Origin of the sequence: Luteimonas terrae (assembly GCF_031457535.1) — a bacterium.
Taxonomy (GTDB): domain Bacteria; phylum Pseudomonadota; class Gammaproteobacteria; order Xanthomonadales; family Xanthomonadaceae; genus Luteimonas; species Luteimonas terrae_A.
In genome coordinates this window covers 56,601-113,539 of sequence record NZ_JAVDWO010000007.1, presented here as the reverse complement: position 1 = coordinate 113,539, position 56,939 = coordinate 56,601, and the positions used below count along the sequence as shown (strand labels likewise).

At 67.1% G+C, this 56,939-nt stretch carries 53 protein-coding genes (1 of these 53 only partly in view); 31 read left to right on the top strand and 22 right to left on the bottom strand.

Going from position 1 to position 56,939, the window contains the following annotated elements:
- Positions 1-51: 51 nt before the first annotated feature.
- Positions 52-660 carry a mechanosensitive ion channel domain-containing protein gene (locus J2W68_RS09815; RefSeq protein ID WP_430539703.1) on the top strand — a complete coding sequence of 203 codons (609 nt, stop codon included), beginning with the start codon at positions 52-54 and terminating at the stop codon, positions 658-660.
- A 15-nt stretch (positions 661-675) separates the two neighbouring features.
- Here the strand turns inward: J2W68_RS09815 and J2W68_RS09810 are convergent, their stop codons facing one another.
- The 3 genes from J2W68_RS09810 to J2W68_RS09800 all read right to left on the bottom strand — a co-directional run bounded on the left by J2W68_RS09810 (position 676) and on the right by J2W68_RS09800 (position 2,482).
- A complete protein-coding gene (locus J2W68_RS09810; protein ID WP_310235199.1) occupies positions 676-1,023 on the bottom strand; it encodes a RidA family protein in 348 nt (115 codons plus the stop codon).
- Positions 1,024-1,096: 73 nt separating this feature from the next.
- Positions 1,097-2,137: an AI-2E family transporter gene (locus tag J2W68_RS09805; RefSeq protein WP_310235197.1), complete on the bottom strand. Its 1,041-nt coding sequence runs from the start codon at positions 2,135-2,137 to the stop codon at positions 1,097-1,099.
- A gap of 81 nt (positions 2,138-2,218) precedes the next feature.
- The gene (locus J2W68_RS09800) at positions 2,219-2,482 is read right to left on the bottom strand and encodes a DksA/TraR family C4-type zinc finger protein (protein WP_310235195.1); all 264 of its coding nucleotides are present in this window, start codon (positions 2,480-2,482) and stop codon (positions 2,219-2,221) included.
- A 117-nt stretch (positions 2,483-2,599) separates the two neighbouring features.
- Between J2W68_RS09800 and J2W68_RS09795 the strand changes: the two genes are divergently transcribed.
- Positions 2,600-2,938, top strand: coding sequence for a hypothetical protein (locus J2W68_RS09795; RefSeq protein ID WP_310235193.1), 339 nt, complete (start codon positions 2,600-2,602; stop codon positions 2,936-2,938).
- A 1-nt stretch (position 2,939) separates the two neighbouring features.
- Positions 2,940-4,190, top strand: a complete 1,251-nt coding sequence (locus J2W68_RS09790; RefSeq protein WP_310235190.1) for a TIGR03862 family flavoprotein — start codon at positions 2,940-2,942, stop codon at positions 4,188-4,190.
- 915 nt (positions 4,191-5,105) lie between these two features.
- Here the strand turns inward: J2W68_RS09790 and J2W68_RS09785 are convergent.
- The 4 genes from J2W68_RS09785 to J2W68_RS09770 form a co-directional block, all read right to left on the bottom strand.
- Complete coding sequence (locus J2W68_RS09785) at positions 5,106-6,005, bottom strand: pseudouridine synthase (protein WP_310235187.1); 900 nt, start codon at positions 6,003-6,005, stop codon at positions 5,106-5,108.
- A 15-nt stretch (positions 6,006-6,020) separates the two neighbouring features.
- The gene (locus J2W68_RS09780; RefSeq protein WP_310235184.1) at positions 6,021-6,878 is read right to left on the bottom strand and encodes a PA4780 family RIO1-like protein kinase; all 858 of its coding nucleotides are present in this window, start codon (positions 6,876-6,878) and stop codon (positions 6,021-6,023) included.
- An 85-nt stretch (positions 6,879-6,963) separates the two neighbouring features.
- The gene (locus J2W68_RS09775; protein WP_310235181.1) at positions 6,964-9,120 is read right to left on the bottom strand and encodes a S46 family peptidase; all 2,157 of its coding nucleotides are present in this window, start codon (positions 9,118-9,120) and stop codon (positions 6,964-6,966) included.
- A 342-nt stretch (positions 9,121-9,462) separates the two neighbouring features.
- Complete coding sequence (locus J2W68_RS09770) at positions 9,463-10,014, bottom strand: YaeQ family protein (protein ID WP_310235179.1); 552 nt, start codon at positions 10,012-10,014, stop codon at positions 9,463-9,465.
- A 108-nt stretch (positions 10,015-10,122) separates the two neighbouring features.
- Here J2W68_RS09770 and J2W68_RS09765 point away from each other — a divergent pair, with 108 nt between their 5' ends.
- The 3 genes from J2W68_RS09765 to J2W68_RS09755 are packed head-to-tail and all read left to right on the top strand — an operon-like array spanning position 10,123 to position 13,243.
- Positions 10,123-10,971 (top strand): N-formylglutamate amidohydrolase, encoded by an 849-nt coding sequence (locus J2W68_RS09765; RefSeq protein WP_310235176.1) that lies wholly within the window; start codon positions 10,123-10,125, stop codon positions 10,969-10,971.
- Positions 10,968-12,182: a flavohemoglobin expression-modulating QEGLA motif protein gene (locus J2W68_RS09760; RefSeq protein WP_310235174.1), complete on the top strand. Its 1,215-nt coding sequence runs from the start codon at positions 10,968-10,970 to the stop codon at positions 12,180-12,182. The genes J2W68_RS09765 and J2W68_RS09760 overlap by 4 nt, the downstream gene beginning before the upstream one ends.
- On the top strand, positions 12,179-13,243 hold the full coding sequence (locus tag J2W68_RS09755) for a hypothetical protein (RefSeq protein ID WP_310235172.1): 1,065 nt from the start codon (positions 12,179-12,181) through the stop codon (positions 13,241-13,243). Before J2W68_RS09760 ends, J2W68_RS09755 begins: the two co-directional genes overlap by 4 nt.
- A gap of 670 nt (positions 13,244-13,913) precedes the next feature.
- Here the strand turns inward: J2W68_RS09755 and J2W68_RS09750 are convergent.
- Complete coding sequence (locus tag J2W68_RS09750; RefSeq protein WP_310235170.1) at positions 13,914-16,244, bottom strand: FdhF/YdeP family oxidoreductase; 2,331 nt, start codon at positions 16,242-16,244, stop codon at positions 13,914-13,916.
- A gap of 32 nt (positions 16,245-16,276) precedes the next feature.
- On the opposite strand from J2W68_RS09750, the gene J2W68_RS09745 reads away from it, so the two are divergent.
- The 3 genes from J2W68_RS09745 (at position 16,277) to J2W68_RS09735 (ending at position 18,064) form a co-directional block, all read left to right on the top strand.
- Positions 16,277-16,534, top strand: coding sequence for a CPXCG motif-containing cysteine-rich protein (locus J2W68_RS09745; protein ID WP_310235168.1), 258 nt, complete (start codon positions 16,277-16,279; stop codon positions 16,532-16,534).
- Between the two features lie 392 nt (positions 16,535-16,926).
- On the top strand, positions 16,927-17,667 hold the full coding sequence (locus tag J2W68_RS09740; protein ID WP_310235166.1) for a Crp/Fnr family transcriptional regulator: 741 nt from the start codon (positions 16,927-16,929) through the stop codon (positions 17,665-17,667).
- A 109-nt stretch (positions 17,668-17,776) separates the two neighbouring features.
- Entirely contained in the window at positions 17,777-18,064 is a 288-nt protein-coding gene (locus tag J2W68_RS09735; RefSeq protein WP_310235162.1) for a DUF3247 family protein, read from the top strand.
- A gap of 30 nt (positions 18,065-18,094) precedes the next feature.
- On the opposite strand, the gene J2W68_RS09730 is transcribed toward J2W68_RS09735, so the two are convergent.
- On the bottom strand, positions 18,095-18,865 hold the full coding sequence (locus J2W68_RS09730; RefSeq protein ID WP_310235160.1) for a hypothetical protein: 771 nt from the start codon (positions 18,863-18,865) through the stop codon (positions 18,095-18,097).
- 212 nt (positions 18,866-19,077) lie between these two features.
- On the opposite strand from J2W68_RS09730, the gene J2W68_RS09725 reads away from it, so the two are divergent.
- From J2W68_RS09725 to J2W68_RS09705, 5 genes are all read left to right on the top strand, one after another.
- Entirely contained in the window at positions 19,078-20,346 is a 1,269-nt protein-coding gene (locus J2W68_RS09725; RefSeq protein WP_310235571.1) for an MFS transporter, read from the top strand.
- Positions 20,343-22,685, top strand: coding sequence for a glucosylglycerol-phosphate synthase (ggpS, locus tag J2W68_RS09720; RefSeq protein WP_310235158.1), 2,343 nt, complete (start codon positions 20,343-20,345; stop codon positions 22,683-22,685). The genes J2W68_RS09725 and ggpS overlap by 4 nt, the downstream gene beginning before the upstream one ends.
- 393 nt (positions 22,686-23,078) lie before the next feature.
- Positions 23,079-23,501 carry an MliC family protein gene (locus tag J2W68_RS09715; RefSeq protein ID WP_310235157.1) on the top strand — a complete coding sequence of 141 codons (423 nt, stop codon included), beginning with the start codon at positions 23,079-23,081 and terminating at the stop codon, positions 23,499-23,501.
- A 103-nt stretch (positions 23,502-23,604) separates the two neighbouring features.
- Entirely contained in the window at positions 23,605-24,000 is a 396-nt protein-coding gene (locus tag J2W68_RS09710) for an MliC family protein (RefSeq protein WP_310235155.1), read from the top strand.
- Positions 24,001-24,172: 172 nt separating this feature from the next.
- Positions 24,173-25,477 carry a short-chain fatty acid transporter gene (locus J2W68_RS09705; RefSeq protein ID WP_310235153.1) on the top strand — a complete coding sequence of 435 codons (1,305 nt, stop codon included), beginning with the start codon at positions 24,173-24,175 and terminating at the stop codon, positions 25,475-25,477.
- 48 nt (positions 25,478-25,525) lie between these two features.
- Here J2W68_RS09705 and J2W68_RS09700 read toward each other — a convergent pair whose 3' ends face one another.
- The 4 genes from J2W68_RS09700 to J2W68_RS09685 all read right to left on the bottom strand — a co-directional run bounded on the left by J2W68_RS09700 (position 25,526) and on the right by J2W68_RS09685 (position 28,181).
- The gene (locus tag J2W68_RS09700; protein ID WP_310235151.1) at positions 25,526-26,896 is read right to left on the bottom strand and encodes an amidohydrolase family protein; all 1,371 of its coding nucleotides are present in this window, start codon (positions 26,894-26,896) and stop codon (positions 25,526-25,528) included.
- Positions 26,893-27,138, bottom strand: coding sequence for a DUF2789 domain-containing protein (locus tag J2W68_RS09695; RefSeq protein ID WP_310235148.1), 246 nt, complete (start codon positions 27,136-27,138; stop codon positions 26,893-26,895). The genes J2W68_RS09700 and J2W68_RS09695 overlap by 4 nt, the downstream gene beginning before the upstream one ends.
- 141 nt (positions 27,139-27,279) lie before the next feature.
- Entirely contained in the window at positions 27,280-27,456 is a 177-nt protein-coding gene (locus tag J2W68_RS09690) for a DUF1328 domain-containing protein (RefSeq protein ID WP_310235146.1), read from the bottom strand.
- Positions 27,457-27,557: 101 nt separating this feature from the next.
- Positions 27,558-28,181, bottom strand: a complete 624-nt coding sequence (locus J2W68_RS09685) for a DUF998 domain-containing protein (RefSeq protein WP_310235143.1) — start codon at positions 28,179-28,181, stop codon at positions 27,558-27,560.
- Between the two features lie 104 nt (positions 28,182-28,285).
- On the opposite strand from J2W68_RS09685, the gene J2W68_RS09680 reads away from it, so the two are divergent.
- The 6 genes from J2W68_RS09680 to J2W68_RS09655 all read left to right on the top strand — a co-directional run bounded on the left by J2W68_RS09680 (position 28,286) and on the right by J2W68_RS09655 (position 32,085).
- Positions 28,286-29,332, top strand: coding sequence for an ROK family protein (locus J2W68_RS09680; protein WP_310235141.1), 1,047 nt, complete (start codon positions 28,286-28,288; stop codon positions 29,330-29,332).
- A 159-nt stretch (positions 29,333-29,491) separates the two neighbouring features.
- Positions 29,492-30,160 (top strand): class I SAM-dependent methyltransferase, encoded by a 669-nt coding sequence (locus J2W68_RS09675; protein WP_310235139.1) that lies wholly within the window; start codon positions 29,492-29,494, stop codon positions 30,158-30,160.
- Positions 30,157-30,459 carry a YkgJ family cysteine cluster protein gene (locus tag J2W68_RS09670; protein WP_310235137.1) on the top strand — a complete coding sequence of 101 codons (303 nt, stop codon included), beginning with the start codon at positions 30,157-30,159 and terminating at the stop codon, positions 30,457-30,459. Before J2W68_RS09675 ends, J2W68_RS09670 begins: the two co-directional genes overlap by 4 nt.
- Positions 30,460-30,472: 13 nt before the next feature.
- Positions 30,473-30,718, top strand: coding sequence for a hypothetical protein (locus J2W68_RS09665; RefSeq protein WP_310235135.1), 246 nt, complete (start codon positions 30,473-30,475; stop codon positions 30,716-30,718).
- Positions 30,719-30,799: 81 nt separating this feature from the next.
- Entirely contained in the window at positions 30,800-31,600 is an 801-nt protein-coding gene (locus J2W68_RS09660; RefSeq protein ID WP_310235133.1) for an SDR family oxidoreductase, read from the top strand.
- A 119-nt stretch (positions 31,601-31,719) separates the two neighbouring features.
- The gene (locus J2W68_RS09655) at positions 31,720-32,085 is read left to right on the top strand and encodes a glycine zipper 2TM domain-containing protein (protein ID WP_310235130.1); all 366 of its coding nucleotides are present in this window, start codon (positions 31,720-31,722) and stop codon (positions 32,083-32,085) included.
- A 73-nt stretch (positions 32,086-32,158) separates the two neighbouring features.
- Here the strand turns inward: J2W68_RS09655 and J2W68_RS09650 are convergent, their stop codons facing one another.
- On the bottom strand, positions 32,159-32,695 hold the full coding sequence (locus tag J2W68_RS09650; protein WP_310235127.1) for a DUF2058 domain-containing protein: 537 nt from the start codon (positions 32,693-32,695) through the stop codon (positions 32,159-32,161).
- A 74-nt stretch (positions 32,696-32,769) separates the two neighbouring features.
- Here J2W68_RS09650 and J2W68_RS09645 point away from each other — a divergent pair, with 74 nt between their 5' ends.
- From J2W68_RS09645 to J2W68_RS09625, 5 genes are all read left to right on the top strand, one after another.
- Entirely contained in the window at positions 32,770-33,276 is a 507-nt protein-coding gene (locus tag J2W68_RS09645; protein ID WP_310235124.1) for a M48 family metallopeptidase, read from the top strand.
- A gap of 132 nt (positions 33,277-33,408) precedes the next feature.
- Positions 33,409-34,008: a nitroreductase family protein gene (locus J2W68_RS09640; protein WP_310235121.1), complete on the top strand. Its 600-nt coding sequence runs from the start codon at positions 33,409-33,411 to the stop codon at positions 34,006-34,008.
- 72 nt (positions 34,009-34,080) lie between these two features.
- Positions 34,081-35,904: a DUF885 domain-containing protein gene (locus tag J2W68_RS09635; protein ID WP_310235117.1), complete on the top strand. Its 1,824-nt coding sequence runs from the start codon at positions 34,081-34,083 to the stop codon at positions 35,902-35,904.
- An 83-nt stretch (positions 35,905-35,987) separates the two neighbouring features.
- The gene (locus J2W68_RS09630; protein ID WP_310235114.1) at positions 35,988-37,589 is read left to right on the top strand and encodes an AbgT family transporter; all 1,602 of its coding nucleotides are present in this window, start codon (positions 35,988-35,990) and stop codon (positions 37,587-37,589) included.
- An 87-nt stretch (positions 37,590-37,676) separates the two neighbouring features.
- Positions 37,677-38,087, top strand: a complete 411-nt coding sequence (locus J2W68_RS09625) for an OsmC family protein (RefSeq protein WP_310235112.1) — start codon at positions 37,677-37,679, stop codon at positions 38,085-38,087.
- Between the two features lie 90 nt (positions 38,088-38,177).
- Here the strand turns inward: J2W68_RS09625 and J2W68_RS09620 are convergent, their stop codons facing one another.
- Together J2W68_RS09620 and J2W68_RS09615 are read right to left on the bottom strand one after the other, a co-directional pair.
- On the bottom strand, positions 38,178-40,307 hold the full coding sequence (locus J2W68_RS09620) for a M13 family metallopeptidase (protein ID WP_310235110.1): 2,130 nt from the start codon (positions 40,305-40,307) through the stop codon (positions 38,178-38,180).
- A 182-nt stretch (positions 40,308-40,489) separates the two neighbouring features.
- Complete coding sequence (locus J2W68_RS09615; RefSeq protein WP_310235107.1) at positions 40,490-41,557, bottom strand: D-hexose-6-phosphate mutarotase; 1,068 nt, start codon at positions 41,555-41,557, stop codon at positions 40,490-40,492.
- Positions 41,558-41,703: 146 nt separating this feature from the next.
- Here J2W68_RS09615 and J2W68_RS09610 point away from each other — a divergent pair, with 146 nt between their 5' ends.
- Positions 41,704-42,708 carry an MBL fold metallo-hydrolase gene (locus J2W68_RS09610; protein ID WP_310235105.1) on the top strand — a complete coding sequence of 335 codons (1,005 nt, stop codon included), beginning with the start codon at positions 41,704-41,706 and terminating at the stop codon, positions 42,706-42,708.
- 10 nt (positions 42,709-42,718) lie between these two features.
- On the opposite strand, the gene J2W68_RS09605 is transcribed toward J2W68_RS09610, so the two are convergent.
- Positions 42,719-43,633 (bottom strand): LysR family transcriptional regulator, encoded by a 915-nt coding sequence (locus J2W68_RS09605; RefSeq protein WP_310235103.1) that lies wholly within the window; start codon positions 43,631-43,633, stop codon positions 42,719-42,721.
- 99 nt (positions 43,634-43,732) lie between these two features.
- On the opposite strand from J2W68_RS09605, the gene J2W68_RS09600 reads away from it, so the two are divergent.
- A complete protein-coding gene (locus J2W68_RS09600) occupies positions 43,733-44,434 on the top strand; it encodes a pirin family protein (RefSeq protein WP_310235100.1) in 702 nt (233 codons plus the stop codon).
- Positions 44,435-44,676: 242 nt separating this feature from the next.
- Entirely contained in the window at positions 44,677-46,038 is a 1,362-nt protein-coding gene (locus tag J2W68_RS09595; protein ID WP_310235098.1) for a glycoside hydrolase family 16 protein, read from the top strand.
- A gap of 34 nt (positions 46,039-46,072) precedes the next feature.
- Here J2W68_RS09595 and J2W68_RS09590 read toward each other — a convergent pair whose 3' ends face one another.
- On the bottom strand, positions 46,073-47,032 hold the full coding sequence (locus tag J2W68_RS09590) for a glutaminase (RefSeq protein WP_310235096.1): 960 nt from the start codon (positions 47,030-47,032) through the stop codon (positions 46,073-46,075).
- Positions 47,033-47,191: 159 nt separating this feature from the next.
- Between J2W68_RS09590 and J2W68_RS09585 the strand changes: the two genes are divergently transcribed.
- Positions 47,192-48,154: a glutathione S-transferase family protein gene (locus tag J2W68_RS09585; protein WP_310235094.1), complete on the top strand. Its 963-nt coding sequence runs from the start codon at positions 47,192-47,194 to the stop codon at positions 48,152-48,154.
- Position 48,155: 1 nt separating this feature from the next.
- On the opposite strand, the gene gloA2 is transcribed toward J2W68_RS09585, so the two are convergent.
- Positions 48,156-48,584, bottom strand: a complete 429-nt coding sequence (gene gloA2, locus J2W68_RS09580) for an SMU1112c/YaeR family gloxylase I-like metalloprotein (RefSeq protein ID WP_310235092.1) — start codon at positions 48,582-48,584, stop codon at positions 48,156-48,158.
- A gap of 2 nt (positions 48,585-48,586) precedes the next feature.
- On the bottom strand, positions 48,587-49,489 hold the full coding sequence (locus tag J2W68_RS09575; RefSeq protein WP_310235089.1) for a dienelactone hydrolase family protein: 903 nt from the start codon (positions 49,487-49,489) through the stop codon (positions 48,587-48,589).
- 205 nt (positions 49,490-49,694) lie between these two features.
- Between J2W68_RS09575 and J2W68_RS09570 the strand changes: the two genes are divergently transcribed.
- Positions 49,695-52,490, top strand: a complete 2,796-nt coding sequence (locus tag J2W68_RS09570) for a TonB-dependent receptor (protein ID WP_310235087.1) — start codon at positions 49,695-49,697, stop codon at positions 52,488-52,490.
- A 436-nt stretch (positions 52,491-52,926) separates the two neighbouring features.
- On the opposite strand, the gene J2W68_RS09565 is transcribed toward J2W68_RS09570, so the two are convergent.
- Together J2W68_RS09565 and J2W68_RS09560 are read right to left on the bottom strand one after the other, a co-directional pair.
- A complete protein-coding gene (locus tag J2W68_RS09565) occupies positions 52,927-53,847 on the bottom strand; it encodes a M14 family metallopeptidase (RefSeq protein ID WP_310235085.1) in 921 nt (306 codons plus the stop codon).
- Positions 53,848-53,908: 61 nt separating this feature from the next.
- Positions 53,909-56,740: an EAL domain-containing protein gene (locus J2W68_RS09560; protein ID WP_310235083.1), complete on the bottom strand. Its 2,832-nt coding sequence runs from the start codon at positions 56,738-56,740 to the stop codon at positions 53,909-53,911.
- A 196-nt stretch (positions 56,741-56,936) separates the two neighbouring features.
- Between J2W68_RS09560 and J2W68_RS09555 the strand changes: the two genes are divergently transcribed.
- Positions 56,937-56,939 carry the start of an RNA polymerase sigma factor gene (locus J2W68_RS09555; protein WP_310235080.1) on the top strand. The gene runs 564 nt beyond the window's last position, so the window shows 3 of its 567 coding nt (coding positions 1-3); it begins with the start codon at positions 56,937-56,939; its stop codon lies beyond the right edge, outside the window.

Genomic DNA, 56,939 nt, shown 5'->3' with positions numbered 1-56,939 from the left:
CCGCGGCGTAAACTCTGCGGCGGCGCGATCGGCGTCGAACATGGAACTGCCGTGCGCTTCGAGGACCGCCTGCCCGTGTGGCTGCATGACTGGCTCGACATCGTCACGCCGATCGGCCAGATCCTGCTGATCCTGCTCGCGGCCTGGCTGCTGCGGTTGCTGGTGCGCCGGGTGATCGAGCGCGTCGGACACCGCTACACGTTGCCGGCCGAAGCCGTCGTCGGCGGGCGCCGCGTGACCTCGTTCCTGATCTACGCAGGTGCGCTGCTGCTCATCCTCGAGCGCATGGGTGTGTCGGGCACGGTGCTGTGGACGGCGTTCACCGGCTTCGCCGCGGTGGCCGCGGTCGCGTTCTTCGCCGCGTGGAGCGTGCTGTCGAACATCTTCTGCACGATGCTGATCCTCACCACGCGCCCGTTCCGCCTGTACGACCACGTCGAGTTGCTGGAGAACGGCGAGAAACCCGGCCTGCGCGGCCAGGTGGTCGACATCAATCTCGTCTACACCACGCTGCGCGAGACCGACGATGGCGACGGTGCAGGCACCTGCCTGCAGATTCCCAACAGCCTGTTCTTCCAGCGTGCGCTGCGCCGCTGGCGTGGCGGCGCCCTGCCCGCGGCGCGCGGTGGCGGGACTGCAGGCGATGCGCTCGACGTCTGACGCGCCGGGGACTGCTCAGGTCAATGCGGCGGTCACGATGACCTCGATGCGCCAGCCCGGATCGGCCAGGCGTGCTTCGATCGTCGCGCGCGCCGGCGCCTGTCCCGGCACCACCCAGCGGTCCCATTCGGCGTTCATGCCGTCGAAATCGGCGATGTCGGCCAGGATCACTTGGGCCTGCAATACCCGCGTCTTGTCGCTGCCGGCCTGCGCGAGCAGCGCATCGATGGCCGCCAGCACTTCGCGCGTCTGCGTGCCGATGTCGGCGCCTAGGGTCTCGGGTACCTGCCCGGCGCAATAGACCGTGTTGTTGTAAATCGTGGCCTCGGACATGCGCGGGCCGGCATCGATGCGCTGGATCATGGAAGTGCTTCGGTAGACGGGGTGCCCATGCTGGACGGCGTGCGCGTCGACGACAAGCCGACGCGCGACGCCTTCACTCGCGCTCGCCCGGCACCGCGGTGTCGCCGCCGAGCACCTCGCGTACGTAGAGCCGCTTGACCAGCACGTAGACGACCACCGTCAGCGGCGCCGCGAGCAATAGACCGGTCACGCCCTGCAGGCTGCCGAAGATCACCAGCGAGAACAGCAGCACCGCGGGCGGCAGTTCGACGGCGCGTTGCTGGATCAGCGGCTGCAGCAGATTGCTCTCGAGCTGCTGCACCACGACGTAGAGCGCGATGGTCGCAAAGCCCACCTGCGGACTGACGGTGAACGCCAGCAGGATGCCTGGAATGGCCGCGACGATCGGCCCGATGATGGGCACGAAGTCGAGCAGGAACGCGATCAGCGCGAGCGCGAACGCCGCCGGCACGCCCAGCAGCCACAAGCCGATGCCGGTCATGATGCCGACGACCAGCATCGCGACGAGCTGCCCGCCCAGCCACAGCCGCAGCGCCCGCCCGCTGGCATCCAGCGCATCGGCCGCCGCAGTCTTCGCCGAGGGCGGCACCAGGTGCAGCAGGCCGTTGCGGTACATCTCCGGCTGCGCGGCGATATAGATGGCGCCGACCAGCACCAGGAACATGTCGATCGTGCCGCTGGAGACCGTCATCGCGATCGCACCCGCGCCCGTCGCGATCCGGCCCATGTTGTCGCGGACCCTGTCGAGCTGCTCCTGGACCAGACTGCCGACGCTGGTTTCGCCGAGCCATTGCTGGAACTGCGCGTACGCGGACGGCAGCGTGTCGGTGAGCGTGGCGAGTTCGCGCGTGGCCTGCGCGCCGAACATCCACAGCAGCAGGCCCAGGCCGCCGATCAGCACGACCAGTACGATCGCCAGGGCCAGACCATGCGGCATCGGTACGAAACGGCGCAGCAGGCTTGCCAGCGACAGCAGCAGGGCCGCGACCACGATGGCGCCGAATACCAGCATGAAGACCGGCGTGAGCGCCCAGCACAGCACCAGCACGGCGAGCAGCGCGAGGACGATCAGAACTTGACGGGTGAACAACGCGAGATCCTGCGACGCGGGCATGGTCGATCCGGTGTAAAGAGAAGCCGCGTCGCAACGCGGCGCCTTTTGTCCCATACCGCGCGTGCAAGCCCGGTGGAGCGCTCAGCGCAGCTGACTGTCCTTGCTGCCGCGGCGGTTGTAGCCGCTGTGCGCGTCGTCATCGTCGTGCGCGGCCTGACATGCAACGCACAGACGTACGCCGGGCACGGCCTGGCGACGCGCCTCTGGAATCGGCGCATCGCATTCTTCGCAGTGGGTGAGGCCCGGTCCGCTACGCAGCTGGCTGCGGGCCCGTTCGATCGCGTCTTTCACCGTGGCGTCGATCTGGTCCTGCACCGCGCCATCGCCTGCCCAACCCGTGGCCATGACGGCCTCCTGCATGTCGCGTGTGATCAGGGCATCGACGCTAGCAGGCGCCGCGTTGACCCGGGATGATCGCTGACCCCGGTCATAATGACGTCGATTCCGCTGGAGGACACCCGCATGTCCCTGACCCTGCTGCTGCGCTGTACCGATCTCGAACGCACCCGCGCGTTCTACGCCGCCTTGCCCGGCTTCACCGCCGCGTCGTCCGATGGCGACACCTTGACCGTCACCGGCCACGGCGCGCGCGTGGTGTTCACCGCCGCCGATCTCTGGCGCCGCGCGCCCACGCTTACCGGCACGCTGTACTTCACAGTTCCTGACATCGACGCGGTATTCGCCGAAACGCAGGGCCGCGCGCAGCTCGCGTGGACGCTGCAGGACATGCCTTACGGCGCCCGCGAGTTCGGCATCGTCGACTGCAACGGCTACATCCTGGCGTTCCAACAAGGCGCCTGACATGTCGGATGCACGTCCCCCACGGCTCGCCATCATCGGTGGCGGGCCAGCCGGCCTGTTCGCCGCCGAGCGCGCGCGGGCGGCGGGTCTGGACGTCGATCTGTTCGAAGCCAAGGGTTCGGTTGGGCGCAAGTTCCTGATCGCCGGCAAGGGCGGCCTGAACCTCACGCATTCCGAACCGCGTCCCGCATTCGATGCGCGCTACGGCATGCGCGAAGCGGCGGTAGGTGGCTGGCTCGACCGCTTCGATGCACAGGCGCTGCGCGACTGGGCCGCGGCGCGCGGTGTGCCGACCTTCGTCGGCAGCTCGGGCCGCGTGTTTCCCGAGGATCTCAAGGCTGCGCCGCTGCTGCGCGGCTGGGTGCGGCAACTGCGCGAGGACGGCGTGCGTTTCCATGTGCAGCACCGCTGGGCCGGTTGGGACGACACCGGCGCGCTGTGCTTCGAGACACCGGGCGGCGGCGCGACACATGTCGCCGACGCCACGCTGCTCGCGATGGGCGGCGCCAGTTGGCCGGAGCTCGGCTCGGACGGTCGTTGGCAGCCCGTGCTGTCCGCGCGCGGTGTCGACGTCGCCCCGCTGGTGCCGGCGAACTGCGGCTTCGACATCGGCTGGAGCGCGCATCTCGCCGAGCGCCACGCGGGCGCGCCGCTGAAACCGGTCGTGCTGCACTGGACCGGGCTCGACGGCACGCCGCATGCGCTGCAGGGCGAATGCGTCCTGACGACGACGGGCATCGAAGGCAGCGCGATCTATGCGATCTCGGGCGCGCTGCGCGACACGATCGCTGGCGACGGCAGTGCACTGCTGGAACTGGATCTGGCGCCGGGACGCGACCTCGAACGCCTGCAGACCGATCTGTCACGCCCGCGCGGCCGCCGCAGCATCGGCGAGCATCTGCGCCGCGCGACCGGTCTCGATGCCGCGAAGACCGCGTTGCTGTTCGAACTGCTCGATCGCGCCGCACTCGACGACCCGGCACGCGTAGCTGCGGCGATCAAGCGACTGCCGCTGCGGCTGCAGGCACCGCGCCCGATTGCCGAAGCGATCAGCAGCGCAGGCGGCGTGCGTCTGGAGGCGACCGACGACGCGTTGATGCTCGATGCCCTGCCCGGCGTATTCGTTGCCGGCGAGATGTTGGACTGGGAAGCGCCGACCGGGGGCTACCTGCTGACCGCGTGCTGGGCGAGTGCCGCGGTCGCGGTGGATGGGGTGCTGGCGTGGGTGAGGCGTGACGTGGGCGCTGCCTGAGCAAGGTTAGGCACGCCACAGGCTCAGCGGTTTTGCGTGTGAAGCCCCGTTCGCGCGCGAGCGCGCTCCTACAGGACAGACCCGCTTTCCTGTAGGAGCGGCCTTGGCCGCGATGCTTCTGGCGTGGGCGCGCGAACCGGGCGGCCGATCGAATCCAGGTCTGCGTGCGAAGCCCCGTTCGCGCGCGAGCGCGCTCCTACAGAACAGACCCGCTTTCCTGTAGGAGCGGCCTCGGCCGCGATGCTTCTGGCGCCGGCGCGCGCACCTGGCGGCCGATCGAATCCAGGTCTGCGTGCGAGGCCCCGTTCGCGCGCGAGCGCGCTCCTACAGGACAGAACCGCTTTCCTGTAGGAGCAGCCTTGGCCGCGATGCTTCTGGCGCCGGCGCGCGAACCTGGCGGCCGATCGAATCCAGTTCTGCGTGCGAAGCCCCGTTCGCGCGCGAGCGCGCTCCTACAGAACAAGCCCGCATTCCTGTAGGAGCGGCCTTGGCCGCGATGCTTCTGGCGTGGCCGCGCAAACTGGCGGCCGATCGAATCCAGTTCTGCGTGTGAAGCCCGTTCGCGCGCGAGCGCGCTCCTACACGACAGACCTGCTTTCCTGTAGGAGCGGCCTCGGCCGCGATGCTTCTGGCGTGGGCGCGCGAACCTGGCGGCCGATCGAATCCAGTTCTGCGTGTGCAGCCCCGTTCGCGCGCGAGCGCGCTCCTACAGGACAGATCCGCTCTTCTGTAGGAGCGGCCTCGGCCGCGATGCTGCTGGCGTGGGCGCGCAAACCTGGTGGCCGATCGAATCCAGTTCTGCGTGTGCAGCCCCGTTCGCGCGCGAGCGCGCTCCTACAGAACAAGCCCGCATTCCTGTAGGAGCGGCCTTGGCCGCGATGCTTCTGACGCCGGCGCCTGAACCTGGTGGCCGATCTAATCCAGCGCTTCCACGAGCCGGAATTCCGATTCGAAACGACGCGGACATCCATCAAGCGGATCGTCGAACGCGAGCGCGCGGGCCAGCAGCTGCAGCGGCGGCCGCGTTTCGTCAGCGTCGCCTTGCAACGTCGGATACCAGGGGTCGTGCAGGATCGGCGCGCCGAGCGCGGCCATGTGTACGCGCAACTGGTGCTTGCGTCCGCTGACCGGTGACAACGCGTAGCGCCATCGCGTGCTGCCGCGTTCGAGCACGTCGATGTGGGTTTCGCTGTTCAGCGCGCCGCCGATCTCGCACATGCGGAAGAACGGTTCGCCGCGTTCGATGCGGCTGCGGCGCGTCAGCGGAAAGGCGATATCCGGCAGCGGCGGTGCCAGGGCTTCGTAGGTCTTGGCGATGCGCGACTCGCGGAACAACGCCTGGTAGCGCGCGCGACTCGCGGGACTGGCCGAGAACAGCACCAGCCCGGCCGTGCCGCGATCGATCCGGTGCAGCGGCACGAGATCCGGATTGCCGAGCGTCGCCACCAGCCGCGTCAACAGGGTCTGGGTGACGAAGGCGCCGGTCGGCGCGACCGGCAGGCCATGCGGCTTGTCGGCGACCACGAGGTGGTCATCGACATGCAGGACGCGTTCAAGCGCATCGATCACCGGCTCATCGACGACCTCGCGGTAATAGCCGATCTCGGCGCCGACGCGATGGGGCGTCTCCAGCGTGATCGGTTCGCCCCGCGCGTCGAGCACCCTGCCCCGGGCGATGCGGTTCCGCCATGTGGATGCGTCCACTTGCGGAAACCGCGCGACCAGCGCATCGAACACGGTGCGCCAGGCGCCCGGCGGCAACTGCAAGCGGCTTGCCGGCACGCCGTCGCGCGGTGGAAACCGCGGCCGGCTCATGCGCGGGAACGCAAATCAGTCGGCTTCATCGGCCTCTTCGCGGCCCTGCTGACGGATCACCGCTTCCTGGCGCGCATCCTCGATCGACCACAGGATCGCGCCGGTATCCGCCTTGTGGGTATCGAACACGAACCGTCCGGTCAGCGGCGAATCGGCCTGCAGGTCGCCGGCCTCGTACAGCGCCCACATCTCCTCGCCGTAATACGTGTCGGCGAGCTCCGGTGCGAAGCGCGCGAGCGTGTCGCGGACGTTGTGCACATCCCGCAGCAGCATCTCGCGCGCGGCATTGTTGCCGGCGGCGCTGACGACCTGCGGAAAATCGATCAGCACCGGGCCGTCGGGCGTCGCCAGCACGTTGTACTCGGACAGATCGCCGTGCACCATGCCCAGCACCAGCATGCGCACCACATCGCGCACCAGCATCAGATGCCACTCGCGGGCCTGCTCGGGCTCGAGGTCCACATCGGCCAGACGCGGCGCGCTGAAGCCCTCGGCATCGGTGACCAGGTCCATCAGCAGCACGCCGTGGAAGAAACCGTGAGGCTGCGGCACGCGCACGCCGGCGTCGGCCAGGGCGTAGAGCGCGTCGACCTCGGTGGTTTTCCACGCGGCTTCCTGTTCGCGGCGACCGAACTTGGTCGCCTTGCCCATCGCACGCTGCTCGCGGCTGCCGCGGACCTTGCGGCCCTCCTGGTACTGCACGCGGGCCTGGAAACTGCGCTGCGCCATGTCCTTGTAGACCTTCGCGCAACGCACCTCGTCGCCGACCTGGACGACATAGACCGAGGCCTCCTTGCCGCTCTTGAGCGGTCGCAGCACCGCATCGATGATGCCGTCCTCGATCAGTGGCTGCAGTCCCTGCGGGATCTTCATGGTGCGGTGGGCTTTCGGGATTGGCCGGACATTGTGCGGCCTGCGCCGGTCGCGCGCCCGAACGGCACCCGACCGGAGAACGCCGTCATCGCGTAGGCAGTCCCATTTCCTCGAGCAATGCCGGCGCCGGGTAGACCTTCGCCATCAGCCAGCGCATGTAACGCATGTCGACGTGGATCGCGCGCTTGTAGCGCGGGTCGAACCACCAGCTGGCGCTGACCGACTCCCAGTTGCTGTCGAAGTTCAGACCGACCAGTTCGCCGCGCGCATTGAGCACCGGCGAACCAGAGTTGCCGCCGGTGGTATCGAGATTGGTCAGGAAGTTCACCGGCTGGGTGCCGAGCGAGGCTTCGGCGGTGCCTTCGAAATCCCCCTTGGCGATTGCATCGAGCAGCGGCTGCGGTGCGTCGAACGGCACCTGCCCGGTGTGCTTCTCGACGATGCCGGCGACGGTGGTCACCGGCGAGAACGCCACCGCGTCACGCGGCGCCAGCGCTTCGACGCGGCCGTAGCTCACGCGCAGCGTGCCGTTGGCATCCGGATACACCGCACGCCCCTGCTGCGCGCGCCATGCGAACAGGGCGCGCATGTAGGCCGGCCGCAGTCGCAGCTGTTCGCCTTCGCGGGTCTTGCGCGCGTCCTCGGCTTCGAGCTGGGCGGCAACCAGCTGCGCGGCCAGCGCGAGCAGCGGATCGTCGGCCAGAGGACGGCCGGCGCGGGCATCGGAGAAGCGCGACAGGCGCTCGGTCTCCTCGCCGAGCGCCGTGCGCGCGTAAACCATGTCCAGCGCCATCTTCAGTGATTCGGGTGTGCGGCCGAACGCGGCATCGAAGGCCGGCAGGCGCTGCGCGTCCGGCAACTGCTGGTAGCGGCCGACCAGCACCGAAAGCAGCGCCTTCTCCGCCGACGGCGCGTAACGACGCTGGGCCTGGCGCAGCACGCCTTCGATCAGCGCATGGTCACGCTGCTGGTAGCCACTCTCGCGCGCGGCATCGTCGGGCTTCGCCGATTCGATGCGGAGGCGTTCGAGCAGCAGCGCCGAGCGCAGCAGCTGGGTCTGGCTGGCGACGAGCGTCAATAGCTGGTCGCGCGCGGCGGCGTCATCGGCCTGTCCGATGATCGCCTGCAACGCGGCGATGTCGGTCGCGTCCTCGCCCGTGGTCGCGGCCAACATTGCAGTCTCGTCCTCGCCGCGCAGGCGTACCGCGTCGCTGCGCAGCAGACCTTCGAGTTCGCCGGCGGCGCGCTTACGGTTGTTCTTCAGCGACTGCAGCTGCGAGGCGTAGCGCGTGCGGATGTCCGCATCGTCCTGGCCTGCGGTCTCGACCGCATCGATCAACGCATCGAAGACCGCCACGCGCTGCGGCAGCACGCGTGCGACCTGGGCATCGAATTCGGCCGCGGTGCGGTGACGGAACGTCGTGCCCGGATAACCCGCCAGCATTGCGTAATCGCCCGCATGCAGGCCGCCGCGGGCGATCTGCAGATGCGCCGGCGGCGCGTAGGGCACGTTGTCGGCGCTGTAGTCGGCCGGCTTGCCGTCACGGCCGACGTAGGCGCGCAGCAGGGTGAAATCGCCGGTGTGGCGCGGCCACATGAAGTTGTCGATCTCGTCGCCGTAGTTGCCGATCGCGCGCGGTGGCGCATAGACCAGGCGCACGTCGCGCAGCTCGAGCTGGCGGATGCGGTAGAAATCGGTACCGTAATACATGTTGGCGACGCTGCAACGCACCTCGCCCGACTGCTCGCACTCGGCCACGATGCGCTTGCCGGCGGCGTCCACCGCATCGAAATACGCGCGACCCGTCTTGCCGCGTGCTTCGGCCAGCACTTCGTCGGTGACCTTGTCGAAACCGACAGTCACCAGCACACGGAAATCGGGATTCGAGGGACGCTCGTCGGCGCGGCCATCGGCGATGAACCCGCCGTCGATGATGTTTTGCGCGGCGCTGCTGTTGTACTGGATCACGCCGTAGGCGACGTGGTGGTTGGTCAGCAGCAGACCTTCATCAGAGACGAAGGCACCGGTGCCACCCCCGACCTTGACCACGGCGCTGAGCGGCGGCGCGGTGACGTCGGCCAATGCATCGGCGCGACCGCGGAAACCCGCCTCGCGCATCGGCTTGGCGATGTCGGGCAGCTGGCTCGGCATCCACATGCCTTCGTCGGCGTGTGCGGTCACAGTGGCGGAGAGCGCGAGGCCGGCAACGAGCGCGGCGGTGGCGGGACGGCGGAGCGGCATGCGGACATCCGAAAGAACGTGGCGAGCCGCGACCTTAGCCAGTGGCCGCGGTCGGAGCAACGGGCGGAGGTCACGGCGGGGCGATTCAGGTGTGAGGCGGGCTTGCGCTGCGCATGCTTTTTTTCCCTCCGGGGGAAGAGCCTGCCCCGTACTTGATACGGGGTGCCCGGAGAGCCTGCCCCCGCGAAGGCGGAGGGCGGATGAGGGGGCTTTGGGGGCTTCACCTGTAAAGCCCGGCCCTCACCCGACGCGCTTCGCGCGTCGACCCCGGATCAGGTCCGGGGCAGGCTCTCTCCCGAAGGGGAGAGGTGGTGGCATCGCGACAACTGGAAAAGATGCGAATCAGCTCTCGGCCGGACGCACACGCCAGACCGGCGTCATCGTGACGGTTTCCGACTCGCTCATCAGCTGCAGTTCGCCGTCCTGGATCATCGCCGTCAGGCGCATGCTCCGCTGCAGCAGACCGACCGCTTCCTCGATTTTCGCGGGTTCGAGATCGACCACGGTGAGATTCTTCAGGCGGGTGAGCGAGTTCGCGATCCGGTCCCACCAGATCTGCGCCGCATTGCCGCTGTAGTTGACCACCACGACATGACGCGCGCGGCCGCTGGCCTTGCGGATGCGGCTCTCGTCCGGCTGTCCGAGATCGATCCACTGCTCGATGTCACCGGTGTAGTCGCGGCGCCACAGGTCGGGTTCTTCTTCGTTGCTGAGGCCGCGGCCGAATTCCAGGCGCTCGTCGGCGAACAGCGCGAAGGTGATCAACCGCACCATCAGACGCGCCTCTGTTTCCGACGGGTGCTGCGCCAGCACGAGGTCGTGCGAGGCGTAGTAATGCCGGTCCATGTCGGTGACCTGGAGTTCGGCTTTGTAGACGGTGGCCTTGGGCGCCATAAGAAAGGGTCTGCGCGAGTGAGGCGCGATTGTAGGTTAAACAGCTGTCAACGCCGGGTCCCAATGTGGTCACGACCGCATCATTCCCGGATTGCGAGCATGCGCGCCATGCCTGATATACGCCGTTCCGCACCCGCCCCGCTGTTCTCCGACACCACGCCGCCAGCACTGCTTGAGCGCGTCGACGCCTGGGAGCTATCTGTTGCCGATGGCCCCGTCATCGCGACTGCGATCCACGATGGCCACGCGCTGCGCCAGTCGCTGCGTGCCCGCGTCGCGCTCGATGACGATGCGCGCTGGCGCGAGGAGGACCCCCTCACCAGTTTTTTGACCCAGGTCGGCGATGCGCGCCTGCGGGTGCGCCAGTCGCGCTTCGAGGTCGATCTCAACCGTCCGCGCGCCGAGGCCGTCTACACCAGTCCCGACGCCTGCTGGGGACTCGATGTCTGGACCACGCCGCTCGACGATGTCGAGCGCGAGACGTCGCTGGCCCTGCATGACCGCTTCTACGACATGATCGGCGAGCTGATCGACCGCACTGTGGCCCGCTGGGGCAGCGCCCTGCTGATCGACATCCACAGCTACAACCACCGCCGCGATGGACCCGATGCCGCGCCCGCGGCCCAGGACGACAACCCGGATATCGAGCTGGGCATCACCACGCTCGATCCGGAACGCTGGGGGGATACCGCCCGGCGTTTTGCCAACGTGCTGCGCCGCCATCCTGTGCGCGGGGCGTTGCCGGACGTGCGTTGCAATGTGCGCTTCCCGACCGGCGGCCACTTTCCCGAGTGGGTCTATGCGCACTGGGGAGATCGTGTGTGCACGATCTCGCCCGAGTACAAAAAGATCTTCATGGACGAATGGAGCGGTCAGGCGGACATTTCCGCGCTGTACGCCCTGCGCGACGGCCTGTCACACGCGGTCGACGCCGTGCGTCCGGAGTTCCTCAAGTGAGCGCGGGTGTTGCCCGGCGGCCGGTCGCCCGACCGTTGCCGCCGGTGGCCGCGCGCGTGGACGAGTCGCTGGCCGTGCTCGATGCGCGACTCGACTGGCTGCTCGCGCTGTCGCCGCTCGACGGTGTCGGCCTGTGGAATGCCTTTGAATCCTCCGGCCGCACGCTCGAGCCCACGCTGCGCTATGTCAACCTCGATACCGATCTCACCGAAACCCGTCGCGCGCTCGACGCGCTGCCCGTTGGCGAGATCGAGCCGCCGCCGCTGCAGACGCTACTGGCCGAAAAGCAGGCCGAACTCGGCCGCATGATCGACCTGGTCGAGCAGCGCGACCAGCCGGGTTTCGTCGATGCCAGCGTCGCGTTGTTCGGCGCGGTGGAGCCGGAACTGGTGGAACTCGCCGAGCGCATCCTCGCCACGGTCGGCAGCGGCGAACCCTTGTCTGCCGACTGCGGCATCGACGAGGTGCGCAGCCAGGTCGAGGCCGAGATCGCCTGGTATCGCGCGCAGGCGCCGGATTTCCACATCGATGTCGTCGTTGATACGGACATCAGTTCGATGCTGATGGTCTCGCACGGCACGTTCTACATTGATGGCAACATCCGCCTGCCGCGCGCCCGCGTGCAGCCCCTGATCCAGCACGAGATCGGCACGCATGTCGTGACCCGCCACAACGGGCGGCAGCAGGCACTGCGCCAGCTCGAAGTCGGACTGGCGCACTACGACCCGATGCAGGAAGGCCTTGGGGTGCTTGGCGAGTTCCTCGCCGGCTATCTGCCCGGCGAACGGCTGCGGATCTTGGCCGCGCGCGTGGTCGCGACCTCGATGGCGGCCAACGGCGAACAGCTTCCGGCGATCTTCGCCTGCCTGCACGACGCCCACGGCATGCCGACCGACGACGCCTTCGATGTCGCCGTACGCGCGCGGCGCGGCGGCGGGCTGACCAAGGACGCGGTCTACCTGCGCGGTCTGCGCGACCTGCTCGCCTATCTGGAGGCCGGTGGCGAGTTCGATGCGCTGTTTCTGGGCAAGTTCGCCCTGCCGCAGCTCGAACTGCTGGAGGCACTGGTCGACGATGGCTGGATCGTGCCGCCGGTGCTGTTGCCCCGCTACGCCGCCCATGACGATTTCCGCACCCGGCTCGACGCCTGCCGGCGCACCCCGGTTGAACACCTTTTCCACACCCACCGCCCCACGGAGCACGCTGCATGACCGACGGACATCCCCTGCGCTTCGGCTTTGTCGTCAATGACGTCGACACCGAGCAGGACAACTACACCACGATCCGTCTGGCCCGCCGCGCGCTGTCGCGCGGTCATGAGATCGCGTTGATCGGCCTCGCCGATTTCACCTACGACGCCGACGGCACGGTACGTGCCTGTGCCCACATGCCCTGCGGCAAGGACTACGCCGACGACGCGGCCCTGCTCGCCGATCTGCAGTCCGACGGCTGCCCGACCGAGCGGATTTCGGTCGACGATCTCGACGTGCTGATGCTACGCAGCGATCCCGCCGACGAGATGGTCGAGCGGCCCTGGGCACCGGGCAGCGGCCTGCTATTCGCGCAGCTCAGTGCGCTCAAGCGGGCGCTGGTCGTCAACGACCCGATGCATCTCACCGATGCTTCCAACAAAACCTACTTCCAGCATTTTCCCGAGGAAGTCCGGCCGGTCACCTGCATCAGCCGCGATGTCGAGGAGATCAAGGCCTTCATCGAGGCGCGCGACGGGTATGGCGTCATCAAACCGCTGCAGGGTTCGGGTGGCCAGAGCGTCTTCGTGGTCACGCCCGAGAGCGGCGGCAATCTCAACCAGATGATCGACGCGGTGCTGCGCGATGGCTATGCGATCGCGCAGGAGTACCTGCCAAAGGCCAAGGACGGCGATCTGCGCCTGCTGATGCTCAACGGCCGCCCGCTCGAGGTCGACGGCACCTACGCCTGCATCCGTCGCTACAACGACAGCGGCGATGCGCGCAGCAACATCAGTGCCGGCGGCAAATACGAAATGGCAAAGCCCGACGCCGATGCCCTGCGCCTGGCCGAGCTGGTCGCACCGAAGCTGATCCGTGACGGCATGTACTTCGTCGGCCTCGACATCGTCGGCGACAAGCTGATGGAGGTGAATGTCGACACGCCCGGCGGCATCAACATGCTTGAAGAGCTGACCGGCCTCGACTTCTCCGGCCGCATTCTCGACGACCTCGAGCGCAAGCTGCGCCTGCGCCAGCACTACGGCAAGACGCTCAGCAACGTCGAACTGGCGATGCTGTAAGCCAGGACGGCGGTGCAGATGCAGTTCTAGATCTCCGGACGGCGACCCTCAACAGGTCGCCGTCTTGATTTCAGACAGGAATCGTCAGAATGGGCGCCGGTAGCTGCGGCGCCGGGCCACGGCGCTTGCGTCGTGGACGGTTTCGATCCCGAGTCTAAAGAGTGCGCCAACAGCACTTACGGAAGGTCTGAACGATTCCGCTTCTGGCCATCATTCCCGCGGCTTTCAGCGGACGCATGCCGATCAGGCGGGCATCCAGCGTCTTTGGTTTTCAAAGGCGTGAAGTCACTGGATCCCCGCCTTCGCGGGGATGACGGCAGTTACTCGGACCTTCCCTCGATTGCATCGACGCAGCGGCAGCGGATCCCGCTGTCGAGCTGCCTTGCGGGTGCAGGCAACGAGACGAGGCGACGTGGTTTCCCAGTCGAGCTGCGAGCCGGCTGTGGCCTAGCCAGGCGGGCTGTTTCGATTCGCTGCGGATGCGTCCGTCCACCGCCCTGCGCAACGTCTTGTAGACCGACGCCGATACCATTCGTGTCGGCGTCCGCGTAAGCACGCGTGCTGCGCCACAGTCAGAGCGACCCTGCGCGGGCCGTACTGAAATCTGCGAGGGCACCGCATGCCCCGCAGATCATCAGCTGATGTCTTCGCATACCGCGCCGACCGACCCTTAGCCCGGCGCAGGTCCCGGCGGCACCGGTGCATTGCCGCCGCGCACTACACGTACCGGCACGGACTTGCCCGCGGGCACATGGCTGTCAATCGCGTGGTGCGACACCGGGATCAGTGGATTGCATTCCGGGTAATACGCGGCGATGCAACCGCGCGGAATGCGATACGGAATCGCGCGCAGGCCGCCGACCTCGCGGACCTCGGCATCGCCATCGAAATCCGCGGCAAGCGTGATCTGCTCACCGTCATCCAGGCCGAGCTCGGCGATGTCGTCAGCATTCATCAGCACCACGCGGCGGGTACCGTCAATACCGCGGAAACGGTCGTGGTAGCCGTAGACGGTGGTGTTGAACTGATCGTTGCTGCGCACCGTCAGCAGGCGGTAGCGCCCCGCCTTGTCTTCGAACCCGGTCGCGCACAGCACTTCGGGGACGTGGAATTCGGCTTTGCCGCTGTCGGTCGTCCAGCGCCGCTCGCGTGCGGCAACCGGGCGCGGGAAACCGCCCGGGGTGTGCAGGCGCGCATTGAAATCGCGGAACTGGTCGGGATACGTGGCTTCGATCGCATCGCGCACGCGCGCGTAATCGTCGACCCACTCCTGCCACGGCGCACAGGCGGCCCGCTCGGGCGGCAGGATCGCCTGCGCGAGCGCGGCGACGATTGCGGGCTCGGAACGCAGCATCGGACCGGCGGGCGGACTGGTGCCGAACGACGCGTGGATGCAGGTGGTGCTGTCCTCGATGCTGACGCGCTGCGCCACGCCGTTCTGCACGTCCTCCTCGATACGCCCCAGGCACGGCAGCAACAGCGTCTCGCGTCCGCACAGCAGGTGGTTGCGGTTGAGATGCGTCGCGATCTGCAGGCTCAGTGCGAGGCCCCGCCAGGCCGGCTCTACCCGGCCGGTATCCGGCGCGGCCCGTGAGAAATTACCGCCCAGACCGATGAAGGCCTCGACGCTGCCGTCGAGAATGCCCTCGACCGTGCCGATCGTATCGAGCCCCTTCTCCCTCGGCGGCTCGAAGCTGTACTGCGCGGCGAGCGTGTCGAGCGGCACAAGCTCGGGCTTCTCCGAGATGCCGACGGTGCGCTGGCCCTGCACGTTCGAGTGCCCACGCACCGGGCAGATGCCGGCGCCGGGTCGGCCCACGTTGCCGCGCATCAGCGCGAGGTTGCAGACCATGCGCACGTTGTCGACGCCGTGGCGATGCTGGGTGAGCCCCATGCCGTAGATCAGGATCGACGACTCCGCCTGCGCATAGACACCGGCCACGCCTTCGATGTCGGCGCGCGACAGGCCGCTCTCGCGCTCGATGTCGGACCAGTCCGCCGCGCGGAGCCAGGCCTCGAACGCCTCGAAGCCGTTGGTGTGGGTGTCGATGAAACCGACATCGAGCACGCGGGCGCGCCCCTCGTCCTGCGCGGCGTCGTCGAGATCCAGCAGCGCGCGTGCCAGGCCCTGCATCAGCGCGATGTCGCCGCCCGCACGTACCGGGAAATACGCGTTGCTGATCCGGGTCGACGCGCCGGTCGCCATCGCCAGCGGTTCCTGCGGGTTGGTGAAGCGCTCCCAGCCGCGCTCATACAGCGGGTTGAATGTGATGATCTCGGCGCCACGTCGCGCGGCTTCCTGCAGGGGATGCAGCATGCGCGGACTGTTGACGCCGACGTTCTGCCCGAACGAGAGGATGCAATCGCAGTGCTCAAAATCCTCGAGCAGCACCGTGCCGACCGGCACACCGATGCTGCGCGGCAGACCGACCGACGTACTCTCGTGGCACATGTTGGAGCTGTCTGGCAGATTGTTGTTGCCGTACAGGCGCGCCAGCAAGGCATACATGTACGAGGTCTCCAGCGACGCCCGCCCGGAGGCGTAGAAGACCGCACGCTCTGGCGCCATGTCGCGCAGCACGCGACCGGCAATCGCGAACGCCTCGTCCCATGACACCGGCACGTAGCGATCGCTGTCGGCGTCATAGCGCATCGGCTCCACCAGCCGGCCCTGCACTTCGAGATCGTGATCGGCCCAAGTCAGCAGTTCGCTCACCGTGTGCTCGGCGAAGAACGCAGCGTCCACCCGACGCGTGTCGAGTTCCCACATGGTCGCCTTGGCGCCGTTCTCGCAGAACTCGAACGTGTGCGGCTCGGCGGGCTTCGCCCATGAGCAGCTGACGCAGGCAAAACCATCGATCTTGTTCTGCCGTTGTAACTGGCGCGACCCTTCGATGGTCGGCGCGCCATCGCCGGTGCCGTGGCGCAGCAGAGACCGGACCGACCCCCACCCACCTGCAGGCGCCTTGTAAGGCGTGAACGTCGGATGCGACTCGGTCATGGCGGGCTCCGGCTTTGACTTAGCGCTCTACCGTGGCCGAACACGCCTGCCCGCACCGTGAAAAATCCCGACTCACGGCACGCGAACGCCGACTCGCGCATCGTCGGCGCATGCAGGATGTCGCCAAATTGCGTTGCCCCTGGTGCGGAGAACGTTTCGAGACGCTGGTCGATGCCAGCGGCGGCGGTGCGGACTACGTCGAAGACTGCCCGGTCTGCTGCCGGCCCATCGAGATGCATCTGGCCGTCGACCACGACGGCATCCGGCTCGATGCCGGGCGCGAAGATTGAACTGCCTTCAGCTCAGGTCTGGATCGACGGATGTAAGTTCCCAGAATGTTCGGACCAGAGGCGCGGCGTCTTCCCAGTTCATCGCGGGATCACGTCGCAACCGTAGCCAACCGTCGCGCAACTGGGCTTCGCAGTCGGCCCACGATCTCGCGCCCAGGTACTCCCGCGAGAGTTGCCCATAGACCCGACACAACTCGACGTCGTCTGCGTTCACGCCGGCATCCTTGTTGAGGGTACGGTGACGGTTCCCGCTTGCGGGCCGCATCGTGTGGGCAGCATGTGAACACTCCCCATACAGGGTCTGTTCGGTAACGCACGTATCCATCAGCTGTATGCGCGTTGCCGTACATACGACGCCGCATTCAGTCTGGAAAATCCAGACTCGTTCATCCATGGACCTTTCACCGCGCATGAAGAAAAAAGCGCCTTGGGCACCGCTCAACGGATTGCTGCAGGACCTGCCCGACGATGTCTGCGACCGCGTTGGCGATGAAGTCCAGCTGGTCGACATGCCGGCAGGCAAGGTGCTGCACGAAGCCGATGTGGCCCAGTCAACGATCTATTTTCCGCGCGAGGGCATCGTGTCGTTGATGTACGCCCTGGAGAGTGGCGACACCAGCGAGTTCGCCATGGTCGGAAACGAAGGCATGGTCGGTATAGGCCTGCTGACAGGCGCGCGCAGCGTACCGACGCGCGCAGTGGTCAAGGTGGGCGGCGAAGCTCTGGCGCTGCGCGGCGAGTTCGCGGTGCGTGAGTTCCAGCGTGGCGGCGCGTTCCAGGAGATTCTGCTGCGCTACTTCCAGGCGCTGCTCACCCAGACCGCGATGACCGGGGTCTGCAACCGCCATCACACTGTCGACAAGCAATTGTCGCGCTGGTTGCTGCTGGTCAACGACCGGGTGGGTTCGGTCGAAATTAAGATGACCCAGGAACAGATCGCGCACCTGCTTGGCGTCCGCCGCGAAGGCATCACCGAGGCGGCGCGGCGTCTGCAGGAAGAAGGCTGCATCCGCTACAGCCGCGGCGTGATCCAGGTGCTGGATCGCGAATGCCTGGTCGCGCGCACGTGCGAATGCTACGGCGTCGTGCGGACCGAATACGATCGCTTGCTGCGCCCCGCACTCGACGCCTAAACGACGCCGCGTCCGGCTCTTGGGACGTGTCAGGACGATTGCGCCGCGTCGTCACGGCGTGTTGCGCGCATCGCGCGAGCATGGGCGTATGTCCTGAAGGAGTGTTCCGATGAGCCAGACGCCTCCACGCATCTTCACCAGCCGCGAGGACCTCGTTGCGATCGAACAGCGCATCGTGCTGCTCGACGACGAGGCCCGCGTGCGGGTCACGCTCGATGACGGCACCGTCGTCCAAGGCACGGTGTCGGCCCGGCCGACGCTGGAGGTTTTCCGGAACAGCGATGGCGACGAAGGCCACAACGCACGGTTGCGGCTCGACGATCTGGAGCACCCGGAAATCCCGCACTACATCTGGGTTGGCGACGTGCGCGACATCGAAGCAATCGGGATGGCCTGACGGCGGTCACATCGTCAGCCGCGTTGTCGCTCAGGCGTCGCAGCGCACGCGACGCGTGACGTTGCCTATCGTGTCTTCAACCAGCAGCACATCGGGGCCATCGAGCGTCAACGTCCGTGTCTCGTTCCAGGTATCGCCTTCCCCCTCATACCGGCCTTCAAGCAGGACCGTGTCGACATCAGGGGTCCGCACCGTCACCGGCGTGACGGTGCTCTCGTAGAACCGCAGCACTTCGGGCTCGATGTGCAACACCAGCTCGCTGCCGTCGGACCCGCAGGCCTCTGCGCTGGCTTCCCAGTGTCCCAGGAAGCGCGCGGGCATCGCAGTCGATGCCGGCGACTCACCCGCTTCGTCCGGTCGGGTCGGCGGGGGCATCGACGCGGGCCGCGCGCAACCACGTAACGGGCCGCGACCATCGATCGTCAGCAGGCCGGTCATCGGGAAGCGAGCCCCGGACATATTGTCCTCGCAGCGCATGCGGCGCACGATCACGACGATGCTGCCGGTCGCGTCGGATGCATCCAGGCGCAGGCCGTCCGCGGTCATCGAACTGCGCACATCCGGGAACAACCGACCGGCTTCGTCCAGACCGCTCAGCACGATCGCCCCACGCTCGAAGCGCGCCTGCCAGAACGGTTCGTTGGTCGACACGACCACGTCATCTTCTGCGTCTGCGTCAGGTGCCTCGGCATCTGATGCGGATGTCGCGCCGTCGGAGACCTCGACTGGCGACGCGTCAGGTTGGCAGCCGGCCATCAGCAGGACGGCGGGCAGCAGCAGTCGGATCGCGGCGATTCGCATGACGGGTTTTCTCTAGAAACGGCTGGGACAGCTTCACCCATCGCGTGTTCATTTTTGATCACGCCATCAGGGATGCGCCGCAAGCGCATGATTGCACTACAGTTTTCGCTGCAATGCAGCATCCGGAAAGCCGTCGAGAAACGGTGAAAATATTCAATATTTTCAATGTGTTATAGTTACACACCTTCGCTGTTCGCCGTGAGGGCCTCGCCATCCCAGTCGTCCGTAATCTTGCCGCGCTACTCGTCGGCGTCGCCCTTCTGCTGATGGGCAGCGGCCTGCTCGGCACCTTGCTAGCCGTCCGCGGCGGTCTCGAGGGCTTCAGCGACCAGACCCTTGGCCTGATCATGTCGGGCTACTTCGTCGGCTTCTTTCTCGGCACCTACATGGCGCCTGGATTGATCCAGCGCATTGGTCACATCCGTGCGTTCGCGTTCTACGCGGCGCTGTGCGCGGCGGCCATCCTGCTGCATCCGATCTTCATCGATCCCTGGGCCTGGGCCGCGCTGCGGGTGATCACCGGCATCGCGCTGGTGGGGCTGTACACGGTCATCGAAAGCTGGCTCAACGTCGAGGCGCCGCCCGAAAAGCGCAGTCAGGTCTTCGCGGTCTACATGGCGGTGAACCTGCTGGCGCTGGCGGCCGGGCAATGGTTGATCGGCTTCCAGGATCCCGCGTCGTTCGCACTCTTCAGCATCGTGGCGATCCTGATCTGCCTGGCGGCGTTGCCGGTGGTCGCCAGCCGCATGACCCAGCCGACGTTGCCGGTCGTGCCGCGCCTCGCATTGGCCGCGCTGTGGCGCACCGCACCGGCGGCGGCGACGGGCGCACTGCTGGCTGGTGTGGCGATGGGGGGCTTCTGGGGCATGGGCGCGGTCTACGCAGCCGGGGTGGGCCTCGATCTGCAAGGCATCGCGTCGCTGATGAGTGCGACGATCCTGGGCGGCGCGCTGCTGCAATGGCCGATCGGCCGCCTCTCCGACGGCGGTGACCGGCGCACGACACTGGCCCTGATCTGCGCGGCAGCCGCGCTGATCGGTGTGGCGATGATGTTCGCCGGCGATCGTTCGCAGTTGGCGCTGTTCGGCCTGTTCTTCCTGTTCGGCGGCGTGGCGTTCGCGATCTATCCGATCTGCGTCGCGCATCTGCTCGATCACCTGCCGACAGAAGACACGCTGTCGGGCTGTTCCAGCCTGCTGCTGCTCAATGGCGTGGGCTCGGCGATCGGCCCGGCGATCGTCGGCGTGGCGATGTCGCGCTTCGGCCCGACCGCCCTGCCCGCCTCGTTCGCGTTGATTCTCGGCGCTCTCGCGCTCATCGCCGCCGGTCGCCGCCTGCTGCGTCAGCGCGACAACGACCATCCGTCCGTCTTCCATCCGATGCTGCGCACGACGCCATCGGCGCTGGAACTGCTGCCTGAAACCGGCCCCGCACCCGAGGGCCCCGACCTTTCCGATCCACATCACAAGGACCCACATTGACTCAGGAAACGACCACACCCGACCTCACCCCCGCCAATACCCCGTTCGTGCCGCGACTGATGCTCGCCACCGACCTCGACGGCACCTTTCTCGCCGGCTCTCCCGCGCACCGCCAGCAGCTCTACCGCCTGGTCGACCGCCATCCCGAGATCCGCCTGACCTTCGTCACCGGCCGCGGCCTCGAAGCCGTCATGCCGCTGCTGTCCGACCCCAGCCTGCCGCGTCCCGACTACGTGATCTGCGATGTTGGCGGCACCGTCGTCGACGGCCACACGCTGCAGCCGATCCAGCCCTTGCAGACGCGCATCGATCGTCGCTGGCCGGGCGAGCGCGCCGTGGCCGACGCGATGGCCGACTTCGCCGGACTCGTCCGCCAGGACGTGCCGCAGGAACGCCGCTGCTCGTATTTCTGCGAGCCGGCCGCACTGGCCGACGTGCGTGGCGATATCGAGGCCACCGCGCGCAAGCTAGGCTGTTCGGTGCTGTATTCGGCCGACCGCTATCTCGACATCCTGCCGCCCGACACCGACAAGGGCCGCACGCTCGCCGCGCTCGCCGATCATCTGGAGCTGCCGCGCGAGCGCGTGCTCGTCGCCGGCGACACGCTCAACGACCTGTCGATGTACACCTCCGGGTTTCAGGGCGTGTGCGTGGGCGAATCGGAGCCGGCGCTCGTCAAGGCCACCGACCAGCTGTCGAACGTGTTCCACGCCCAGGCGCCGGGTTGCGGCGGGATTCTCGAGGCGATCGCGCACTTCGATCTGCTCGATGCCGACGATCCGCATCTGCGGCAGACCGCCGATCCCGCGACCGGCCAGTCCGACCTGGTCATGGTCTACCACCGCCTGCCGTACGAGGAGTATGTGGAGGACGGCCAGCGCAAACGCCGCCGCCCCACCTCGCCCAACGGCATCATCCCCAGCCTGCTCGGCTTCTTCGGCAGCGGCCAGAAAGGCTCGTGGGTCGCGTGGAGCGTGGACGATCCCAAGCTCGGCAAGTTCGAGACGCGCACGCCGGTCGATGCCGACGCCTATTCCAACCTCACCGTCGCACGGGTGCCGCTGACCCACACCGAGGTGGATGCGTTCTACAAGCGGTTCTCCAAAGAAGCCTTCTGGCCGATGCTGCACACGTTCTGGGAACGCGCGCGTTTCAACGAGGACGACTGGAAGATCTATCTGCGCGTGAACCGCAAGTTCGCCGAGGCGACCGCCGCCGAAGCCGCGCCCGGCGCGACGGTGTGGCTGCACGACTACAACCTGTGGATGGTGCCGGCCTACCTGCGTGAACTGCGCCCGGACGTGCGCATCGCGTTCTTCCACCACACCTATTTCCCGTCGGCCGACGTGTTCAACGTGGTGCCGTGGCGCCGCGAGATCCTCGGCAGCCTGCTGCAGTGCGACTACATCGGCTTCCACATCCCGCGGCAGGTCGAGAACTTCGTCGACGTGGTCCGTGGCGCGATGCCGACCGAAGTGCTGAAGCGCGAGGGTTGCGCGCCGCGCTTTCTGACCTACGGCTGCGCGGTGGGCATGGACGAGATGAGCACGCGCATCCGTGTCGGCGATCGCGAGGTCGGCCTCGGCGCGCATCCGGTCGGCACCGACCTCAAGCGCATCGAGACCGGTCTGGCGCAGCCCCGGGTGCGGGTGCGGCTCGAACAGATCCGCCGCGAGTTCTCCGGTCGCAAGCTGGTGCTGTCGGTCGAACGTCTTGATTACACCAAGGGCACGCTGGAGAAGCTGCTTGCGTTCGAGCGCCTGCTCGGTGAACAGCCCGATCTGCGCGGCAAAGTCACGCTGTTGATGGTGTGCGTGCCGGCGGCCAAGGAGATGACCGTCTACCAGGAACTGCAGACCCAGATCGAGCAGGCTGTCGGCCGGATCAACGGGCGTCACGCGATGCTGGACTGGTCCCCCGTGCGGTTCTTCGCGCGCGGCCTGCCGTTCGAAGAAGTGCTGGCGCATTACGCCGCTGCAGACGTCATGTGGATCACGCCGCTGCGCGATGGCCTGAATCTGGTGGCCAAGGAATTCGTCGCGGCGCATGGCATCGAAGGGTCGTCGGGCACGCTGGTGCTGTCGGAATTCGCCGGGGCCGCCGCCGAACTCAAGGGCGCGGTGCTGACCAATCCGCACGACCTGACGGATCTCGTCGCCGGCCTGCGACAGGCCCTGTCGATGCCCGAGCATGAAGCCGTCGGCCGGCAGCGACAGCTGTTCGACATCGTCCGCTACTACGACGTCGAACGCTGGGGCCGCGACTTCCTCGAAGCCGTCGATACCGCCGGCAGCGGCGCCGACCAGCATCGCTATGCAATGCGCGGACTGGCTGCCTGATCGGATGCAGGGGCGCTTCGTGCAGGCATGTACGAAGCGCTTTTGCGTGTTCTATCGGCATTCGCGCTCTTTCATTGGCAGCGCATTCCAGCCGCGGCATCGGGTGCCGGGACAACCGCATGCATCTGCACCTCCCCCGCCAGGCGAGAGCCTGCCCAGGACCCGTTCCGGGGGGCAACGCGCATCGCGCGTCGGGTGCGGGATATCGACAGGCAGTCGTCGATCGGCACCTTCGTACGAACCCCGGGCACGACAGGTTCCGCTGCGCTCGACCCGCCCTGCGCTCAGCACAGTCGTGGCTTCCGATAGCGCCACCCTCCGTTCACCGCACCTTCCCTAGCCTGCAGCCACCTGTCGGCACCACGCCGGCGCCCGACCCGAAGAGGACGCCATATGCGCGCAGCACCCGCCACCGCTCTCCTGCTCACGTTCGCCCTGGCCGCATGCGGCGGTGAATCGACGCCCGCGTCGCCGGCCACCGACACACCCCCGCCTCCGCCGCCTGCCGCTGCCGCTACGGACGAGGCACCGCCGACCGGCTCGCTCGCCGCGCGCGAAGCCGAAGCCGCGCCGTCGAACACGATCAACTACGACTGCGAAGGCACGCGGATCACCCTTGCCCAGGAAGGCGAAGGCGATGACGCCCGCGTGCAGTTCGTCGTCGACGGCGTGACGCTTGACCTGCCACGTGTGGAGACCACCCAGGGGGATCGCTTCGCCGACGCCGACGGCAATGTGTTCTGGAGCCACGGCGCCGACGAAGCGCGTCTGACGCTGCAGGGCCAGCACGAACGCAACTGCGCGCGCGTGTACTGAGCCGATCGCCCATTCATCGCCTCCGCCTTCCGGAGGCGATATCCTCGAACCGCTCCCCCCGCTCCCGACGCGTCGATCCGATCCCCAAGGCAAGGAGACGACAATGCGCTGGTTTACACCTGTGTTGACTGTGGCCATCGGCCTGACGCTGGCAGCCTGTTCGCCGGCCGAAGCACCGACCGTCGACGATCCGGCAACGCCGCCCGCGGCCGAGAGTACTGAGCCGGCCCCGCCCGACCCTGCAGCGCCGGCGCCGCAGGTGATCCACTACGACTGCGAGGGCACGCCCGTGGACGCCACGTTCGACGGCCACGGCCAGGTCAGCGTCGCGGTGGACGGCGCCAATCACGTATTGCGCACCGAAGACGGCCCGTCCGGCACGAAGTACGTCGACGACGCTGGCGTTGTGCTGTGGAAGCGGGGCGAACACGATGCGCTGCTGACGCGTCCCGACCGTCCGGACCGCATCTGTAGCGGTGCGCCGGCGGCGCCGGTTTAAGGCCAGCCGCAGCCTTTCGTGGAAGCGCGCTCGCACACTGGGCGGTGCGAAGCACTCCATCGCGCGCGAACGCGCTTCCACGCATCCGTGTCTCCAGGTAGACCATTGTCCAGCAGGCATTCCCCGCCTGCGCCACTAAGCTGGTCGAAGTCCCCCTGCGACGGTATCCGCCATGTTCCAGCGCGCCACGCGCCTGTCCGTCCGACTCGTCGAACGCTACCTGCCCGACGCCTATGTCTTCGTCCTGATCTTCACTGCGTTGGCTGCGATCGCCGCCTTCACGATCGAGCAGACGCCGCCACTGGAACTGATCCGCTACTGGGGCACCGGCTTCTGGGAGCTGCTCGGCTTTTCGATGCAGATGTTGCTGGTCCTGGTCACCGGCTTCATCCTCGCCAAGACGCCGCCGGTCAAGCGCGGTCTGACCTGGATGGCTTCGCGCTGCCGCACGCCGAAGAACGCGATCGTCGTGGTGACCCTGGTCGCGATGGCCGCCAACTGGATCAACTGGGGCTTCGGACTCGTCATTGGCGCGCTGTTCGCCCGTGAAGTGGCGCGCTTCGTGAAAGTGGATTACCGGTTGCTGGTGGCGAGCGCCTATTCGGGCTTCGTCATCTGGCACGGCGGCCTGTCGGGTTCGATTCCGCTGACGATCGCCACCGAAGGCCACTTCATGCAGGAAGCCATCGGCGTGATTCCGGCATCGGACACCATCTTCGCGCCTTTCAATCTGCTGATCATTGCGCTGCTGGTGATTGCCATCCCGCTGATCAATCGCGCGATGACACCGCCCGACCAGGACGCAGTGCTGTTCGATCCGCCCGAGGATCCCGAGCCGCCGGCGCCAGCGCAGGACCAGAGCCCGGCCGAACGTCTCGAACACGGCTGGATCCTGTCGGTCGCGGTCGGCGTCGCCGGCCTGGTGTTCCTCGCCGATCACTTCATCGCCGGCGGCGGACTCAACCTCAATATCGTCAACTACGGCTTCCTGATGCTTGGCATCGTGCTGCATCGCACGCCGGCGCGCCTGCTCGCGGCGCTGCAGGAAGCGATCAAGGGCGGCGCGGGCATCGTGATCCAGTTCCCGTTCTATGCCGGAATCATGGCGATTCTGGTCGGTTCGGGCCTGGCGACCACGTTGTCGGAGTGGTTCGCTTCCATCGCCAGCGCGCAGACCCTGCCCGTCCTGACCTTCCTGTCGGCCGGCCTTCTCAACATGTTCGTGCCGTCCGGTGGCGGCCAATGGGCAGTACAGGCACCGGTGATGATTCCGGCGGCACAGGCGCTGGGCGCGGACCTGCCGCGTGTGGTCATGGCCGTGGCCTGGGGCGATGCGTGGACCAGCATGCTGCAGCCGTTCTTCGCCCTGCCGCTGCTGGCGATCGCGGGGCTCAAGATCAAGAACATCATGGGCTACTGCCTGATGGTCCTGTTCGCCGCGGGCGTGATCATCGGCCTGGTGTTCCTGCTGTTCTGATCGATCTGTGCAGGTCCGCCGCGCGACAGGCGCGCGGCGGATACGCGTTCACTCCGCGTGGCGAGCGGCGATCTCCGCCAGACGCGCATCGAGCGCCTCACGCGGCCACCAGCGGCCACGCGCCATGACACCAAGCGGTGCCTGGACATGCGACAGGTCTTCACGCGGATCGCCTGCCAGCAACACCAGATCCGCGCGCTGGCCCACTTCGATGGTGCCGAACGCCTCCGGCGTGCCGAGCGCTTGCGCGGCATTGCGTGTGCCGGTCACAAGCACTTCGTAGGGCGTCATGCCCGCGGCCTGCATCATTGCCATCTCGCGGTGGATCGAGAAACCCGGCACGTTGAAGAACTGCGGCGCATCGGAGCCGAGCACGATCGGCGCACCACCCTCGTGCAGCGCCTTCAGCAGTTCGCGTCGCAACGTCACCAATGCCTGCGCCGCGTCCGGCTGGAAGGTCTCGCGCGCCGCGTACTCGTGTTTCGCACGGCGCCAGCGTTCGCGCTCCGACGCCGGCATGTAACGCATCTCCGGCCACTGCAGCATCGCTTCGGGCGTCTCCGCCGAGGCCATGTGTTCGACCAGGGTCAGCGTCGGCACATTCCAGGTGCCGGCAGCGCGGGTCCGCGTGACGGCGTCTTGGATCCGCCCGCGCTCGACCCACTGCACCCAGCCGCTGCCGAACCAGCCTGCTTCGCGATCACCGGTGTCGGTCCCCGGCGGCACCAGGAATTCCACGTAGCGGTCGAAGTGATCGATCGAGGTCTGTTTCGCGTCGAGCGCCACCTCGAGCGGGACGCCGTCCGGGATATGACCGGCGAACGGAATGCCCACCGCATGCGCCGTCGCGGCCATCCGCGGATACGCATCGGCAGGAATGCTGCCGATCTTGACCAGGTCGAAGCCGGCGGCGTGATGCGCGCGCACCTCCCGCGCAGCCGCGTCGGCGTTCTCGCTCCGCAACCACGGACTGGCCACGACCATCGTCGGACCACTGATTTCACCGCGTTCGATGCGCTCGCGCAGTTCGGGATGCGAGACATCGCCCGACATGTTGCGCACCAGGGTCACGCCGTTGGCGAGATACAGATCGAGTGTGTCCTGCACGTAGACGGGATCATCGCCGCCGGGCACGTGCCCATGGAATTCCGCCAGTCCGGGCATCAGCACACGGCGCTCGCCGGCAATGCGCGTTGCGTCTTCGGGTACATCAACGCTGGCACTCGGACCGATGGCGACGATGCGTCCATCGCGGACCACGACCGTCTGCGATTCCAGGCGCACGTCGCGGTCCATCGGCAGCACGTCGACATCGACGAATGCGAAGGCCCCTGCAGCGCCCCCAGATCCGGTCGACTGGGCGTGCGTGGCCCCCGCCAGCAACAACGCGGTTGCCGCAAACCCCTGCAACCACCTCATGTGGACGGACGCGCATGCAGCGCGACATTGAGCTGGTCGATCACGACGATCCAGTCGGCGTCCTCGATGCGCTCCTCGCGCAACAGCTGCGCCTGCGACTCGGTCCAGAACGGCGCTTCTTCCAGTCGCATGTCATCGGGCAAAGGACCGTGCGCGGCGATGAAGTCACGGATCGAGGCTTCGTCGTTCGGCAGGCCGAGCTGGGCGAAGAGTTCTGAAAACGGATGGACGGTCGATTCCACGGTGCACTCCGGATTGGTCGTGCAACGAGCCTAGCGCGGGCTGCGTCAACGCAGGCGCAGGCGCCGCTGGTGTGCGGATCCCGGAAACGCGAACCGCCCGGCAAGCGGGCGGTCCGGTCGACACAGATGCCGCGGCGCGGGCTAACGGACGACTTTCTTCGCCACCGTCAGACCCAGCACGAACAGCACCACGGCGATGATGACCGCCGCCCAGAACAGGAACTTCGCAATGCCCATCGCGCCACCGGCGACGCCGCTGAAACCGAGCGCGCCGGCGACGAGGCCGATGACTGCAAAAATGATGGCCCACTTGATCATGAAACGTTCTCCTTGCGGGACGGCGCGATCGCGCGTCGCCAGTGGCCGAAATCTTCCGCCGCGCCTGGTGCGGAGCGCGTGAATGCAGGACGCATATCGCTTCAGCGCAGACGCATCGCCAGTGCGCGCAGGACGCAGGCCATCCAGCCGAGAATCAACACGATCACGGATTTCTGCGCGAGCCCACGCGGTGCCTCGCGCCACGCAGCGAGGATCCATACCGAGGCGAAGCACAGCAGCGCCCACGGCAACGCCCAGCGCGCCGCATGCCGCCACGCCGGGTCGCGCAAGAAGCCCAGCGCCTGCACCACCATGCCGGTGGTCGCGAAGAGGAACGCGCCCTGTGCGGATACGCCATGGATCAGGCCTTCCAGCGATCGGTCCACGCCCGGCATGTCCATCCACGCGTAAGCGGTGGTCGAGAGCGACATGCCCGCGAGCACGAACAGCAGCAGCGCCGCAGCGCTTCGCGCCTGTGGTGCGTGCGCTTCGCGCAGCGCCCAGCCCAGGGCGACCATTCCGGCGCCGAGTGCGACGTAGGCGATCTGCAGCAGCGGCCCCCAGTCACCGATCAGGTACAGACTCATCTGGCTGGCGACCGGATCGAGGTCCGTGCGCACCAGGTGCAGCGCGATCGCAGCGGTCACGAATACGGCAAGACTCGCGGACGCGATATGGCGCGCGCGGCGGATCGCCGGGTGCGCAGGGACGATGGATGCGGACATCGGACACGGAGATCGGGTACTCGCGACGCATGCTACCGGAACCGTCACGTTCCGCTGGCCGCGAACCCGTGACGATGCGCACCACGCCATGGTTCCCAGCCCCGATGCCGCGCGACTCCCGTAACCGACACGCCGCGATCCGTCTGCCCGATCTGCGCATCGACAGCTGCAACCTGCCCCTGCGGGATCCCGACGGCGACGGATTTCTCGGCGATCGCGCGAGCCAGACGGCGTTCCGGCGCTTTCTCGACGCACGACGCCGGCACCACTTCACCGGACGCCGTGATCCTTTCGGCCGCGCGGCGACGCACGCGATCCCGAAGAACGAGATCGACCTGGTCCTGGTCGGCGGCGACGCCGATGCCGCGCATCTCGTGCATGCGGCGGTCGAGGATCATGCGCACCAGCTCGCGGGCGTGATCCGCGGATTTCTGGCCACCGGGGAATGGCACGGGGTGCGCCGCATCGTCATCGGCGGCGGATTTCCGGGCAGCCGCGTGGGCGCGCTGTCGGTCAAACGCGCTGGCCGGCTGCTCAAGCTCGCGCGCAGCGGCGTCGATCTGTCGCTGCTGCGGCACGATGGCGACGATGCAGGTCTGCTCGGCTGGGTGCCGCTCGCGCCGGCCGCGACTCATCGGCACGACGCCTTCCTCGCCGTCGACATCGGCGGCACCAACATCCGCTGCGGCCTCGTCGCGCCGCATCTGGATCGCCGCGACGACGGCAGCCGCGCCCGGGTTCTCGAGCGCAGCCAGTGGCGGCACGCCACCGAATCGCCGGATCGCGAGGACGCGGTGACCCGGATGGCGGCCATGCTCAATGGTCTCATCGCGCACGCGCGCACACTCGACCTGCGTCTCGCGCCCTTCATCGGTATCGCATGTCCCGGCCAGATCCATGTCGACGGGCGGATCCTGCACGGGGCGCAGAACCTTCCGGGCGACTGGGAGGCCGAGGATTTCCGGCTCGCGGACGCCCTGCGGCTTCGCCTGGACCGCATCGGAAATCGTGCGCCACTGGTACTTCTGCACAACGACGCCGTCGTGCAAGGCCTCAGCGAGCGGCCACGGATGACATCGGTGGAGCGCTGGGGCGTGCTGACGATCGGCACCGGACTCGGCAACGCCAGCTACACCAACCACCGCGCCTGAACCGTCCGGAGCGCCCGGGGCCGGTCGAGGGGCCACGGGTGCTATGCTCGATCCTCGGGCCGCGCCCGATCCGTGCGCTCCGCGCGACCTGAGCCGTCGCCCGCCTCGCTTTCTCTCCCGCGTGACCGCCCTGACAGGGCTCCGCTCACAGGAAGCTTCGTGCCCGGTTACTCCACACGTATCGTGACCGTCCAGGTCGGTGGCCATGCCTACCGCCTGCGCGTGCTCGGCGATCTGCAGCAATACGCCGATCCCGATGGTCATGGTGCGGATCTGGGGATCTCGTCGGCGCAGTGGTCGTTGTTCGGTCAGGTCTGGCCGTCCGGTCGGCTGCTCGCACAGACGATGGAACGTGCGGATGTGGCAGGCAAACGTATTCTCGAGACGGGTTGCGGTCTCGCATTGTCGAGTCTGGTGCTCCAGCGTCGCGGCGCGATCATCGTCGCGTCCGATGTGCACCCGCTCGCCGAAGGATTTCTCGCGTACAACGCGGCGCTCAACGCGTTGGATGCGGTGCATTACCGGCAGATGCGCTGGGATGTCGAACTCACCACGCTCGGTCGGTTCGACATGATCATCGCGTCCGACGTGCTGTACGAACGGGCGCACGCGGCCCTGCTGGCGGATGTGGTCGAGCGCTACGCGCAGCCGATCGCCGAGATCGTCATCAGCGATCCCGGCCGCGGCAACAGCGCGGCCTTGAGCCGTCTGCTCGATGCCCAGGGCTTCTCGCTGCACGAGTCGCGCGCGGGCATCGACAACGACGCCGCTGCATTGCCGCGCGGCCGCTTGCTGCACTACCGCCGCGGTATGGGGCGGTTGCAATGAGCGAGCGTGCCGACTGCGACCGTTGCGATGCCGTGTGTTGCCGCCTGACGGTGGTGCTGCAGCCGGGTGACGATGTCCCGGAACGTTTCACCGATGTCACCGACGCCGGACTGCCGGTCATGGCGCGTGACGAGGAAGGCTGGTGCGTCGCCATCGACAGTGCCCGCATGTGTTGTTCGATCTACGAAAGCCGTCCTGACGTCTGCCGACGTTTCGTCATGGATGGTCCTTACTGCCGCGACATCCGTGCCGATTACATCGAGCGTGGCAGTCGCGGCATCCCGCTGGCGATGTATTGACGGAGTCCACCGGATGTCCCGTACCAAAACCCCGAGCCCCCCGCAGTCCGACACGCGTCACCTGTTCGCAGGTGCGCGCAAACCCAACGAGCGTGGCGCATCGCTGACCAGCGACCGCATCGCAGACGATCTTGCATCGTTCCGCAAGTCCGGCGGCAAGATCGAAGTGCTCGGCAACACGCGCACTCTGACCCGCATCGACGGACCTGCGGTGCCGCCGCCGGTCGAAGCTGCACCGCGCAAGCGCCGCGCGGGCTGAAGCCCCGCGCTGTCGCTCTGACGACGGCGCGTCGATCCACGTGTCCCTAATGTGTCGGCCTGTCTTCCAGGAGCCGCCCGCATGTCGCTGACACCGCCGATCAGGCCTTTCGATGCAACACCCCTGCTCGATCGCGTGGTGCTGGTCACCGGCGGCGCGCAGGGCATCGGGCGTGGCATCGCGCAAGCAGTGCTGGGTGCTGGCGGCCGTGTCGTCATCGGCGATCTCGACCGCGCGGCGGGCAAAGCCTGCTTGGCGGAATGGGATGTCGGCGACCGCGCGCGCTTCCTGCCGCTCGATGTGTCGCGCGAAGCCTCGGTGCGGACATTCGCAACCAGAGCACTGGCGGCGTTCGGTCGCATCGACGGCCTCGTGAACAATGCCGGCCCCGCTGACCCGGTGATCAATGACGTGTCGACACTGTCGCTGGTCGACTGGCGTCGCTTCATCGACGGCCATCTGACGGGCACGTTCCTGTGCAGCAAATACGCATTGCCGGCGCTGCGCGACGCACGTGGTGCGATCGTCAACATCGCGTCCAGCCGGGTGCTGCAGTCCGAGCCGCACACCGAAGCCTATGCATCGGCCAAAGGCGGCGTGGTCGGGTTCACCCATGCGCTGGCGATCAGCGAAGGGCCGCAGGTACGGGTCAATGCGATCAGTCCGGGCTGGATCGTCACGGACGAGTGGCGCAAGCCGTCCGCGCGTCGCGCGCCGAAACTCTCGAAGCGCGATCACGCCCAGCATCCGGTGGGACGTGCCGGCGCGCCTGACGATATCGGCGCGCTTGCGGTGCATCTGCTCTCGGACGCCGCCGCGTTCATCACGGGTCAGAACATCGTGGTCGACGGCGGCATGACCCGGAAGATGCAGTACGTCTGACATTGGCGTCACGCTCCACCCTCGGCGCTGAACCGCAGACGTGGATGCCGGGGGATTTCACCTGTGATTGCATCGCTGGCTGCAAGCATGCAGGCCTGTCATCCGCACGGAGCACACCTATGAAGCCGATCCGTACCCTTGCCGCTGTTGGTCTGCTGTCGCTGGCCGGCACAAGTCTGGTCCATGCACAGAGCTACGGTCCCGAGGACGAAGGGCGCCGCTTCAACGACGGTAGTCGTGTGGTCTGCAACGATGTCGAAGTCCAGCGCAATACCAGCGATCCGAATCGCGTTGGCGGTACCGCAGCAGGTGCCGTGATCGGTGGTTTGGTCGGCAACCAGATCGGCAGTGGTAACGGCCGCAAGCTGGCCACCGTCGGCGGTGCCGTGGCTGGCGGTGCGATCGGGCGCAATGTGCAGGGCAACCGCCAGGAAGCAAACGGCGATCGCGTCGTCGAAACCCGCTGCGAGCGTGTGCGTCGCTGATTCGGGAACACCTGTTCCAACAATTCGATCATCCGGATGGGTCGGCCACGTGCCGGCCCTTTCGCGTGCGGTACTACCAGACCAGATCGTCCGGAACCGCGTACTTCGGATCGTCGTAATCGTCATCGGCGCCTTGCGCCGGCGTGTCGCCTGCGTGGTCGAGCACGATGGCATGCGGATCACGCTCGCGCACACGCGCCACAACTGCGCGCGGTAACAACACGAAGCTGTTGTCCAGGCGCGCGATCACCAGCGCGCCGCTGGCCAGCTGGCGCGCCTGGGCGTCATCGACCACGACGCTGCGAATGCCGCCGTCGACATCGAACCGGTATGCACGCTCGCCGGTCGACTTGACCTGGTTGTCGACGATCAGTTGGCGCGCCTGGCTGCGACGCTCACGTTCGCGCGCTTCCTCGTTGCGCGCCTGCGCGAGCGCGCGGTCGCGCTCGGCCTTTTCCTGCCGCACGCGTTCGACCTCGCGCTGCGATTCGGTCTTCGCCGTGGGCTGCTTGCCGTGTCGCGCCTTCGTCTGCTCGCGCGCGATTTCAGCCACCTTGCCCTTCTTGACCAGGCCGGCCTTCAACAGCTGTTCCTGCAGCGGATTGCGCATGCCTCATCGTCCACGGTGTTCGGACGTCGATGATACCGGCTGCGCGATGTCCGCTCCGGCGCTATCGTGCCGCGATGGATCCCCTGCCCTACCTCGCCGGTTATCCGGCCGACGTCCAGATGCGTGTGCGTGCGCTGCGCGACACAGGTCGCCTCGGCGATTACCTCGCCCAGCGCTATCCCGAGCCGCACGCGATCCGCAACGATCGCCAGCTCTACGACTATGTACAGGCGCTCAAGGACCGGTATCTGCGCCAGTCCACGCCGCTGCACAAGGCGATCTACGATGCCAGGCTGCAGGTGCTCAAACACGCCCTGGGCACGCATACGACGGTGTCCCGCGTGCAGGGTGGACGGCTGAAGGCGAATCGCGAGATCCGCATCGCCAGCGTGTTCCGCGAGGCGCCAGCCGCGTTCCTCGAGATGATCGTGGTGCATGAGCTGGCGCATCTGAAGGAAAGCGACCACAACCGCGCGTTCTACAACCTGTGCACGCACATGTCGCCGGATTACCACCAGCTCGAATTCGATCTGCGGCTGTATCTGATGCACCAGGACACTGCGTCCACCACAGCTGGCTGAATGCCGCGCGCGGAAGTCGCGCTAATGCAACGATCCTTCCCGATTCGCCGGGTCGTTCCATCCTTGGCGTGGATGCAGACTTGTGAACAGGCCGCGCTCGCGGCACCGATCCGTCCATCACGAGTCCCGACCATGTCCAACACCTTCATTGCCGCCGCCACCCGCCGCCGCAGCCAGTACGCCCTCGGCAAGTCGCTGCCGTTGTCGCAGGCGGACACCACTGCGCTGATCCAGGAAGCCGTGCGTCAGGCGCCCTCCTCGTTCAATTCGCAGAGTTCGCGCGCCGTGATCCTGTTCGGCGACGAGAGCCTGAAGTTCTGGGGATTCGTGAAGGATGCGCTGCGCCAGATCGTGCCGGCGGATGCGTTCGCCGACACCGAGAAGAAGGTCGACAGTTTCGCTGCGGGCGCCGGCACCGTGCTGTTCTACGAGGACACTGCGACCGTCCAGGCGCTGCAGGAGAAGTTCCCGCTCTACGCCGACAATTTCCCGGTGTGGTCCGAGCATTCGAGCGGCATCGCGCAGTACGCCGTGTGGACCGCGTTGGCCGAAGCGGACATCGGCGCGAGCCTGCAGCACTACAACCCGCTGCCCGACGCTGCCGTCGCGGCCGAGTGGGACCTTCCCTCGACGTGGCGCCTGCGCGCGCAGATGCCGTTCGGTTCGCACGAAGCCGGTTTCGGCGAGAAGACCTTCATCGACGATGCGATCCGGTTCCGCGTCCACGGCTGATCTCTGCCGCGCATTCCGGTCATCGTCAGGCCCTGCGTAGAATCGCAGGGCCTTGCCCCGTCCGGAGTTCCGATGCGCCTGCCGATCCGTCCCGCGTCTCTCGCGCTTGCGCTTGCCGGCGCCTGCCTGCTCACCGCATGCACACCTGCGCCACGTGGTGAATCGAGCGATGCACGCACGACCGTCGAATCGCCGACACAGGCGTCGATCTTCTTCGAGCGCTTCACCGACGAGTGGATGCGACGCCAGCCGTCGGCCTCGACCGCGAGCCGCTACTTCGGCGACGCCGAGCAGGCGCGTATGGACCGCGAACTCACGCCGCAGACGCAGGCGTTCCGCGCCGGGACGATCGCACTCGCGCAGCGCGGGCTGACCGAACTCTCGGCGCTCGACCGCGGGTCGATGCGCGACACCGACCGCGTGTCCGCCGAACTGATGGACTGGCAGTTGCGCAGCCTCGTCGAAGGCGACCGCTTCGACGACTACAGCTTCCCGCTGCAGCAGTTCAGCGGTGCCAACGTCAATCTGCCGAACCTGATGACGGTCGTGCATCCGCTGCGCAGCGCCGCGGATGCCGACAGCTATCTCGCCCGCCTGTCGCAGTTCGAGGCGCGCATGGACGAGTCCACTGCGCGGGCGTCCGAACTCGCCGCGCGTGACGTGCTGCCACCGCGCTTCATCGTCGAGGCGACGATCGCGCAGATGCGTCGCTTCGTCGCCGACGCGCCCGCGCGCAATCCGCTGGTGGCGACGTTCGACACGCGCCTGCAGACCGTGGAAGCCATCGAGCCAGCCGCGCGTGCGGCGCTCGTCGACAAGGCGACGCAGATCGTCGAAAGCGGCGTCTACCCCGCTTGGTCGCGTGCGATCACGGAGCTCGAACGCCAGTTGCCGCGTACGACCGACGATGCCGGCCTGTGGCGCTTCCCCGACGGCGCGGAGGCCTACGCGTTCCAGCTGCGGCGGTTCACGTCGACCGCGCTGAGCGCCGAGGAGATCCACGCGGTCGGCCTGCGCGAAGTCGCGCGTATCGAAGCCGAGATGGACACCATCCTGCGTTCGATCGGCCGCAGCGAAGGCAGCGTGGAAGCGCGGCTCAAGCAGCTGCGCGTCGATCTCGCCTACCCGGATGACGACGCCGGGCGCGCGGCGATCATGGCCGACATCGACACGATGATGCGCGACGCCGAGCGTCGCAGCGATGCGCTGTTCGACATCCGTCCGCGCTCGGCGGTGATCGCCCAGCCCTACCCCGAATACCGCTGGGACAGCGCCGCGGCGAGCTACACCGCGCCGCCGCTCGACGGCTCGCGCCCGGGCGTCTACCAGATGCCGCTGCGCAAGGACCGTCTGACCCGCTTCGGCCTGCGCACGCTGGTCTACCACGAGACCGTGCCGGGCCATCATTTCCAGGTCGCGTTGTCGGTGGAGAACGCCTCGCTGCCGAAGTTCCGCCAGACGCGCGCGCTCGGCGGCATCTCGGCCTTCAGCGAGGGCTGGGCGCTCTACGCCGAACGTCTCGCCGCCGAGGAAGGCTGGTACGAAGGCGATCCAGAGGGCCGCCTCGGCCAGCTGGATGCCGAGCTGTTCCGCGCCCGCCGCCTGGTCGCCGACACCGGTCTGCACGCGATGCGCTGGACGCGCCAGCAGACGATCGATTACGGCATACCCGCTTCCGAAGTGGACCGCTATGTCGTCATGCCGGGACAGGCCACGTCCTACATGATCGGCCAGCTGGAAATTGTGCGTCTGCGCGACAAGGCGCGTGCTGCGCTCGGTGATCGATTCAATCCGCGCGCCTTCCACAACCGGGTACTGCTGACGGGTGTGGTGCCGCTGGAACTGCTGGAGCGTGAAGTGGACGACTTCATCGCGCAGGCGGCCGCGAGCGGCTGAGGCCCGCCGGACGCGCCCCGGCCTGCCGGGAGCGCGTCTGCAACGCTTGCTAGACTGCCTGGCCACTCGACACGGCAGGCACGATGACTCCACGCAAGGCGGCTGGTCCCTCGTCCCCTCCTCCACGCAGCGCCATTACGCGGCTGCTCAACGGCGTCGAGTTTCTCGGCAATCTGTTGCCGCATCCGGTCACGCTGTTCGCGCTGCTCGCGTTGTCGATCGTGCTGCTGTCGGGGATTCTCGGCGCCTACGGCGTGTCGGTGCCCGATCCACGCCCCGTGGGCTCCAGCGGGCGCGCCGACGACGGGATCATCCGGGTCATCAGCCTGCTCGACGCCGAGGGGCTGCGCCGCGTCGTCACCGGCCTGGTGACCAACTTCACCTCGTTCGTGCCGCTGGGCACGGTGCTGGTCGCGATGCTGGGTGTCGGCATCGCCGAGCGGTCCGGCCTGCTGACCGCTGCGATCAAGCAGCTGGTGCTCGGCGCGCCGAAGAGTCTGGTGACGGTGGTGGTGGTGTTCGCCGCGATCCTGTCCAACACGGCCTCGGAAATGGGCTACGTAGTGGTGATCCCGCTGGCCGCGGCGATCTTCCATGCGTTGGGGCGCCATCCGCTGGCGGGTCTGGCTGCCGCGTTCGCCGGCGTGTCGGGCGGCTACAGCGCCAACCTGCTGATCGGCACCGTCGATCCGCTGCTGGCCGGCATCACCCAGGAAGCGGCGCGGCTGATCGACCCCGCCTACGAGGTGCATGCGGCGGTCAACTGGTACTTCATGATCGCCAGCACCTTCGTCGTGACCGCGATGGGCTGGTTCGTGACCACCTACATCGTCGAACCGAAGCTGGGCGCATTCGATCCGAAGGATCTCGATCCGGATGCCGAGCCGGTGAACATGGATCCGCTGGCCGCCCGGGAACGCCGGGCACTGATGTGGGCCGGCCTCGCTGCACTGCTCGTCGCGGCAGGTATCGCAGCGCTCGTGGTCCCGTCGAACGGTGCGCTGCGCCTGCCGGGCATCGAGGACACGCTGGGCAGCCTGCGTCCGTTCCTGACCGGCATCGTGGTGCTGGTGGCGGTGTTCTTCGCGGTGGCGGGCATCGTCTACGGCGCGCTCACCGGATCGATCCGCAACGACCGCGACGTCATCGACGCGATGGCGAAATCGATGGGCACGCTGAGCCTGTACATCGTGCTGGTGTTCTTCGCCGCGCAGTTCGTCGCGTTCTTCAACTGGACCCAGCTGGGCCAGGTGATGGCGGTCCTCGGCTCCAGTCTGCTGGAGTCGATCGGCCTGACCGGACCGCTGGTGTTCCTGGCCTTCATCGCCCTGTGCGGGCTGATCAACCTGTCGCTGGGCTCGGCCTCGGCGCAGTGGGCCGTGACCGCGCCGATCTTCGTGCCGATGCTGATGCTGGTGGGTTACAGCCCCGAAGTGATCCAGGCGGCCTACCGCATCGGGGATTCGGTGACCAATCTGATCACGCCGATGATGAGTTACTTCGGTCTGATCATGGCCTTCGCCGCGCGCTACAAACGCGATCTCGGCGTGGGCACGCTGATCGCGATGATGCTGCCGTATTCGATCGTGTTCTTCGTCGGCTGGACGCTGCTCTTTTTTGTCTGGGTGTTCGCGCTGGGCCTGCCTGTCGGGCCGGGTGCGCCCACGTATTACGCGCCGGGATGAGCACGCGCGTCGGCTGACGGCGCGCCGACGACCGTGCCAGTCTGGGTCGAGGACGGCCATCGCGGCCGTCGGACCAGGAGCCCTGACATGCCCGCACGCGCCCGAACCAACGCACGCACCGAGGGTGCGGATTTCCGCGTCGCACTGGAAGACGACGCGGGTCACCGATGGGCTGCCGACGAGCCCGTCTCGCTCGGTGGCGGCGAGAGTGCACCGACGCCCGACCACCTGCTGCTGTCGGCGTTGGGTGCGTGCACCGCGATCACGCTGCGGATGTACGCCGCGCGCAAGCAGTGGCCTCTGGAAGGCGTCGACGTCGAACTCGTGCTAGATCCGGATGGCAAGCCGGCCGCCGGCACCGACATCACGCGGCACATCACGCTGCGCGGACCGCTCGATGCGGACCAGCGCGCACGTCTGTTGCAGATCGCGAATGCGTGCCCGGTGCACAGACTGCTGACCGGCGAGGTCCGGATCGCGAGTGCGCTGACTGACTGAGTCCGCAGTACGTCGGTCAAGACAACAGCGGTCTGCAAAAAAAAGGGCCGGTAAATCCCGGCCCTTTCTTCGCTCAGTGATCCAAAGGGATCACCAGATGCGCACGCGATCTTCCGGCGCGATCCACAGCGCGTCCTGCGCGGTGATGTCGAACGCGTCGTACCACGCGTCGACGTTGCGCAGCGGCGCGAACGCGCGGATGTGACCCGGCGAATGCGTGCCGTTGACCAGCTGCTGACGCAGCGCGTCGTCGCGCCACAGGGTGCGCCACACCTGCGCCCAGCCCATGAAGAGACGCTGTTCGCCGCTGAAGCCGTCGAGCTCCGGGGCCGGCTTGCCGTCGAGCGAACGGCGGTAGGCCTCGAGCGCGATCGTGATGCCGCCCAGGTCACCGATGTTCTCGCCCATCGCGACCTTGCCGTTGATGTGCATGCCCGGCAGCTGCGGGAACTCGTAGGCCTCGTACTGGGCGCCGAGCTTGGCCGCCTGGGCCTCGAACTTCGCCGCGTCCTCGGCCGTCCACCAGTCGCGCAGCACGCCTTCGCCATCGGACTTGCGGCCCTGGTCGTCGAAGCCGTGGATGATCTCGTGGCCGATCACGCCGCCGATGGCGCCGTAGTTGACCGCCGGATCGGCATCGGGATCGAAGAACGGCGGCTGCAGGATCGCGGCCGGGAACACGATCTCGTTCTTGACCGAGTTGTAGTAGGCGTTGACGGTCTGCGGGGTCATGCCCCACTCGCCCTTGTCGACCTGCTGGCCGAGACGGTTGCGGCGGTAGTCCCACTCGAACGCCATCGAGCGCTCGGCATTGCCGAACACGTCACCGCGCGCGACCTGCAGGCCGCTGTAGTCACGCCAGGTATCCGGGTGGCCGATCTTCAGACCGAAGCCTTCGAGTTTCTTGTGCGCCTCGGCCTTGGTCTCGGCGCCCATCCAGTCGAGCTGGTCGAGACGCGCGCCCATTGCCACCTTCACGTTGGCGACCAGCTCATCCATCTTGGCCTTGGAATCGGCCGGGAAATACAGCTGCACGTAGTCGCGGCCGATCGCCTCGCCCATCGTGTTCTCGGCGAACGACACGCCGCGCTTCCAGCGTTCCTGCTCTTCGGGCTGGCCCGACAGGAACTTGTTGCGGAATTCGAAGCGGGCGTCGGAGAACGCCTTCGACAGCAGCGGCGAAGCGCTGTCGATCGTGCCGAATGCCTGCCAGGCCTGCAGCGTGGCGATGTCGGCCTCGCCGAAGATCGCCGCGAGCTTCGGAATCGCGGTGCTCTGGCGCACGACGGCGCGCGGCGCCTGCGGCACGCCGGCGGCGGCGAAATACGTGGCCCACGGGAAGCCCGGCGCGGTGGTCTCGAACGCGGACAGCTCGACCGGGTTGTAGGTCTTGTCGCGGTCGCGGCTCTCGGCGCGCGTCCAATGCGCCTCGGCGATCTTGGTCTCCAGCGCGAGGATGGCTTCGGCGTTCTGCTGCGGGTTGTCCCAGCCGCCGAGCTCGAGCATCTGCGCGATATAGGCCTGGTAGCGCTCGCGCTGCGGCGCGAAGTTCTCGCGCAGATACATTTCGCGATCGCCGAGGCCGAGGCCCGACTGGCTCATGTACAGGGTGTAGCGATCGGGATCGCGCTGGTCGTCGGACACGCCCAGGCCGAAGAAGCTGCGGCCGAAGTCGCCCTGGCTCTCGCCCATCAGGGTCGCGAGCGCCTCGCGGTCGGTGGCGGCGCGGATCGCGGCCAGCTTCGGCTCGAGCGGCTTTGCGCCCAACGCTTCGATCGCCGACTCGTCCATGAAGCCCGCGTACAGCGCGGCGACCTTGGCCTGATCGCCATCGGTGGCGGGATCGCCGGTCGGATACCCCTCGACCAGCTGACGCACGCGCGCCTCGGACAGATCGCGCAGCACGAGGAACGCGCCGTAGCTCGACTTGTCGGACGGAATCTCGGTGTTCTCGGCCCACTTGCCGCTGACGTAGCGGAAGAAGTCCTCACCCGGCCGCACGCTGATGTCCATGCCGGCGGTGTCGATGCCCCAGGTGCCCATGCGCTCGGCCGCGACCGTTGCTTCGGCGCTGCCGCCTGCGGACGTGTCGGCCTGGAACAGCGACTGCAGCTGGCACAGGTCGTCGAGGCAGGCGTGCTCGTGGTCGTGGGCAATAGCGGACGAGGCCGCCATCGTCAGCGCGACGGCGGTGGCCGCGGACAGCAGGGTCTTCTTCAAGGTCGATCTCCGGGAATTCGTTTTCGGGTCCGGGGCCGCAGTTGCACGCGAAACCGGTCACCCAGCATACCGGCCCGGGCGTGCACGACGTCCTGACCTGGACCCAACGAATGGCACTCGCGCTGATCGGAATCACGGCCAGAACGCGCGGATTTCACGTGCGGAGACGAATGTCCGAAGATTCAGTCGCGCGGCAGGACCCGGACGCGTTGCGTCAGGATGTGGGTCTTTCCAGGCGCCAGACGGACGATATCCGGTCCGGCATTCGCAGCTTCCAGGCACAGGAAACCGCGCCACGCGCCCGCGTTCATGTCGCTGCTGCGCTCCGCAGATGTTTCGCCCGGATTCCACACCACGAGCGCGCGGCTGCCCGAGGTCGTGAGCTCGATGCGGCGGTCGAGACCGGGATCGTCGAGACGGTAGCGTCCGCCGGCATCGGCATAGATGTAGTCGCTGCGACCGGGATCACGGGCATCGTCCAGCACCCAGGTGCCGATTTGCGTGTGCGCAGCGTAGCCGTCGTTCTTGTCGAGGAAGCGCAGGCCGTCGAGGCCGTCGACGCGCACCTCGGCGACGTCCGATACGCGGAAATAGCTGTGCAGCGCTTGGGTGAACGCAACCGGCACATTGCCGGTGTTCGTGGTTTCGAGCGTCTGTTCGAGCGTCTCGCCGATGCGCAGATGCATGCGCAGGTCCAGGCCGAGATCGGCGTAGCGCGGCGGCGCGAGCGTCAGCGACACGCTGCCGTCGGCATCGCGCGAAGCGGCGACGAGCTGCCAGCGGACCGTGCGGACGAACCCGTGCGACGGTACATCGTCGCCCTGCCCCTGGCGCCCGAAGAACGGCCACACCACCGGTACACCGCCGCGGATCGCGGCCGGCGCGGCGGCGAGCCGCGGCGACAGCCACAAGAGGTCTTCGCCGCCGACCGGCACGTATGACAGCAGATGGCCGCCGTGCAGCGCGATCGCCGCACGTGCATCCAAGGTCTCGACCAGCACCGCCGGATAGCCGGCGAATGTGCCGATCCGCACGCCGTCGACCTCCGGCGCTGTGATGTCTGTCTTCGGTGACGCGGCGGCGGACACTTCATCCGTGTAGCGCGCGGGCGTCGTGAAACGGGTTTCCGTGAAGGCTGCAGCGTCGGTCATGGCATCGGTTTCTGGCGGGGTGATGGTCGAGCGGCCCGCCACGCACCCGGCGAGCGCGGCGATCAGGCAGGGCAGCAGCAAGCGGATGGCAACGTGCATGGGAGGGGCTCGTGGGAAACCGGCGCAGGTTAACGCACGACATGCGGCCAGCATCGCGGATCCGGCAACACGGTGTGCCGGAATCGATGCGTGGATGTGTGCCGTGGCGACCTAAGCTGCAGGTCCGGTCCTGCCGAGCCAACGCCATGACACTGCGCCCCGTTCTGCTGCTGAGCCTGCTGCTGTCCGCCGCCCTGCCCGCCTTCGCCGAGAACGCCGCGCCGAAGATCACCGTGCTCTACGACGCCTTCGGCGACGACCCTGCGCTGGAGAAGGACTGGGGATTCGCTGCGCTGATCGAGGTCGACGGCCAGCGCATCCTGTTCGACACCGGCAACGATGCCGAGACGTTCCGCCGCAACGTCGCGGCGAAAGGTGTGGATCTGGCTGATCTCGACATGGTGGTGATGTCGCATCGCCATGCCGACCACATGGCGGGTCTGTCGGTCGTGCTCGAAGCCAATCCGGACGTCGCCATCCACGCGCCGCAGGAGGGCTTCGGCATCTACGGCTCGTCGCTGCCATCGAGCTTCTACCGCAAGGACGACGCGCTGCCGGCGCGCATGCGCTACTTCGACGGCGCGCCGCCCGAGACGTTGCACTTCGGCACCGCCTGGTCAGGCGCGAAGCTGCAGCCGATTGCGCAGACCACTGAAATCGCGCCGGGCGTCTGGGCCATCGCAACGGTGTCCGACGTACCCGGCACGCGCGAACTGCGCGAGCTGTCGCTGGCCGTGCGCACGCCGCAAGGCCTGTTGCTGGTCGTCGGCTGCTCGCATCCGGGGCTGCCGGTGATCGTGGCGGAGGCGGCGAAGCTTGATCCCGACATCCATCTCGTCATCGGCGGCTTCCACTACGTCAGTGCCGATGACGCGGCGATTGCTGGCGTCGTCGAAGCGCTGGCCCCCTACGACATCGACTTCATCGCGCCCGGCCATTGCACCGGCGAGGCCACATTCGCGGCGCTGCAGCGGGCCTATGGCGATCGCTATCTCTACGCCGGTCTGGGTGCCACGCTGGTGCTCGACAGCGCCGCCGGCCCGGACCGTCCACGCGGCGCGGCTGCGGTGTTCGACGATGCGGCGCGGACCGCCTATCGCGCCCTCGCGCTGCGCGGGGACCACGTGCACGACCACAGCGCCGGACGCTGAGGCGGCAACGTCATTCGCCCGAGGCCCACGGCGCCTGCGCGAGCTTGCGGGCCAGATGGTCGACCAGCGCCTGCACCCGCGCCGGTCGTCCGCGGCCGGGTGGCATGACCACATGCACCGCGATCTCCGGCGGCTGCCAGCCGGGCAATGCGACTTCGAGCGCACCGCGGCGCAGCTCGCGCCACACCAGAAATTCCGGCTGCAGCGCGAGCCCGGCGCCGGCCAGCAGCGCCGGCGTCAGCGCTTCGGCATTGTTGGCCCGCAGCACCGACGGCACCCCCACGGAGTAATCGCCATGCCGTGCATGGTGGAAACGCCACGCGGCGCCGGAGCGCGCATAGGCGTAGGTCAGACCGCGATGCGTGCCCAGATCGCGTGGATGTTTCGGCCGCCCCGCGCGCTCGAAGTACGCCGGTGCGCCGACCAGCAGGATACGCACGCCGCACAGCCGGCGCGCGACGAGGCTGGAATCCTCGAGCGTGCCGATACGCAGCGCCAGATCGAAGCCGCCGCCGACGATGTCGACGGTCTCGTCGCTGAGCGCGAGTTCCAGCGTCACGTCCGGGAATTTCGCCATGAAAGCCGGCAGCAGCGGCGCCACATGGGCGACACCGAACGACATCGGCGCGGCCATGCGCACGTGTCCACGCGGGCTGACCGCCTGCGCGGTCACGGACGCCTCGACCGCCTCGCCCTCGGCCAACAAGCGACTGGCACGCTCCACAGCCGCTTCTCCGGCCGCGGTCAATGTCATCCGACGCGAAGTGCGGTGCAGCAACGGCGTGCCGATGCGTTTCTCCAGCCGTGCGATGGCTTTCGACACCGTCGGCTGGGTGATGCCCAGCGCCTCAGCCGTCGCCGCGAACGAGCCGAGTTCTGCGACGCGCGCGAAGATCGCCCACGCTTCGAGATCGGGAAGCTGCATGACATCGTAAATGGAATGGATGGTGTTCCATTCTTTCCGTTCCCAGCATGATTCGCAAGGCGTAACGTGGCCCCATTACCGACACGCACGGAGATCGACATGATCGAACGCCGCCCCTTTGATACCCTCGGCGCTGCGAACCACGGCTGGCTCGACGCGCACCACCACTTCTCGTTCGCGAGCTACCACGAGCCGGCGCGCATGGGCTGGGGCGCGTTGCGGGTGTGGAATGACGATCTGATCGCGCCGCGCACCGGCTTCCCGCCGCATCCGCATTCGGACATGGAGATCATCACCTATGTCCGCGAAGGTGCCATCAGCCACAAGGACAACCTCGGCAATGCCGGCCGCACCGGCGCAGGCGACGTGCAGGTGATGAGTGCCGGCACCGGCATCCAGCACGCCGAATACAACATGGAAGACGAGCAGACCCGCATCTTCCAGATCTGGATCATCCCCGATGCACGCGGCGGCGCGCCGGCCTGGGGCACCAAGCCGTTTCCGAAGGATGCGCGCAGTGGCGATTTCATCGCGCTCGCCAGCGGCTTCGACGGCGACGACGATGCCCTGCCGATCCGCGCCGCCGCGCGCGTGCTCGGTGCGACGCTCAAGGCTGGCGACACCGCCGAGTACGCGTTCGCCGATGGACGTCTCGGTTATCTGGTGCCGGCCTCGGGCGCAGTCGAGATCAACGGCACGCGCATCGAGGCGCGCGATGGCGCGGCCATCCGCGACGAAACGGTGATCCGCGTGACGGCGCTCGAAGACGCGGAGCTGGTGCTGGTCGATACCGCGCCGTAAGCGCGTCATCCGGTCTCACCGTGCCGCCTGAGCACACGACGCCCTCGCCCGCCGATGCTGCGCATGCAGCATCGGCGGTTCTGTATGCGCGTGATTTCACAGGGCGCAAACGCAATTCCGTGACTGCGTGCCCCGAACGGCACATCGGTGTCGCGACGTTTTGACAGCGTTGTCAATGGACGGCAGCGTCGGTTTCGGTCCAGACCAGGGGGTGGGCCACCACCATCACGCAAGGAGCTCACATGGATCGCACATCCCTCGTCGCCCTTCCGATCGCCGCATGCGTCGGCCTCGCCGCACTCACCCTGCCCGCTGCCGTGCAGGCGCAGACACCGGTCTGGGAAGAGAACTTCAACGGCAACGCGATCGACGGCAACACCTGGACCTACGATGTCGGCACCGGCTGCCAGATCGGCATCTGTGGCTGGGGCAACAGCGAACTGCAGTACTACACCAGCCGCCCGGAGAACGCGCGCGTCGAGAACGGCAATCTCGTCATCGAAGCGCGTCGCGAGAATTTCGAGGGCAGCCCCTTCACCTCGGCGCGCCTGAAGACCGAAGGCCGTGTGCACTTCAAGTACGGCACGCTGGAGGCGCGGATCAAGACGCCGGAAGCCGGCAACGGCCTCTGGCCCGCGTACTGGATGCTCGGCGCGATCGGCGTGTGGCCCGACCGAGGCGAGATCGACATCATGGAGATCGGCCACGTCGACGGCATCGCAGCCGGCATGGCAAACCGCCGGGTCGGCGGCGCGGTGCACTGGAACTACGGCGGCGGCCACGCCAGTCACGGCGATTTCGCGGACTTCCCGACGGATCTGCATGACGACTACCGCACCTACCGCATGACCTGGGATCCGGCGTTCATCCGGGTCACGGTCGACGGCCTGCAGTACTTCGAGATGGCGATCTCGGACATTGAGGGCGCCTCGCTGCACGAATTCCACCAGCCGCATTTCCTGCTGCTCAATCTCGCAGTCGGCGGCACCTACACCGGTATTACGGATCCAAACGGCATCACCGCACCGCTGCCCGGCCGGATGCTCGTCGATTGGATCCGGCTGTACCAGGACCATCCCGACAGCGAGCTGCAGATCGGTGGCAACAGCGCCGTGCCGGCGGGTCGTTTCGGCGTCTACTCCGAGCAGGGCGGCCTGGCCGGCGCGCTGGATTTCGGCAACGACGCGGACCTGTTCGTCTGGAACAATCTCGCGCCGATCAGCGCCGCGCCGTTCGAAGGCAATGAGGCGATGGCGTTCCGTGCGAGCGCCGGGCAATGGTTCGGTCTGGGCATCCTGACCGACTACCGGAACATGAGCGCCTACGCAGGTGGTTCCTTGAAGTTCCACATGCGCACGACGACGTCGTCGACGTTCAAGATCGGCATCAACACCTCGTTCGGCGACAGCTGGGTCGACTTCGCTGCAGGCGGGGCGAACTACGGTCTCGTCCGCGACGGGCAGTGGCACGAGGTCACGATTCCCTTCAGCGCCTTCTACGATCTCGACCTGCATGCGGTGAAGCAGATGTTCATGGTCGTCGCCGACCCGCCGGCGCAGGATGTCGAATTGTTCATCGACAACGTCTACTACCAGAGCCCGTGAGTCGCCCGGCCGGGCGTGGTACTCCGCGCCCGGCTTAGAACACCGACAGACCCGTCAGCCGGGTGAAGCGATGCAAGGCGTAGCCGCCGAGCAGCGAATTGCCCTTCTCGTCGAGCGCGGGCGACCAGACGCACAGGTTCAACACGTGCGGCACCACCGCGACGATGCCACCGCCAACGCCGCTCTTGGCCGGCAGGCCGACATGGAATGCGAATTCGCCGGCAGCATCGTAGGTGCCGCAGGTCATCATCACCGCATTAGTGCGCCGGGCGCGCTCGATGCTGGTCACCTGCTCGCCCGACGACGGGCATCTGCCGCGATCGGCGAGGAACTGCAGGCTGCGCGCGAGGTCGATGCAGTTCATCTTCAAGGCGCACTGGAAGTAATAGAAATCCAGCACCGCCTGCACGTCGTTCTTGATGTTGCCGAAGCTGCGGATGAAATTGGCCAGGGCCACGTTGCGGTAGCCGCTCTTGCGCTCTGACTCCCAGATCTCGTCGTCGCGGCCGATCTCCGCGTTGCCCGAGCGCTCGCGCATGAACTGCAGCAGCGCGGCCTCCGGATCGTCGTAGTGCGACAGGATCACGTCGGCAACGACGATCGCGCCGGCATTGATGAAGGGATTACGCGGGATGCCGCTCTCGTGCTCGAGCTGGATCAGCGAATTGAAGGGGTCGCCCGACGGCTCGCGGCCGACGCGCTTCCACAGGTCGTCGCCGGCCTTGTCGAGCGCAAGCGTCAGCGTATGCACTTTGGAGATGCTCTGGATCGAGAACGGCGCATGCGCTTCGCCGACAGTGTGGATGTCGCCATCGAGCGTCGCGACCGCCATGCCGAAGGTGTCGGGCGACACCGACGCCAGCGCCGGAATGTAGTCGGCGACCTTGCCCTTGTGCTCGCCGAAGCGTTCGCGGACTTCGGCATGAATGGTCCGCAGGATGTCCGGAATGTCGTGGCGTCCGAGGTCATGCGGGTTCTGCGGAGGGCTGCGCATATCGACTCGGCTTGAAATACGGGCGTGCAGCATGGCGATGCGGGTGTGACCGCGCGGTCACAGCACCGCGCTCGCGGGTGACCACCTCGCCTTGACTCGGCATCGGCGAGGCTGTGCTCCACCGCGCACCGCGCTGCAATCGCACAGGACACAGCACACATGGGCATGCTGATCGAAGGCCGCTGGGAATCCGACGACGACAAACTCGTCGGCGAGGACGGCACGCTGCAACGGCCCGAGTCGGCCTTCCGCAACTGGATCACGCCTGACGGCGCGCCCGGGCCGACCGGCGAAGGCGGGTTCGCCGCCGAGCCCGGACGCTATCACCTGTACGTGGCGCGCGCCTGCCCGTGGGCGCATCGTGCGACGCTGTTCCGCGAGCTCAAGGGCTTGCAGACGATGATCGGACTGTCGATCACGCACTGGCTGATGGCCGACGACGGCTGGACCTTCGCCAACGGGCCCGGCGTGATTCCCGATCCACTGCACGGCGCCGAGACGGTCTGGCAGCTCTATGTGCGCGCCGATCCGCGCTACACCGGCCGCGTGACCGTGCCGGTGCTGTGGGACACGCAGCGCGAGACCATCGTCAGCAACGAATCGGCCGACATCATCCGCATGTTCAACAGCGCGTTCGACGGCGTCGGTGCGACGTCCGGTGACTTTGCCCCGGCGGCGCTGATCGACGAGATCGACGCGCTCAACGACCGCATCTACGACGGGCTCAACAACGGCGTCTACAAGGCTGGCTTCGCGACCAGCCAATCCGCCTACGACGAGGCTGTGCGTGGCGTGTTTGACACCCTCGACTGGCTCGAATCACATCTGTCCGGGCGCACCTGGTTGTGCGGGGACGTGCAGACCGAGGCCGACTGGCGCCTGTTCACCACCTTGCTTCGCTTCGACGCGGTCTACCACGGACACTTCAAATGCAACCTGCGACAGCTGAGGGATTACCCGGTGCTGTTGGCATACGCGCAGCGGCTCTACGCAGCGCCTGCGGTCGCGCCGACGGTGGATTTCGATCACATCAGTCGCCACTACTACCAGAGCCATCGCCAGATCAATCCGACCGGCATCGTGCCGGCGGGTCCGGACCCGGTCTTCCCGGGGGCTGTCTGAATCAGGCGACGGGCGATGCGGGCCGTGTAGCCGTGCTGGCCGGCGACTCGCTCTCGTAGAGTTCCAGCGGCAGGCCATCGGGATCGGCGAAGAACACGAAACGCTGACCGGTATAGGGATCGACACGCATCGGTTCCAGCGCCACACCGCGCGCTTTGAGCTGCGCACATGCAGTCTCGATATCGTCGACGGCGAATGCCAGATGCCGCAGACCACGCGCCTCCGGCCAGGACGGGCGGGCCGGCGCATCCGCAAACGAGAACAGCTCGATCTGGCCGCCGTCCGGCAGGACGAGATCGAGCTTCCAGGATTGGCGTTCTTCGCGGTAATGCTCGCCCAGCACCTGCAGGCCCAGCGTCTCCACATAGAACGCCTTCGACACCGCGTAGTCGCTGCAGATCACCGCGACATGGTGCAGACCGCGCAACATGGTCAGGCGGGCGTTTTCAACGTGCGTTCGAACAGCGCCAGCATCCTCGACCAGGCGTCCTTGGCGGCGGCCTCGTCGTAGCGCGGCGTCGTGTCGTTGTTGAAGCCGTGCTCGGTGTCGGCCGGCTGATACAAGGCGAATGTCTTGCCGGCTGTTTTCAACGCGGCTTCGTAGTCAGGCCACTGCGCATTGACGCGCGCATCGTTGGACGCCAGCACCACCAGCAGTTCGGCCGCGATCTTCGGCACATCTTCGAGCGGTGCCGCTGGTCCGTAGAACGGCACCGCGGCGCGCAGCGACGGCAGTTGCGTGGCCAGCCAGTTCGCCATGCCGCCGCCGTAACAGAAGCCGACCACGCCGAGGCGGCCATTGCCGCCGTCGATCGCCTGCAACCAGCCCGCGGCAGCCAGGAAGTCCTGCTGCGCCCTGTCCTGATCGAGCGTGGCGAACAGGGCGCGCGCGGCGTCTTCTTCGCCCGGATAGCCGCCCTTGGGGAACAGCGCATCGGGTGCGAACGCGATGTAGCCCTCGAGCGCGATGCGGCGCGCGACATCCTCGATATGTGGATTGAGTCCACGGTTCTCGTGCACGACCAGCACCACAGGCAGGGGTCCGCCCGCCTCTGCCGGCTGCGCGAGATAGCCGCGCCCACGGCCATTGCCCTTTGGCGAATCGAATTCCACGTGACGCGTCTGCAAACGCGCGTCGTCGGGCGCGATCTGTTGCGCGCGCGCGAACTGCGGGCTCAACGCAGCCAGCAGGCCCACCGCGCCTGCAGCGCCGGCGATACGGCCTGCGCGCGTCAGAAAGCCGCGGCGATCGATCGCGCCATGCACGTACTCGTCGAACAGGGCGAGGACATCGGGATCGAAATCGCGTGCGGTCTGCTTCGGCGGTGTGGTCATGACGGGCTCCTGCGGCGGATCAGGCCCCGATGGTAATCGCCCCGCGTGACGTGCGGCGTGCGGCCTGTGCAATGACACGCTGCACCGCAACAAAACTTCAATACATCGTCGTTAGCCTCCGGCCCCGGTCGCACGTCGGCCCATCGCGTCTGGTGCAAGCGCACCGCGCGCGCTCGTCCATCCGTCTCCAAGGGGAACACCTGGCATGAAGTCCTACCACCCGGCGCGCCGCGCGCCCGGGCCGCGCCCGCGCTGCCTGAGCCGCAGCATCCATTTCCTTCTCGTCGGCGGCATGGCCGCCATGCCGACCCTCGCCCTGGCGCAGGACGCGCCGGCAACCGACGACATCCAGGCACTGGACGCCGTCTCGGTCACCGGCAGCTACAGCCGCAGCCTCGAGCAGGCTGTCGACCTGAAGCGCGACAACGTGGGCTTCTCCGATTCCATCGTCGCCACCGACGTCGCCGATTTCCCCGAACAGAACCTCGCCGAGGCTCTGCAGCGCATGCCCGGCGTCACCATCGAGCGCAACAAAGGTCTGGGCTCGCGCGTCAACGTGCGCGGCCTGCCGTCCGACTACACCCACGTGTCGATCAACGATCTCGCCACGGCCTCGGGCAGCGGCGGCCGCGAGGTCGAGTTCGACATCTTCGCGTCCGAGATCATCCAGCAGGTCACAGTGCAGAAATCGCCGACCGCCGCGGATGAGGAAGGCGGTATCGCCGGCTCGGTGAAGATCTCCACCGCACGTCCGTTCGACTACAGCAGCCGCCAGCTGGTCGCCTCGTTCGAAGGCGCGCACAACTCGATCTCCGAGGAGACCGATCCGAAGCTCTCCTTCCTCGCTGCCGATACCTGGGGTAACTGGGGCGCACTGGTGTCGTTCTCGACCGCCAAGCGCACCAATCGCACCGATGCGACCTCGGGCATCAACTTCCGTCCGATGTCGCGCTTCCTCGGCGCTTCCGGCGTGCGCGGGGAACAGGCAGAAGCGGTGATCGAGCGCGACACCGGCCGCGAGATCGGCAACCGCAACGACACTGACGAGTCCAACCTGATCGTGTTTCAGGACAAGGTCGGCGACCGCGTCTTCCTCAACGAGCAGGACAAGTGGGGCGCGACGGGCTCGCTGCAGTTCAAGCCCAGCAACGACTTCAGCCTGACCTTCGACGCGTTGATCGGTGGCTACGATTCCAACGAGGACGAGTACGACGCGGCGGCCTATTCCGCGTCCAGCCGCAGCACGCTCGAGACCATCCACGAATACGACGACACCACGCTGGCCCAGCACGGCATTCTGGTATTGCGCGACGTGTCGTACACCGACACCCAGCACGAGTTTCTGAGCAAGGAACGGCGCAACGAGACCGATTTCCGCCAGTACAGCGCGGCGCTCGACTGGCGCAGCGACACCTGGACCATCGATGCCCTGCTCGGCTACTCCGGCGCGAAGAAGTCGCTGGACTATGCGAACCTCAAGCACGTCGCCTATGCGCCCTCACGTACGCGCTGGAACGGCAACAGCGGCGAGACCATCCCGAGCGCGTCGTCGAACGGATTCGACATGTACAACTCGCCGGAGCGCTATCTCTTCGAGGCTTACGAGACCACGCTCGAGCGGATCACCGACGACAAGTACGCCGCCCAGGTCAACATCGCCAAGACCTTCGATCTTGCGTTCCTGCCCGCGCTGCGCAGCGTGCAGTTCGGCGCACGCCACACCGACAAGTCGAAAGAGCGCGAATACGGCGAAGCCAAGATCGGCGGGCCGTCGGCCGGCGACAACAGCTGGGTCAACACGCGCACGCTGGCCGACAGCCAGCTGCGGCCGATCGGGGACATCGTGCCCGGCGGCGCCTATACCGCGCGCGATCTCGACTGGCAGATGGCCTCCAACGCCTATGCGCGCGACACGTTCCGGTATGCCGGTTTCTCCACGCCGTTCGACGACGCCCAGTACTACCGTGTCGAAGAGCAGGCCACGGCGCTGTACCTGATGACGGACTTCGCGTTCGACCTCGGCCCCGTACCGCTCGACATCAATGCGGGCGTGCGCTACGTCGACACCTCGGTGACCTCGTTCGGCTACCACCCGGTGCAGAACCCCGACGGCAGCACCGGCTACACCGACACGCCGATCTCGATGGATGGCAGCTACAGCGACGTGTTGCCGAGTGTCAATCTCACCGCGGAACTGCGCGACGGCCTGCTGCTGCGCGCCGCGGCGTCGCAGACGCTGATCCGCCCGGCGATGACCGACATCGCCTACAAGCGCACCGCGAGCTGGAGCTCCTATCGCTTCACCGACGGCAACCCGGCGCTGAAGCCGACCTATGCCGACCAGTGGGAGGTGGGTCTGGAGCAGTACCTCGACAACGGCGGCCTGCTGGCGGCGTCGTACTTCCGCAAGAAGATCGACGGCGTGGTGATCAACGCGCTGACCGGTGTGGTCGAGGATGTGCCGGTCTACAACGCCAACGGCACGCTCAACGGCATCTACGACTTCGACGTCTACCAGCCGGTCAACGCTGCGGGGGCGTACGAGGTCGACGGCGTCGAACTGATCGCCCAGCTGCCACTGACGATGCTGCATCCGGCGCTGGAAGGCTTCGGCATCAACGCCAATTACACGATGCTCGACAGCTCGCTGGCCGGCGAATCCGACCTCGGCATCCAGACGCCGATGCCGGGCCTGGCCGAGAAGACCTGGAACCTCACCGCGTACTACGAGAACAACCGCTTCGACGCCCGCGTGTCCTACAACCACAAGAGCGAGTACGTGGAATCGATCGGCTACAACATGTATCCGATCTACCGCGATGCGTACGGCCAGCTCGATGTGTCGATCGGGCTGCGTCTGGCGGACAACGTGAAGCTGAGTCTCAAGGGCATCAATCTGACCGACGAAGCGACGACCGGCTACACCATGGACCCGTCGTTCCCGACGATGTACGAGCTGTCGGGCCGTCGGATCTCGCTGGGACTGCGCGCGGATTTCTGATTCGCTGCACTGCTGCTGGATCGGGAAAGCCACCGCATGCGGTGGCTTTTCTGTCCCAGGCGACGTCGTTGGACCAGATTCGGTGCCTGTTCGAGAAACCGGTCGGTTGATGGGAGGCGTCGAGGATCAGTCGAACCACGCGGTATCGGAATCTGCCCCTTCCCCCGCCTGCGGGCATGGCGCCCGGTACGGGTGAAAGGTTGGGATGGGGGCGAACCGCCGGATCGCGGCACGAACGGGATGCGCGCGGTGTGGATTTGAATCGGCAGATCTCCATGATCTGAACGCTCGTCCCCCACCTACCCTCCCACCGTGCGAGGGAGGGTTTCAGATCACGGGCTGCTTTTGAGGCTGGGCGACCCGGTCACGCTTGCCGGACACCATCTTCGGTAGGCCCGCAATCAAACGGGCTAACACCGTCCAACCAATTTTCCGCTCAGCGATGCGCCAGCGCGTAATCCAGCGCCGCAACGATCGACGCGACCTGCGCGGCATTGCATTCGACTGGCGTCGTGCGGGGACTGTCGGGATAGACCTCGGTCGTGGTGACGTAGCGCGCGCCGGTGATACCGGCGCACAGGCCGAGCGTCTCGACCGGATACTCGATGACGCCGTGGGCCACGACGGGTGAACCGATCATCTGGCTGTTGGCATCGGCCGGCGCGATATGTGTCACCCGCTCCACCGCAGCGATCACCGCCTGCTGGAATGCGGGCTGAGGCCGCTCACTGTCGTCGACCAGATAGAAGCCGTCGGGAATGCCACCCGGCTCGAATGCCACGCCATCGCGCGCGGCCAGCGCCGGACGGAACTCGGACTCGTCGGTGTCGGTGGTCTCGTGCAGGTCCACGTGCACCAGCACGCTGCCGCGCAACGGCGCAAGCAGCGCGACCAGCGCCGCCGACTCCCTCGCCGGGCTGCCCGCGCGGAACGATCGGTTCGGATCGATTGCATCGATGTTCCAGCGCTGGACGTGTTCGTAGCCCCAGGGGCTGACACAAGGCACGACCAGCAGATTGAGCCGGCCCGCGTAGTTGCCGGCAGACTGCTCGAAGAATTCCAGCGCACCCTCGATTCCGCTGGTCTCGTAGCCATGCACGCCGCCGGTGACCACGCCGATCGGTAGTGCGGGGTTCCAGTCGCGATTGCGGATCGCGAGCAGGGGATAGTTGCGCCCGCCCGCGTCCAGCAAGCCGTAGGTTTCGATATCGAACCGATCACGCGAAGCCTCCACGCGCATCGCCACGTCATCGGCGTGACTGCGCTGCCGCACCTGACGTGCACGCCACTGCGCGCGTTCGACATCACCCCATGGCTGGCCCGGGGTGCCGATCGGATAGGACGTGGTCTGCTGCATGGCGTGCTCCGGCGTTGGAAAAAATCGCCGGCACTCTAGCATCGTGTCCGCGCTGGCCCGATCAGATCGGCGCCGGTCGCCCGTAAAGGTAGCCCTGCCCGTACTGGCACCCGAGTTCGTCGAGCATGTCGCGCTGGGCCTGCGTTTCCACGCCTTCGGCGATCGTGTCGATACCAAGCGTGCTGGCAAGCGCGAGGATCGCGCGCACCAGGGCGAGGCTTTCAGCATGCAGATCGCTGCCCAGGCCATGCACGAAGCTCTGGTCAATCTTCAGCGCCCGGATCGGGAAGCGATGCAGATAGGACAGCGCCGAAAAACCAGTCCCGAAATCGTCCAGCAACACGAGCACGCCCCGCTCTCGCAGCAGGCTGAGCATCCGCAGCGCACGCGGCGCATCGTCGAGCAGCGCGACCTCGGTGATCTCGATCCGCAGGCGCGACGGATCCGCGCCGGCGCAATCCACCAGCAGCATCAGCCGGTCGACGAAATCGTCGGAACGGAAATGCCGCGGCGATACGTTGATCGACACGTACCCCGGGGCGTCCAGCTTCGTCATCATGCCGATGACCTTGCGGTACATCAGCCAGTCGACCTGTTCGATCAGACCGCTGTCCTCGCCGACGCCGATGAAGTCGGCCGGCGGCAGGATGCCGTGCAGTTCATGGCGCCAGCGCAACAGGGCCTCGTGACCGATCACCGCACCATCGGACAGGCGCACGATCGGCTGGAAGTAGGGCTCGAACGCATCCTGCAGAATCCCCCTGCGCAGGTCCGCCTCCAGATCCAGCAGGCGCGTCGCTTCAGCGCGCATGGCCTCGTCGAAGCGTTCGCTGCGGTCGCGGCCGCAGGCCTTGGCGCGATACATGGCCGCGTCCGCGTCACGCAGCAGGCCGTCGCCGTCGGCACCCGGGTGCGACATCGCGATACCGATGCTGGCCGAGGGATACAGCTCGCGCCCGGCCACCCACATCGGCCTTGCCAGCGTGGCCAGCAAGGCCGCTGCCATCGTGTCGGCAACGTCAGCATCGTCGACACCACCCAGCACCAGGGCGAATTCGTCGCCACCCAGCCTGGCGGCCATGTCCTGCGGGCCGAGCAATGCGGAGATGCGTTGCGCGATCTCGACCAGCATCGCGTCACCGGCCGCATGGCCGACGCTGTCGTTGACCAGCTTGAAACGGTCGAGGTCGAGGAACAGCACCGCGAAGGGTTCCAAGCGGCTTTCCGACGACGCGAGCGCGGCATTGAGGCGTTCGAGCAGCTGCACGCGATTCGGCAGACCGGTCAGCGGATCGTGACGCGCCTGGTGCACGAGGCGCTGCTGGGCGCGCACGCGCTCGCCGATCTGCGCGCGCAATTCGCGATTGGCCTGTTCCAGTTCACGCGTGCGCGCATCCACGCGGAACTCGAGCTCGGTATGCGCCGCTTTGAGGGCCTCCTGCGCGCGCTTGCGTTCCAGTGCGCTGTCGATGTGATGCGCGACGAAGGTCAGCAGCGCCTGGTCGCTGTGGGTGAATCCGATGTCCGGGTCGTAACTCTGCACCGCGATCGCACCGACCGGCCGGCCGTCCCGGCTCAAGGGCACCCCCAGCCAGCACTGCGCCTGGGTGCCTCGACTCTGCAGATCCCCGCTGGCCTCCAGCAATGCGATGCCGTCACGCCGTACAAGCAGTGGCTCACCACTGTCGATGACGTACTCGGTGAGACCGTTGGCCCGGTCGCGTGGACGCCGAGCCACATCGCGTTCGTCGACGGAATACGGAAATTCGAGCCGCTGGCCGTCCTGACTCAGCATCGCGATGTAGAAGTTCCGTGCGTACAACAGCTCGCCGATGATCGCGTGCAAATCGGCGTAGAAACGCTCGACGCTGCCGGCCGCGACCGACAGCTCGCTGATCCGGTACAAGGCCCGCTGCAGACGTTCCGCGCGGGCGCGTTCGGCGATCTGCGCCTGCAGGCCCATGTTCGCGTCCTGCAGTTCCTGGGTGCGCGAGTCCACACGGCGCTCCAGTTCGGACTGCGCCTGTTTGCGGTCGAGTGCGGTCAGGATGTGCTGGGCCACGAACTCGAGCAGTGCTCGATCTTCCTGGGTGTAGCGATCAGGCCGGTCGTAACTCTGCACCACGATCGCCCCGCAGACGCGGCCGTCGCGGCGCAGCGGCACGCCCAGCCAGTCGGCGCTGTCGGGGCCGTGCAGTGGATGGCCGTCGTCCACGCCATGGGCGCGTCGCAGTTGCTGCGACGGGCCCAGCATCGGCTGCCCGGCACGCAGCAGCGCGATGGTCAGGCTGTTGGGCATGTCGCTGACGTGCAGCTCCTGTTCGGGATCCGCGACCCAGGGGTCGAGTGCATCGACGAAATACAGGAATCGCAGGGTTTCGCTGAGGTCGTCGTAAAGCACGATGTAGAAATTCTCGGCGGTCATCAGCGCGCCGACCACGCCGTGGATCCGCGTCAGCACGTCCCCCATCTCCAGCGAGGACCCTGCAAGATCGGCGATCTCGTACAACGCCTGTTGCAGCCGCTCCGAGCGTCGCAGCGCCGCCACGCCATGGGCGGTGACCAGCGAGTCCAGGGCCGCGAGCATTGCGTTCGCCGCCAGGCGCGCCCAGGCATCTCGCAGCGCCCGGTCTGCGCCCGCATCGACAGCGACCGTGACGCGCGTATTCCCGCGCCTGCCATGGTGCAGGCAGGCGTCGGCGGGCACCGCCCGCTCGTCGAGCGCAGCCACCGCGATCTCCCGCATCTCGAGTCCAGCGTCTTCGGCGTCGAGCGCACCACGACCACTCAGCGGACACTGCCAGGCGATCGCGACCGCCAGCCCCGCCGGCGCGGTGGCCAGGATGTCACGCGCACGCGCTTGCGCATCGACAGGCGACGGCGATAAAGACACGGGTGAAGGGCGATGGGGCACGAGGCGTTGGCGGATCCTGACAGAGGCGAGCATACCCAAATCGTTACATTGATCCCGCGCGCGACCCCGAACGCGCCCGTCGTGCGTTCGCCAGTCCATGCACGTGTCTGCCATCTCCGCGCTTTCTCCATGTCCGCCCTTCCCGGCCACGTCCACAGCACGTAACCTGCGGGCCATG

Coding starts and splice junctions, on each gene's coding strand:
- J2W68_RS09810 (WP_310235199.1), bottom strand. CDS start 1,023: ATGATCCAGCGCATCGATGCCGGCCCGCGCATGTCCGAGGCCACGATT.
- J2W68_RS09805 (WP_310235197.1), bottom strand. CDS start 2,137: ATGCCCGCGTCGCAGGATCTCGCGTTGTTCACCCGTCAAGTTCTGATC.
- J2W68_RS09800 (WP_310235195.1), bottom strand. CDS start 2,482: ATGGCCACGGGTTGGGCAGGCGATGGCGCGGTGCAGGACCAGATCGAC.
- J2W68_RS09795 (WP_310235193.1), top strand. CDS start 2,600: ATGTCCCTGACCCTGCTGCTGCGCTGTACCGATCTCGAACGCACCCGC.
- J2W68_RS09790 (WP_310235190.1), top strand. CDS start 2,940: ATGTCGGATGCACGTCCCCCACGGCTCGCCATCATCGGTGGCGGGCCA.
- J2W68_RS09785 (WP_310235187.1), bottom strand. CDS start 6,005: ATGAGCCGGCCGCGGTTTCCACCGCGCGACGGCGTGCCGGCAAGCCGC.
- J2W68_RS09780 (WP_310235184.1), bottom strand. CDS start 6,878: ATGAAGATCCCGCAGGGACTGCAGCCACTGATCGAGGACGGCATCATC.
- J2W68_RS09775 (WP_310235181.1), bottom strand. CDS start 9,120: ATGCCGCTCCGCCGTCCCGCCACCGCCGCGCTCGTTGCCGGCCTCGCG.
- J2W68_RS09770 (WP_310235179.1), bottom strand. CDS start 10,014: ATGGCGCCCAAGGCCACCGTCTACAAAGCCGAACTCCAGGTCACCGAC.
- J2W68_RS09765 (WP_310235176.1), top strand. CDS start 10,123: ATGCCTGATATACGCCGTTCCGCACCCGCCCCGCTGTTCTCCGACACC.
- J2W68_RS09755 (WP_310235172.1), top strand. CDS start 12,179: ATGACCGACGGACATCCCCTGCGCTTCGGCTTTGTCGTCAATGACGTC.
- J2W68_RS09750 (WP_310235170.1), bottom strand. CDS start 16,244: ATGACCGAGTCGCATCCGACGTTCACGCCTTACAAGGCGCCTGCAGGT.
- J2W68_RS09740 (WP_310235166.1), top strand. CDS start 16,927: ATGGACCTTTCACCGCGCATGAAGAAAAAAGCGCCTTGGGCACCGCTC.
- J2W68_RS09735 (WP_310235162.1), top strand. CDS start 17,777: ATGAGCCAGACGCCTCCACGCATCTTCACCAGCCGCGAGGACCTCGTT.
- J2W68_RS09730 (WP_310235160.1), bottom strand. CDS start 18,865: ATGCGAATCGCCGCGATCCGACTGCTGCTGCCCGCCGTCCTGCTGATG.
- J2W68_RS09715 (WP_310235157.1), top strand. CDS start 23,079: ATGCGCGCAGCACCCGCCACCGCTCTCCTGCTCACGTTCGCCCTGGCC.
- J2W68_RS09710 (WP_310235155.1), top strand. CDS start 23,605: ATGCGCTGGTTTACACCTGTGTTGACTGTGGCCATCGGCCTGACGCTG.
- J2W68_RS09705 (WP_310235153.1), top strand. CDS start 24,173: ATGTTCCAGCGCGCCACGCGCCTGTCCGTCCGACTCGTCGAACGCTAC.
- J2W68_RS09700 (WP_310235151.1), bottom strand. CDS start 26,896: ATGAGGTGGTTGCAGGGGTTTGCGGCAACCGCGTTGTTGCTGGCGGGG.
- J2W68_RS09690 (WP_310235146.1), bottom strand. CDS start 27,456: ATGATCAAGTGGGCCATCATTTTTGCAGTCATCGGCCTCGTCGCCGGC.
- J2W68_RS09685 (WP_310235143.1), bottom strand. CDS start 28,181: ATGTCCGCATCCATCGTCCCTGCGCACCCGGCGATCCGCCGCGCGCGC.
- J2W68_RS09680 (WP_310235141.1), top strand. CDS start 28,286: ATGCCGCGCGACTCCCGTAACCGACACGCCGCGATCCGTCTGCCCGAT.
- J2W68_RS09670 (WP_310235137.1), top strand. CDS start 30,157: ATGAGCGAGCGTGCCGACTGCGACCGTTGCGATGCCGTGTGTTGCCGC.
- J2W68_RS09665 (WP_310235135.1), top strand. CDS start 30,473: ATGTCCCGTACCAAAACCCCGAGCCCCCCGCAGTCCGACACGCGTCAC.
- J2W68_RS09660 (WP_310235133.1), top strand. CDS start 30,800: ATGTCGCTGACACCGCCGATCAGGCCTTTCGATGCAACACCCCTGCTC.
- J2W68_RS09655 (WP_310235130.1), top strand. CDS start 31,720: ATGAAGCCGATCCGTACCCTTGCCGCTGTTGGTCTGCTGTCGCTGGCC.
- J2W68_RS09650 (WP_310235127.1), bottom strand. CDS start 32,695: ATGCGCAATCCGCTGCAGGAACAGCTGTTGAAGGCCGGCCTGGTCAAG.
- J2W68_RS09645 (WP_310235124.1), top strand. CDS start 32,770: ATGGATCCCCTGCCCTACCTCGCCGGTTATCCGGCCGACGTCCAGATG.
- J2W68_RS09640 (WP_310235121.1), top strand. CDS start 33,409: ATGTCCAACACCTTCATTGCCGCCGCCACCCGCCGCCGCAGCCAGTAC.
- J2W68_RS09635 (WP_310235117.1), top strand. CDS start 34,081: ATGCGCCTGCCGATCCGTCCCGCGTCTCTCGCGCTTGCGCTTGCCGGC.
- J2W68_RS09630 (WP_310235114.1), top strand. CDS start 35,988: ATGACTCCACGCAAGGCGGCTGGTCCCTCGTCCCCTCCTCCACGCAGC.
- J2W68_RS09625 (WP_310235112.1), top strand. CDS start 37,677: ATGCCCGCACGCGCCCGAACCAACGCACGCACCGAGGGTGCGGATTTC.
- J2W68_RS09615 (WP_310235107.1), bottom strand. CDS start 41,557: ATGCACGTTGCCATCCGCTTGCTGCTGCCCTGCCTGATCGCCGCGCTC.
- J2W68_RS09610 (WP_310235105.1), top strand. CDS start 41,704: ATGACACTGCGCCCCGTTCTGCTGCTGAGCCTGCTGCTGTCCGCCGCC.
- J2W68_RS09605 (WP_310235103.1), bottom strand. CDS start 43,633: ATGCAGCTTCCCGATCTCGAAGCGTGGGCGATCTTCGCGCGCGTCGCA.
- J2W68_RS09600 (WP_310235100.1), top strand. CDS start 43,733: ATGATCGAACGCCGCCCCTTTGATACCCTCGGCGCTGCGAACCACGGC.
- J2W68_RS09595 (WP_310235098.1), top strand. CDS start 44,677: ATGGATCGCACATCCCTCGTCGCCCTTCCGATCGCCGCATGCGTCGGC.
- J2W68_RS09590 (WP_310235096.1), bottom strand. CDS start 47,032: ATGCGCAGCCCTCCGCAGAACCCGCATGACCTCGGACGCCACGACATT.
- J2W68_RS09585 (WP_310235094.1), top strand. CDS start 47,192: ATGGGCATGCTGATCGAAGGCCGCTGGGAATCCGACGACGACAAACTC.
- gloA2 (WP_310235092.1), bottom strand. CDS start 48,584: ATGTTGCGCGGTCTGCACCATGTCGCGGTGATCTGCAGCGACTACGCG.
- J2W68_RS09575 (WP_310235089.1), bottom strand. CDS start 49,489: ATGACCACACCGCCGAAGCAGACCGCACGCGATTTCGATCCCGATGTC.
- J2W68_RS09570 (WP_310235087.1), top strand. CDS start 49,695: ATGAAGTCCTACCACCCGGCGCGCCGCGCGCCCGGGCCGCGCCCGCGC.
- J2W68_RS09565 (WP_310235085.1), bottom strand. CDS start 53,847: ATGCAGCAGACCACGTCCTATCCGATCGGCACCCCGGGCCAGCCATGG.